The 41889-nt window shown below is 72.4% G+C and carries 46 protein-coding genes, 1 tRNA gene and 3 pseudogenes; 26 read left to right on the top strand and 24 right to left on the bottom strand.

Annotation, left to right across the window (positions count from 1 at the left end; genetic code table 11):
• Positions 1-267: 267 nt before the first annotated feature.
• From ABZ924_RS26745 to ABZ924_RS26720, 6 genes are all read left to right on the top strand, one after another.
• On the top strand, positions 268-981 hold the full coding sequence (locus ABZ924_RS26745) for a hypothetical protein (protein ID WP_361914777.1): 714 nt from the start codon (positions 268-270) through the stop codon (positions 979-981).
• An 85-nt stretch (positions 982-1066) separates the two neighbouring features.
• Positions 1067-1636: a GNAT family N-acetyltransferase gene (locus ABZ924_RS26740; RefSeq protein WP_361914774.1), complete on the top strand. Its 570-nt coding sequence runs from the start codon at positions 1067-1069 to the stop codon at positions 1634-1636.
• 44 nt (positions 1637-1680) lie between these two features.
• Positions 1681-2109, top strand: coding sequence for an SUKH-3 domain-containing protein (locus ABZ924_RS26735; protein ID WP_361914771.1), 429 nt, complete (start codon positions 1681-1683; stop codon positions 2107-2109).
• 178 nt (positions 2110-2287) lie between these two features.
• Positions 2288-3148: a CPBP family intramembrane glutamic endopeptidase gene (locus ABZ924_RS26730; RefSeq protein ID WP_361914768.1), complete on the top strand. Its 861-nt coding sequence runs from the start codon at positions 2288-2290 to the stop codon at positions 3146-3148.
• 115 nt (positions 3149-3263) lie between these two features.
• Positions 3264-4553 carry a sensor histidine kinase gene (locus tag ABZ924_RS26725; protein ID WP_361914765.1) on the top strand — a complete coding sequence of 430 codons (1290 nt, stop codon included), beginning with the start codon at positions 3264-3266 and terminating at the stop codon, positions 4551-4553.
• Positions 4505-5149 carry a response regulator transcription factor gene (locus ABZ924_RS26720; RefSeq protein WP_361914762.1) on the top strand — a complete coding sequence of 215 codons (645 nt, stop codon included), beginning with the start codon at positions 4505-4507 and terminating at the stop codon, positions 5147-5149. Before ABZ924_RS26725 ends, ABZ924_RS26720 begins: the two co-directional genes overlap by 49 nt.
• Before the next feature lie 58 nt (positions 5150-5207).
• On the opposite strand, the gene ABZ924_RS26715 is transcribed toward ABZ924_RS26720, so the two are convergent.
• Both ABZ924_RS26715 and ABZ924_RS26710 read right to left on the bottom strand, forming a co-directional pair.
• Positions 5208-5510, bottom strand: a complete 303-nt coding sequence (locus tag ABZ924_RS26715) for a putative quinol monooxygenase (RefSeq protein ID WP_361914760.1) — start codon at positions 5508-5510, stop codon at positions 5208-5210.
• 27 nt (positions 5511-5537) lie between these two features.
• On the bottom strand, positions 5538-6593 hold the full coding sequence (locus ABZ924_RS26710; protein ID WP_361914757.1) for a DMT family transporter: 1056 nt from the start codon (positions 6591-6593) through the stop codon (positions 5538-5540).
• 362 nt (positions 6594-6955) lie between these two features.
• Between ABZ924_RS26710 and ABZ924_RS26705 the strand changes: the two genes are divergently transcribed.
• Entirely contained in the window at positions 6956-7297 is a 342-nt protein-coding gene (locus ABZ924_RS26705; RefSeq protein WP_361914754.1) for a hypothetical protein, read from the top strand.
• Between the two features lie 16 nt (positions 7298-7313).
• Here ABZ924_RS26705 and ABZ924_RS26700 read toward each other — a convergent pair whose 3' ends face one another.
• Positions 7314-7772 carry a hypothetical protein gene (locus ABZ924_RS26700; protein WP_361914751.1) on the bottom strand — a complete coding sequence of 153 codons (459 nt, stop codon included), beginning with the start codon at positions 7770-7772 and terminating at the stop codon, positions 7314-7316.
• Between the two features lie 187 nt (positions 7773-7959).
• Between ABZ924_RS26700 and ABZ924_RS26695 the strand changes: the two genes are divergently transcribed.
• A complete protein-coding gene (locus ABZ924_RS26695; RefSeq protein ID WP_361914749.1) occupies positions 7960-8592 on the top strand; it encodes a GNAT family protein in 633 nt (210 codons plus the stop codon).
• A gap of 69 nt (positions 8593-8661) precedes the next feature.
• Here the strand turns inward: ABZ924_RS26695 and ABZ924_RS26690 are convergent, their stop codons facing one another.
• Positions 8662-11259 carry an MDR family MFS transporter gene (locus tag ABZ924_RS26690; RefSeq protein ID WP_361914746.1) on the bottom strand — a complete coding sequence of 866 codons (2598 nt, stop codon included), beginning with the start codon at positions 11257-11259 and terminating at the stop codon, positions 8662-8664.
• Positions 11260-11382: 123 nt separating this feature from the next.
• Here ABZ924_RS26690 and ABZ924_RS26685 point away from each other — a divergent pair, with 123 nt between their 5' ends.
• The 3 genes from ABZ924_RS26685 to ABZ924_RS26675 are packed head-to-tail and all read left to right on the top strand — an operon-like array spanning position 11383 to position 12730.
• Positions 11383-12060 (top strand): NB-ARC domain-containing protein, encoded by a 678-nt coding sequence (locus ABZ924_RS26685; RefSeq protein ID WP_361914743.1) that lies wholly within the window; start codon positions 11383-11385, stop codon positions 12058-12060.
• On the top strand, positions 11982-12494 hold the full coding sequence (locus ABZ924_RS26680) for a hypothetical protein (protein ID WP_361914783.1): 513 nt from the start codon (positions 11982-11984) through the stop codon (positions 12492-12494). Before ABZ924_RS26685 ends, ABZ924_RS26680 begins: the two co-directional genes overlap by 79 nt.
• Entirely contained in the window at positions 12380-12730 is a 351-nt protein-coding gene (locus tag ABZ924_RS26675) for a hypothetical protein (protein WP_361914740.1), read from the top strand. Before ABZ924_RS26680 ends, ABZ924_RS26675 begins: the two co-directional genes overlap by 115 nt.
• Positions 12731-12802: 72 nt before the next feature.
• Here the strand turns inward: ABZ924_RS26675 and ABZ924_RS26670 are convergent.
• Positions 12803-12877 (bottom strand) — tRNA-Trp (locus tag ABZ924_RS26670).
• A gap of 247 nt (positions 12878-13124) precedes the next feature.
• Between ABZ924_RS26670 and ABZ924_RS26665 the strand changes: the two genes are divergently transcribed.
• The 3 genes from ABZ924_RS26665 (at position 13125) to ABZ924_RS26655 (ending at position 15403) form a co-directional block, all read left to right on the top strand.
• Entirely contained in the window at positions 13125-13598 is a 474-nt protein-coding gene (locus ABZ924_RS26665; protein WP_361914737.1) for a hypothetical protein, read from the top strand.
• 1 nt (position 13599) lies between these two features.
• Positions 13600-14868, top strand: coding sequence for an MAB_1171c family putative transporter (locus ABZ924_RS26660; RefSeq protein ID WP_361914780.1), 1269 nt, complete (start codon positions 13600-13602; stop codon positions 14866-14868).
• 79 nt (positions 14869-14947) lie between these two features.
• Positions 14948-15403, top strand: coding sequence for an NUDIX hydrolase (locus ABZ924_RS26655; RefSeq protein ID WP_361914734.1), 456 nt, complete (start codon positions 14948-14950; stop codon positions 15401-15403).
• Positions 15404-15509: 106 nt separating this feature from the next.
• On the opposite strand, the gene ABZ924_RS26650 is transcribed toward ABZ924_RS26655, so the two are convergent.
• From ABZ924_RS26650 to ABZ924_RS26630, 5 genes are all read right to left on the bottom strand, one after another.
• Positions 15510-16397: a helix-turn-helix domain-containing protein gene (locus tag ABZ924_RS26650; protein WP_361914730.1), complete on the bottom strand. Its 888-nt coding sequence runs from the start codon at positions 16395-16397 to the stop codon at positions 15510-15512.
• Between the two features lie 260 nt (positions 16398-16657).
• A complete protein-coding gene (locus ABZ924_RS26645) occupies positions 16658-17755 on the bottom strand; it encodes an NAD(P)-dependent oxidoreductase (RefSeq protein WP_361914727.1) in 1098 nt (365 codons plus the stop codon).
• A 101-nt stretch (positions 17756-17856) separates the two neighbouring features.
• A complete protein-coding gene (locus ABZ924_RS26640; RefSeq protein WP_361914724.1) occupies positions 17857-18336 on the bottom strand; it encodes an NUDIX hydrolase in 480 nt (159 codons plus the stop codon).
• Positions 18333-18872 carry a DUF6624 domain-containing protein gene (locus ABZ924_RS26635; RefSeq protein ID WP_361914721.1) on the bottom strand — a complete coding sequence of 180 codons (540 nt, stop codon included), beginning with the start codon at positions 18870-18872 and terminating at the stop codon, positions 18333-18335. The genes ABZ924_RS26640 and ABZ924_RS26635 overlap by 4 nt, the downstream gene beginning before the upstream one ends.
• 275 nt (positions 18873-19147) lie before the next feature.
• Positions 19148-19336 (bottom strand): PQQ-binding-like beta-propeller repeat protein, encoded by a 189-nt coding sequence (locus tag ABZ924_RS26630; RefSeq protein WP_361914718.1) that lies wholly within the window; start codon positions 19334-19336, stop codon positions 19148-19150.
• Positions 19337-19428: 92 nt separating this feature from the next.
• Here ABZ924_RS26630 and ABZ924_RS26625 point away from each other — a divergent pair, with 92 nt between their 5' ends.
• Positions 19429-19926, top strand: a complete 498-nt coding sequence (locus ABZ924_RS26625) for a hypothetical protein (protein ID WP_361914716.1) — start codon at positions 19429-19431, stop codon at positions 19924-19926.
• A 275-nt stretch (positions 19927-20201) separates the two neighbouring features.
• Positions 20202-21359: a DNA gyrase subunit B gene (locus tag ABZ924_RS26620; RefSeq protein WP_361914713.1), complete on the top strand. Its 1158-nt coding sequence runs from the start codon at positions 20202-20204 to the stop codon at positions 21357-21359.
• A 102-nt stretch (positions 21360-21461) separates the two neighbouring features.
• Here the strand turns inward: ABZ924_RS26620 and ABZ924_RS26615 are convergent, their stop codons facing one another.
• Positions 21462-21803, bottom strand: coding sequence for a HopJ type III effector protein (locus ABZ924_RS26615; protein WP_361914711.1), 342 nt, complete (start codon positions 21801-21803; stop codon positions 21462-21464).
• A 134-nt stretch (positions 21804-21937) separates the two neighbouring features.
• Positions 21938-23104: an FAD-dependent monooxygenase gene (locus ABZ924_RS26610; RefSeq protein WP_361914708.1), complete on the bottom strand. Its 1167-nt coding sequence runs from the start codon at positions 23102-23104 to the stop codon at positions 21938-21940.
• 110 nt (positions 23105-23214) lie between these two features.
• Between ABZ924_RS26610 and ABZ924_RS26605 the strand changes: the two genes are divergently transcribed.
• Entirely contained in the window at positions 23215-24033 is an 819-nt protein-coding gene (locus ABZ924_RS26605) for a TetR/AcrR family transcriptional regulator (protein ID WP_361914705.1), read from the top strand.
• A 26-nt stretch (positions 24034-24059) separates the two neighbouring features.
• Here ABZ924_RS26605 and ABZ924_RS26600 read toward each other — a convergent pair whose 3' ends face one another.
• Positions 24060-24278 carry a hypothetical protein gene (locus ABZ924_RS26600; RefSeq protein ID WP_361914702.1) on the bottom strand — a complete coding sequence of 73 codons (219 nt, stop codon included), beginning with the start codon at positions 24276-24278 and terminating at the stop codon, positions 24060-24062.
• A gap of 93 nt (positions 24279-24371) precedes the next feature.
• Here ABZ924_RS26600 and ABZ924_RS26595 point away from each other — a divergent pair, with 93 nt between their 5' ends.
• On the top strand, positions 24372-25031 hold the full coding sequence (locus ABZ924_RS26595; RefSeq protein ID WP_361914699.1) for a helix-turn-helix domain-containing protein: 660 nt from the start codon (positions 24372-24374) through the stop codon (positions 25029-25031).
• Positions 25028-25942, top strand: a complete 915-nt coding sequence (locus ABZ924_RS26590) for an SDR family oxidoreductase (protein ID WP_361914696.1) — start codon at positions 25028-25030, stop codon at positions 25940-25942. The genes ABZ924_RS26595 and ABZ924_RS26590 overlap by 4 nt, the downstream gene beginning before the upstream one ends.
• A gap of 133 nt (positions 25943-26075) precedes the next feature.
• Here the strand turns inward: ABZ924_RS26590 and ABZ924_RS26585 are convergent, their stop codons facing one another.
• Together ABZ924_RS26585 and ABZ924_RS26580 are read right to left on the bottom strand one after the other, a co-directional pair.
• Positions 26076-26660 carry a GNAT family N-acetyltransferase gene (locus ABZ924_RS26585; protein WP_361914693.1) on the bottom strand — a complete coding sequence of 195 codons (585 nt, stop codon included), beginning with the start codon at positions 26658-26660 and terminating at the stop codon, positions 26076-26078.
• Positions 26657-27589, bottom strand: coding sequence for a MerR family transcriptional regulator (locus tag ABZ924_RS26580; RefSeq protein ID WP_361914690.1), 933 nt, complete (start codon positions 27587-27589; stop codon positions 26657-26659). The genes ABZ924_RS26585 and ABZ924_RS26580 overlap by 4 nt, the downstream gene beginning before the upstream one ends.
• 160 nt (positions 27590-27749) lie before the next feature.
• Between ABZ924_RS26580 and ABZ924_RS26575 the strand changes: the two genes are divergently transcribed.
• Positions 27750-28586, top strand: coding sequence for a class I SAM-dependent methyltransferase (locus ABZ924_RS26575; protein WP_361914687.1), 837 nt, complete (start codon positions 27750-27752; stop codon positions 28584-28586).
• Between the two features lie 338 nt (positions 28587-28924).
• Here the strand turns inward: ABZ924_RS26575 and ABZ924_RS26570 are convergent.
• The 8 genes and pseudogenes from ABZ924_RS26570 to ABZ924_RS26535 form a co-directional block, all read right to left on the bottom strand.
• Positions 28925-28996, bottom strand: a pseudogene (locus ABZ924_RS26570) (zeta toxin family protein); the annotation flags it as partial.
• Positions 28997-29085: 89 nt separating this feature from the next.
• The gene (locus tag ABZ924_RS26565) at positions 29086-29397 is read right to left on the bottom strand and encodes a hypothetical protein (RefSeq protein ID WP_361914684.1); all 312 of its coding nucleotides are present in this window, start codon (positions 29395-29397) and stop codon (positions 29086-29088) included.
• A gap of 175 nt (positions 29398-29572) precedes the next feature.
• Positions 29573-29980 carry a DUF4279 domain-containing protein gene (locus ABZ924_RS26560; RefSeq protein WP_361914682.1) on the bottom strand — a complete coding sequence of 136 codons (408 nt, stop codon included), beginning with the start codon at positions 29978-29980 and terminating at the stop codon, positions 29573-29575.
• A 358-nt stretch (positions 29981-30338) separates the two neighbouring features.
• On the bottom strand, positions 30339-30818 hold the full coding sequence (locus ABZ924_RS26555; protein ID WP_361914679.1) for an NUDIX domain-containing protein: 480 nt from the start codon (positions 30816-30818) through the stop codon (positions 30339-30341).
• Positions 30815-31864, bottom strand: coding sequence for an NUDIX hydrolase (locus ABZ924_RS26550; RefSeq protein ID WP_361914675.1), 1050 nt, complete (start codon positions 31862-31864; stop codon positions 30815-30817). The genes ABZ924_RS26555 and ABZ924_RS26550 overlap by 4 nt, the downstream gene beginning before the upstream one ends.
• A 23-nt stretch (positions 31865-31887) precedes the next feature.
• On the bottom strand, positions 31888-33654 hold the full coding sequence (locus ABZ924_RS26545; RefSeq protein ID WP_361914672.1) for an ABC transporter ATP-binding protein: 1767 nt from the start codon (positions 33652-33654) through the stop codon (positions 31888-31890).
• Between the two features lie 145 nt (positions 33655-33799).
• Positions 33800-33985 (bottom strand): hypothetical protein, encoded by a 186-nt coding sequence (locus ABZ924_RS26540; RefSeq protein ID WP_361914669.1) that lies wholly within the window; start codon positions 33983-33985, stop codon positions 33800-33802.
• A gap of 62 nt (positions 33986-34047) precedes the next feature.
• Complete coding sequence (locus ABZ924_RS26535; protein WP_361914666.1) at positions 34048-34560, bottom strand: topology modulation protein; 513 nt, start codon at positions 34558-34560, stop codon at positions 34048-34050.
• A 419-nt stretch (positions 34561-34979) separates the two neighbouring features.
• Between ABZ924_RS26535 and ABZ924_RS26530 the strand changes: the two are divergent.
• Positions 34980-35213: pseudogene (locus ABZ924_RS26530) on the top strand (IS630 family transposase); the annotation flags it as partial.
• Positions 35214-35804: 591 nt separating this feature from the next.
• On the opposite strand, the pseudogene ABZ924_RS26525 reads toward ABZ924_RS26530, so the two are convergent.
• Positions 35805-36287 (bottom strand): annotated as a pseudogene (locus ABZ924_RS26525) (GNAT family N-acetyltransferase).
• A gap of 373 nt (positions 36288-36660) precedes the next feature.
• Here ABZ924_RS26525 and ABZ924_RS26520 point away from each other — a divergent pair.
• The 5 genes from ABZ924_RS26520 to ABZ924_RS26500 are packed head-to-tail and all read left to right on the top strand — an operon-like array spanning position 36661 to position 41789.
• A complete protein-coding gene (locus ABZ924_RS26520; protein WP_361914664.1) occupies positions 36661-38274 on the top strand; it encodes a type I-E CRISPR-associated protein Cse1/CasA in 1614 nt (537 codons plus the stop codon).
• The gene (casB, locus tag ABZ924_RS26515; RefSeq protein WP_361914661.1) at positions 38271-38867 is read left to right on the top strand and encodes a type I-E CRISPR-associated protein Cse2/CasB; all 597 of its coding nucleotides are present in this window, start codon (positions 38271-38273) and stop codon (positions 38865-38867) included. The genes ABZ924_RS26520 and casB overlap by 4 nt, the downstream gene beginning before the upstream one ends.
• A complete protein-coding gene (locus tag ABZ924_RS26510; RefSeq protein WP_361914658.1) occupies positions 38864-40225 on the top strand; it encodes a type I-E CRISPR-associated protein Cas7/Cse4/CasC in 1362 nt (453 codons plus the stop codon). The genes casB and ABZ924_RS26510 overlap by 4 nt, the downstream gene beginning before the upstream one ends.
• On the top strand, positions 40222-41070 hold the full coding sequence (cas5e, locus tag ABZ924_RS26505) for a type I-E CRISPR-associated protein Cas5/CasD (protein ID WP_361914655.1): 849 nt from the start codon (positions 40222-40224) through the stop codon (positions 41068-41070). The genes ABZ924_RS26510 and cas5e overlap by 4 nt, the downstream gene beginning before the upstream one ends.
• Complete coding sequence (locus ABZ924_RS26500) at positions 41067-41789, top strand: type I-E CRISPR-associated protein Cas6/Cse3/CasE (RefSeq protein ID WP_361914652.1); 723 nt, start codon at positions 41067-41069, stop codon at positions 41787-41789. The genes cas5e and ABZ924_RS26500 overlap by 4 nt, the downstream gene beginning before the upstream one ends.
• The last annotated feature ends 100 nt before the right edge of the window (positions 41790-41889 follow it).

Below are 41889 nucleotides of genomic sequence, written 5' to 3'. Positions count from 1 at the left end.
CAAGAGGTTGCGTGCGGGGTGTTGGTGGTACAAGGATTGGAACCAAACTTGCTGTGGGGGGTTTCAGGTGATTGCCCTGCCGTGGGCTGGATCAAGGCCCCGGCCTCCCTGTGGAGGCCGGGGCCTTCGCGTTGATTTCGGGCCCGGCATCCGCCGCCTGCCCGGCCCCCGCCCGCCCGGCCCCCGCCCGCCCCGGCCCCGCGCCGGGTAGCGGCCGCGGGCGTGTGACCATGGCCTCCTCGCACATCCGCACGTCATGGGGGGACCATGCGCACCCGTACCACCACCCTCTCCACCGGCCTCACCGCCGCGCTCACGGCCCTGCTCCTCCTGACCGGCTGCACCGCGTCCGGCGACGGCCGGCGACCGGCCGCGGGCAGCACGGCCGCCGCCCCCGCACCCGTACCGGCAGGCGGCTCCGCGTACGAGGGCCCCCGCCCGCAGGACCAGAACCTCCTGGCCTGGACCGGCGACCCCAACGACGCGGGCCACGTCACCGCCCAGTCCGCGGCCGGAGTCGGCGGACGCGTCACCCTGGTGCGGATCGTGCTGCGCGAGCAGATCACCTGGTCCAACATCTGGCTCGGGCTCGCCGGCCTCGACCCGAACGCCCAGCTCTCCGACTGCTACCTCGGCGTGTACGACGCCGGCGGCACCCTGCGCGCGTCCACCGCGGACATCTCGCCGCAGCTGATGACCGACGCCGTCGCCAAGCCGCTGCCGCTCGCCAAGCCGTTCACCGCCGCCCCCGGCACCTACTTCATCGCCCTCCTCCTCAACGGCAACTGGGCCACCAACGCCCTCACCCTCAAGGCCACGGGCGCCGGCATCTCGGTCAACGCCGGCCTGGCCCCGCCGAACCTCCGCTACAGCACCGTCCTGACCGGCCAGACCTCCCTGCCGGCCACCGTGAACCTCGCCGAACAGTCCACGAGCACCATCAACACCGGCTGGGCCAGCCAGTGGTACGGCATCTCCTGACCGGCGGCCACGACGTCCTGCGGCCGCTGCCGGGTGCGCGGAATCCTGTTTGCCCGCGGCGGCGGCCGCATACGATCCTCCCTGCATGAACCTTCCCCAGCCGGTGATAGACCTGGACGACCTGACGCTGCGCACCTTCGACGCCGAGAGGGACCTGCCGGAGTTCCAGCGGGTCGTCCAGGAGTCACTGGAGCACCTGCGCCCCTGGATGCCCTGGGCCGCCGAGCACAGCCCCGACACGACCCGTGATTTCCTGGCCGACCGCGCCGAACGCTGGGCGAGCGGCGAGGCGTACAGCTACGCGATCGTGCTGGACGGGGCGATCGTCGGCTCCTGCGGGCTGGTCCGGCACGAGGACACCCCGTCGGACTGCATCGAGATCGGCTACTGGCTGCACCCCGCCGCCACGGGCCGCGGGGTGGTGACCCGAGCCGCCCGCGCCCTGGTCGACGAAGCCTTCCGCCTGCCCGGCGTCGACCACGTCGAGATCGCCCACGACCCGGCCAACCGGGCCAGCGGCGCCGTCCCGGCCCGCCTCGGCTTCACCGAACAGCCGCGCCGCCCGGCCGACTCCGGCGAGCTCCGCATCTGGCGGCTGAGCAGGGCTGACACCGCCGGCAGCGGATCAGCGGGCGGACCTCGTACTGGCCGATGACACCGGACCCACAGGACTCACCTGCTGCCGACGGGCATTGCGCAGTGGTGGAGGAAGAGCTGCGGGCCGCCGGCTGGACGCCCGGGCGAGTCGTGGACGTGAGGCCCTGGACCGCGCCGTTGGAGGCCCGCGGTTTGACCGCCCACGCGGCGGCTCGGGCCTTCCTCGCGGAGTTCGGCGGGACACGGTTCGTGTTCTCCGGGCCCGGCGCGGAGTGCGCCCGGACCGCGTTCCGGCTGGATCCGTCGGTCTGCGAGGGAGAGGAGGAGGTCTTCCTGGAGTGGGGCGGGGAACTGGGACTGTCCCTGTTTCCGATCGGGGAGTGCGCGGACGGCCTGGGCTTCCTGGCGATCGACGAGAACGGCTCGGTGCTCTCGCTGGGCGGCGGCTTTGCCGTGCGGTACGGGCCCGTTCCGCAGGTCTTCGACAGACTGCTCCTCGGCTACCGGGCCGAGGTGGTCGGGGAGGCGTAGGAGTAGGCGCAGCTGCAGGGGTGCGGCCCGGGCGGGCGTGCCGGCCGGGCCGGGGTGTATCTGGGTACACCCCGTCGGGCACCTACGTGCAGGGGCGGCGCGGGCGCCGGACGGCAGAGTCGGGGGTGCGGCGCGAGGGACGCGCCGGGACCGATCGACGGGCAGGGGGCCGGGCGGAATGCCGGAGCTGAAGGAACAGGACGTGCGGGAGCGGCGGGGCGTGCCCGAGGCGGCCGCGGGGGACTCGCGGGCGTGGAAGGCGGAGGCGGGGGTGTTCCTGGCCGTCGCGTTCGTGGCGGCGGGGGCGTGCGGCGCCGTGCAGCCCGCGACGGGGATCCCGGCGGCGGTGGTGCAGTTGACCCAGTTCGGGCCCGCCGCGGCCGTCGCGGCGGTGGCCGTCCTGTGGCCCGGCCGGATCCGGCACCGGCTCGCGGGAGCCCTGCCGGGTACGGGTACGGGCGCGGCTGCGGCGGGGGACCGGGCCGGCACCGGCCGGGGGCCGCTGCTCCTGCTCACCGCCGTACTGATCACCGCGATGGGCGCGGGCGCGTACGCGATGGTGGCGGGCTCCGTGCCCGTGACCGATCCACGGAGCCTGGAGCACCCGTTCGCCCTGGTCGTCGTGGCGCAACTCGTCGGCGCCTGCGGCGAGGAGATCGGCTGGCGGTGCCTGCTGCAGCCCCTGCTGCGCACCCGCTTCGGGCCGCTCACCGCGTCCGCGCTGGTGGGCGTGGCCTGGGGGCTGTGGCACGTGCAGGTCTTCGTCCGGGCCCCGGCGTACGCGGCCGCGTTCCTGGCGGCCACGGTCGCCATGTCCGTCGTCCTCGGTCTCGCCCTGGAGCGCGTACGGACGAACCGGCTGCTGCTCGCGGGCGGCTTCCACACCCTGGTCAACCTCGGGATGCTGCTGTTCATGGACGAGGAGTCCGGGGCCGTTCTCCCCATGGTGCTGTTCGCCGGTGCCTGCCTGGCCGTGACGATCCCGTGGATCCGGGCCGCCGTTAGGATCACGTCGGTGGCGGCGCACGGGGCGCGCTGACGTGGCGGAACGACGGGTGGGCATGGCACGGCGGGGCGGGCGACCGGGCTTCAGGAGCGGGCTGGCGGGGCTCAGGGTAGGGCTGCCCGACACCGGGGCCGGGCAGCCCCGGACCGTGGCCGGGCTGCTCTGGATCAGGCGAGCCCTGGCCGACGTCGGGCGCTGCCAGGTGCTCTCGCTGGCTGCCTTCGCGGTCTCCGCCGCCGGCGCGCTCATCGTGGGCGTGCTGCTCCTGCTGCCCGTAGGGGCCGGCCTGCCCCTGCTGCCGGCCGCCGCAACGGCCTTGCGCCGCCTGTCCGACCGCTACCGCACCTGGGCCGAGCGCTGGACGGGCACGCACATCACCCCGCCCGAACCGCTCGACCCGCACGCCCTCGACGCCACGGCGAGCCGGCGCAGGCGCGCCACCGCCGTCCTCGGCGACGAGGGTTTCTGGCGCGACCTGCGCTGGGCGTGGGCGGAGCCCTGGATCGGCGGCCTGCTGGTGGCGGTGCCGCTGGCCCTCGTCGAGTACGGGGTCTTCGGCGCGGCGGTGCAGCCGTTCGTCTGGCGGCTCGTCGGCGACGGCAACTGGTACGCCTTCATCCCGGTCGACTCCCGCGCCAGCATGCTCGCCGCACTCCTCCTCGGCCTCTGCTTCGTGGCGGCCGGACTGCGCCTCGCGCCCGTGGTGCTGCGGCTGCACGCCCGCTGGAGCCGCCGCCTCCTCGCGGCGCCGTACACGGCCGAACTCGTACGCCGCATCGAGCACTTGGCCGAGACACGGGCCGACGCCCTCGACGTACAGGCCGCCGAACTGCGGCGCATCGAGCGGGACCTGCACGACGGGGCGCAGGCGCGGCTGGTGGCCCTCGGGATGACCCTGGACGAGGCGACCCGGCTCCTCGACTCCGACCCGCGGGCGGCGCGGGCGCGGCTGGAGGAGGTGCGCGCCACCGCGCAGCGGGCCCTGCAGGACCTGCGCGACCTGGTGCACGGGGTCCTGCCCCCGATCCTGGCCGACCGCGGACTCGGCGACGCCGTGCGGTCGTTGGCCCTGGACAGCCACCTCGACGTGCACGTCGAGGCCGCGCTGCCCCACCGCCTGCCCGCCCCGGTGGAATCCGCGGGCTACTTCGCCGTCGCGGAACTGCTCGCCAACGCCGCCAAGCACTCCGGCGCCCGCGAGGTCCGCATCCGCCTGGCGCACGCGGACGGCACCCTGCGCGCCACCGTCACCGACGACGGCCACGGCGGGGCCGACGCCTCCCGCGGCAGCGGACTGCGCGGCGTCCGGCGCCGGTTGGGTACCTTCGACGGAACCCTCTTCCTGCACAGCCCGCCCGGCGGGCCGACCACCGCGACCCTGGAGATACCGTGCGCGTCGTCCTCGCCGAAGACCTCTTCCTCCTGCGCGACGGGCTGACGCGCACCCTGGAGGACCACGGGTTCCAGGTGGTCGCGGCGGTCGACAACGGCCCGTCGCTGCTGCGGGCCCTGCGCGAGGACGCCCCGGACGTCGCCGTCGTCGACATCCGGCTGCCGCCGACGTTCACGGACGAGGGCCTGCGCGCGGCCCTGGAGGCCCGCAGGGACCGGCCGTCGCTGCCCGTCCTCGTACTGTCCCAGTACGTCGACCAGCTCTACGCGCACGAGTTGCTGGCCGGCGGCCGGGGCGCCATCGGCTACCTCCTCAAGGACCGGGTCACGCATACCGCGCAGTTCGTCGACGCGGTCCGCACCGTCGCCGCGGGCGGCACGGTCATGGACCCCCAGGTCATCGCCAGGCTCCTGGCCCGCAGCGACGCCCGCGGCACCACCGCGGCCCTGACGCCGCGCGAGCTGGACGTGCTGCGGCTGATGGCGGAGGGGCGGTCCAACGCCGCGGTCGGCCAGACCCTGCACATCAGCGAGAGCGCAGTCGCCAAACACACCGCCGCCATCTTCGCCAAGCTCCGGATCGAACCGTCCGCGGACGACAACCGGCGCGTGCTGGCGGTCCTGGCGTACCTCAAGCGGTAGACGGCCCCTGAGGCGGCCGCCCAGGGACTCGGCAGGGGCTTCCCGGCGCCGAGGCCGGTCAGGCCACGGGGTCGGCCGCCAGCTCGATCACCTCTGCGGGTCCCGCGCGGAACGTCGGACTGACGGCATCGGCTTCGACCATGTGCGCAGTGACGTCGTGGGCGGCGAGCGCCGCCCGCGACGACCACTGCTCGATGAGCACGAAGCGGTCGGGATCACCGCTCACTCGGTGCAGGTCGTACTGCAGGCATCCCTCCTCGGCGCGCACGAGCGGCGCGAGCCGCTCGAAGGCATCGATCTGCTTCTGGCCGTGACCGGGGAGGGTGGTGATCAGGATGTGGAGGCGTACGGGTTGTGACATGGGCCAGAGCCTAGATCGACAGCCACGTCAGCGGAAAGGTTTTTCCGGTGGGTCGGTGGTGGCGCTGCACCTCGGTTCGGGAGACGCCGGGGCAGGAGCCTTTATGACGAGGTCGGCCTGTTGCGGCTCGGCGGTACGGGTGAGACCCGCGCGGTTGAACAGGTACGAAGCCAGCAGGACGCCCGCCACCACCAGCAGCCCGCCCCACAGCTCGTGGAAGGCCGGGGTCCGGCCCTCCCACAGCAGGTTGAAGGCGGCGCCGAACACCGCCTCCATGCCGATGACCGGCCCCATCACCGTGGCCGGCAGCCGCTCGGAGGCGAGGTTCCAGAACCAGGTCGCACACCACGAGCCGAGGGCGGCGAGCGCCACGCACCACGCCAGGTACGGCCACAGCGTGCCGGCGTCCGCGAACGGCGACCGCCCGCCGCCGGTCAGTGCGAGAGGCAGCAGCAACAGCGAGCCGAGGCAGGCGCCGATGCCGATGCAAGCGGTCCAGGTGGTGCCGTCCACGGCCGGCCGGGCGCGCTCCAGCGTCCTGCGGTTGACGATGACGAAGTAGGACCAGGCGGCGGAGGCGAGGAACCCGAGCACGGCCCCGAACGCCGGGTCGCGGCCACCGGCGGAGCTGTCCGCCGGCGCACCGCTGTTGACCAGCAGGAGTCCGAGGGAGATCGCGGCGATCGGGAGGACGAGTCGGCGCCAGGCGAGCACCTTCTCGAGCAGGTTCGAGACGACGGTGACCATGAGCGGGATCAGCCCGGTCATGGTCGACGCGAGGACACCGCCGCCGAGTTCGGCGGACATCGCGAGCAGCAGGTAGAAGCCGATGTAGCCGACGACGCCCAGGTGCAGGGCCGTCAGCAGCCGGCGCGGCCCGAGGCCGCGCAGGCCGACGCGGTGGTGCGTGATCAGCACGGCCAGCGACATCAGCCCGAAGACGCCGTACCGGCCCACGACGAGGTAGTAGACGTTGACCGGGGCGACGGCCGCCGGCCCGAGGAACGTGAAGCCCCACAAGGCGGTCGCCATCAGCGCCGCCGGCAGTCCGGCGACGTAGGCTCGGCATGCGCTGACCGTCACCGGTGCACCCTACTCCCGGACCGCTGCCCACGTGCCGTACGGGCCGCCCCGGTGAGGGACGCCGAGACGACCGCCGACGCCGACCGGCAGCCGCGCCGCGCGGCCGCAGGACCCGTACCGCCTCCTCGACGGTGTGGACGTCCGGGCCGGGGCGAAACGGAGCGTAGGGGAGGGGGCTGCGTCAGGAGGTCGCCGTCCGCTTGGCGGGGGCTGGCTGGCTGGGGTGGGGTGCCGTGAGGGGGCGACGGTACGGGCTCTAGGGTGGGTTCGGGGTGGCGTGCAGCCGGGGTGGGGTGTCGGCTGTGGCACCCGGCTCAGGCATGGGGCCCATGGCCCGGATACGTTCCTCTTCAGGAGTACCTATGGCGCGCTCGCTCGATGGTCTCGTCTTCGTACCGGTTGCCGACCAGGCGCCGGGGCAGGTCGGCCGGCAGACCCGGTTCGAGTACCACGAGCAGGACGACCGGATCTGGGCCGAGTACGCCGGCGGGGACGTGGCCCGGGGGTACCTCGTCGGCACCCGCGCGGGCGACGCCCTCGACTTCCGCTACGTCCAGCTCCGCCTCGACGGCAGCACCGCATCCGGGCACTGCACCTCGCTCGTCAGCGAGCTGCCCGACGGCCGCCTCCGCCTGGAGGAGACGTGGACCTGGGAGTCCCAGGAGGGCAGCGGCACGAGCGTGGTCGAGCAGCCGCCCGCCTGAGCAGCCCGGCGGTCCGTCAGAACGAGCGCTCGGTGAACCAAGTCGCCTGGCTGGACGGGTTGGTCAGGTCGAAGGTGGTGCCGGAGAGGCGTCCGTCCGGTCCGCGCACCCCGGTGTACCGCCCCACGGGTCCGTGCGACCAGCCGATGGTGAAGTAGATGTTCTGGCCGTCCACGGCGCCGTCCCGCAGGGTACCGACCGTGTTTCCGGAGGTGACGGTGCCGTAGAGGTGTCCGGCCGCGTCCTGGGTGAGGTCCACCTTGACGGTGGCGTTGCTCTGGTAGATGTACCAGACACCGCCGGCGAAGAAGCCGGGCGCACGGACCGACTGCACGGCACTCGGAGCAGTGGCTGCAGCACCTGCGGCGCTCGCGGGAGCCGCCAGGCCGGCCGCGGTGGCCGAGAGTACGACCGCTGCGGCTGCGGCTGCGGCTGCGGTGGCGAGGCGCTTGGTCATACGGCGCGAAAGGGACATGGACTCTCCAGGAGTGGCCGGGGCCGATCGGTTCGTTGGGGTGTGCATGAACTTCGATCGCAGCCATACCCCCGCCTGCTCCTTTGAGCCCTGCATTCACCTGAACGGGGCAGCAGGAGCTGCATTCCCCGGCCATGGCAGGCTGTGCACGCACCGGAGTTCGTACTACTGATCGGGGAAGGAACGCATGGGCTTCGCGCTCGAGGGACCGCTGCTGGAAGGGACGCTGGTACGTCTGGAGCCGCTGGACCACCGTCACGCGGCCGGGCTGGCCGCGGCCGCGGAGGAGGAGCGCAGCTCCTACGGCTACACCTGGGTTCCGCGGGCGGCCGAGATCGAGGAGTACATCGACGGCCAGCTCGCCCGCGCAGCCGCCGGCACGGTGGCCCCGTACGCCCAGGTCGACCGGGCCACGGGGCGGGTGGTCGGGGCCACGGGCTACCTGGATGCGCGGCCCTGGCCCACCGGGGAGGACGGGCTGTGCGCCGTCGAGGTCGGCTACACCTGGCTCGCCGCCTCGGCCCAGGGCACCGGCGTGAACACCGAGGCCAAGTACCTCCTGTTCCGGAACGCGTTCGAGAACTGGGGCGTGGCGCGCCTCGACCTGAAGACGGACGCCCGCAACGAACGCTCCCGGGCCGCCATAGAACGCCTCGGGGCACGCTTCGAGGGGGTGCTCCGCAACTGGGCGCGGTCGTGGGCGCCGGGCGAGGACGGCCGGCTCCGCGACTCGGCGATCTTCTCCGTGACGGCCGAGGAGTGGCCGGACTGCCGGGCGGAGTTGGAACGCCGCCTCGACCGGGCCCTCGCCCGCCGGTGACGTCCCGGAGGGACGCCCGCCCTCCGCCCGGAGCTCGTCACGCGCAGGGCGCAGGCCGCGCTGAGACCGTCAACCCGCTGCCGGCGCGGGCGGCACGGTGTCCTCGCGGGATCGGCCCGTCACCAGCAGCCAGACGACCACGGCGGCGAGCAGCATGCTGCCGGCGCCCCACCAGAGCGTGTCGTCGTACGCCTTCAGCAGCCCCAAGCTCATCGAAGCGGCCGGCGGCAGGCCCTCGTGCTGCATCCGGTCCGCGACGAGGGTGCCGACCAGCGCCGCCCCGAGGGCTCCGCCGATGTGCTGGACCGCGGTGACGCCGGCCGCGGCGCCGCCGGACCGCCGCGGGTCGGGGGCGGACGTCGCGAGGGCGAAGAGCGGGGTGAAGGCCAGGCCGGCGCCCAGACCGGTGAGCAGCATGCCGGGCAGGACGAGGGTCACGTACGTCCCGGCGCCGGACTCGAGGTCGCTCAGGAGCACCAGCCCCGCGGCCGTCACCACCAGGCCCGTCACGATCAGGACCCGGGGCGCGACCCGCGGCAGGAGTCGGGCGGAGATCTGGGTGGAGCCGATCACGACCGCCGCGACCAGCGGCAGGAACAGCGTTCCCGTCATGGCCGGCGCATGGCCGAGGACGACCTGCACGTAGAAGGGCAGGACGGTGAACGGGACCAGCAGCCCCATGCCGAACAGCAGCACCGCGAGCAGGCAGCCCAGGCGGTTGCGGTCCGCGAAGACGGACGGCGGGAGGAGGGGGCGGGAGGACCGGGTCTGCCACCACAGGAAGCCCGCGAGCAGCAGGACGCCCGGTGCCGGCAGCAGGATGTACCCGAGCACGCTCCAGCCGCCCTCGGAGAGCCTGTCCAGGCCGTACAGGAGGGCAGCGAGCCCGACGACCCCGAGCAGCAGGCCGGGGACGTCGGGCCGGACGCCGCCGCGGGCGCCGGAGGACGAGTCACCCGGACGGTCGTGCGGCAGCGCGACCACCGCGCCGATCAGGGCGATCACGGCGAGCAGGGCACCGGCGAACAGGGACACCCGCCAGCTCGCCGCCTCCACGACCCAGCCGCCCGCGAACAGGCCGACGGCCGAACCCCCGCCGGCGATCGCCGCGTACACCCCGAAGGCCTTGCTGCGCTCCTTCGGGCCGGTGAAGCCGGAGGCCACGAGCGACAGCGCGGCCGTGGTCAGCAGTGCGCCGAAGACGCCCTGCAGAGCACGCGCTCCGATCAGCACGCCGGGAACGGTGGCGACGCCGCCGAGCACGGACGCGAGCGCGTACCCGACCAGGCCGATGGCGAGGGTGCGCTTGCGTCCGAGCAGGTCCGCCAGGTGCCCGCCGAGCAGAAGCGCGGCCCCGAAGGCGAGCACATGGACGGTGAACAGCGGGCCCAGGAGGCCGGTGGACAGCCCCAGGTCGGCCTGGACCGAAGGAGCCGCCCAGCTGAAGTTCGCCGTGCCCATCAGCACCGTCAACTGGGCCAGGGCAACGGCTGCGAGCCCCTTCCAACGCCTGGGATGCGGTTCCCCGTACGCAGCGGAGGCGGACACGGAGCCGGCGACGGGCTCGGACCAGGCGCGCGGCGGCGGCCCGAACCCCTGCCCCGGGCCGGAGTGCGCCGGTGCGGTCTGGGCGTACGCGGGCGGCGGAGGCACAGCCTGGGACGGCAACGGCAACGGCAACGGCAACGGCAACGCTGACGATGACGGCAACGGCAACGCGGGCCCGGAGGAACTGCCGGACCCCGCGTCCCCGGCATCCCCACCTCCCGCCGGCACGTAGTCCAGCAATCGGGCGGCATGCCGCCCCAGTTGGGCCAGCACGCTTCCCGGCAGCCACTCCTCGGCCTCGTCCCCGGCCGTCCGCTCGGCCACCTCCCGCGGCGTCGGTCGCGAGTCCGGGTCCTTGTGCAGGCAGGCGCCGACGAGGTCGACGAGCGCATCCGGCACCCCGGTCAGGTCCGCCTCCTCCTCCGCGACCCGGAAGAGGTGGGCGTTCAGCCCGGTGTCCGGGGCGCCGAACAGCAGGCGCCCGGTGGACGCGTACACGAGGACCGCGCCCAGGCAGAAGACGTCGCTGGCAGGCGTGAGCGGCAGGCCCCTGACCTGTTCCGGCGACATGAAGCCGGGGGAGCCGATCAGCATGCCGGTGCGGGTGTGCAGGCTGTCCCCGGCGAGGCTGTCCATCGCGCGGGCGATGCCGAAATCGATGACGCGGGGCCCGTCGACCGTCACGAGGACGTTGGACGGCTTGAGGTCGCGGTGGATCAGGCCGGCCCCGTGCACGGCCTCCAGGGCGAGGGCGAGCCGGTTGGCGAGGGTACGGACCGAGTACTCGGGCAGCGGGCCGAAGTCCTCGGCGACCACGCCGTGCAGGTCCGGACCCGGAATGTACTGGGTCGCCACCCACGGCACGGCGGCCTCGGGATCGGCGTCGAGCACGGCCGCCGTCCAACTCCCGCCCACCCGCCGCGCGGCCGCCACTTCCCGGGCGAAACGCCGGCGGAACTCCGGATTCCCGGCGTGGTCGGCCTGTACGACCTTCACGGCCACGGTACGCCCGGCCTCGGAACGCCCCAGGTACACCAGTCCCATGCCGCCCGCACCCAGCCGGGCGATCAGGCGGTACGGGCCGATGCGGCGCGGGTCTTCGGTGATCAGCTGCTCCACGGCAGCAAGGTAGTCCAACTCTCCGGCCGAATAGGGCCGGTTGGGGGATCCCTTGGTCACGATCGGGCGGCGGATCCCCTGCGGGCTCCCGCCGCCCCCGCCATCGTCGGGCGGGGGTGGCGCATGCGTCGTGCCGTGTTCAAGGGCGTGTCGCTCGCCGGCGTCATCGCCGTGGTCGCCGTACTCGCCTCGCCGGCCGCCAACGCCGCGACGGCGCACGACCGTTGGCCCGGAGTCCCGGACCGGATCCGGCAGCAGCCGTGGTGGTGGGTCGGCGGTCTCGGGGCCGTGGCCGTCCTGGCCGCGTCGGTGGCGGCCCGGCGGCAGGAACGCCCCTCGGCGGGGGCCGCGGACCCGCCGCCACCGCCCGTCGAGCCGGTCCCGTCATGGGTGGTCGACCGTACGGAAGGGGACCGGGCGGTCGCGCCGGGGAGCCGTGGCGATCACCACCTCGCTGGAGGGCGCGGGCGGCTTCGGCAAGACCACCCTGGCCAAGGCGGTGTGCGCCCACCCCCGGTCCGCCGGCGCTTCCGCGGGCGGATCTACGTGGTCACCCTCGGGCGGGACCTGCGCGGACGGTCCGCCGTGGCCGCGAAGGTGGCCCAGGTGACCCGGTACATCACCGCGGACACCAGGACCTTCGACGACCCGCACCTGGCCGGCGCGCACCTGGGCCGACTCCTCGACCAGCGGCCGCGCACCCTGCTCGTCCTGGACGACGTGTGGGAGGAGAAGCAGCTCGCGCCCTTCCTTCAGGGCGGCGGACGCTGCGTACGGCTGGTGACCACCCGGATCTCCTGACCAACCGGCTGATCGCCGGTCAGGTCGCCACCGGGGCCGATCCGGCCGCCGTCGCCCGTGAGGCCCTGGACCGCCTGCGGGTGCACGGGCCGGCCGCGGGGGAGGGGAGGGGGCCCGTCGACGTCCTCGACGGTCCGGGGCGCCGGGCCCGGGCCGTACGGGCCGCCGTGGAGGCCGCCACCAGCCTGCTGCCCGCGGGCGGCGCCCCGCGGCTGGCCGAACTCGGCGTGTTCGTCGAGGACGAGTCGATCCCCGTCCCGCTCGTCGCCAGGCTGTGGGCGGCCTCGGGCGGCCTCTCCGAGTCCGGGGCCCGCGCGCTGTGCGGCGTACTGGACCGCCTCTCCCTCGTGTCGCTGAGCCCCGAGGACGGCGGCCGGGCCATCCTGCACGACGTCGTCCTCCGGGGCTCGGGGCGTGGCAGCGCCGTACCCTGACCGGGAACGGCACGGGGCTCCGCGCGGTCGCGGTCACCCCCGACGGGTCACGGCTCGCCACCGGCGACGCGGACGGCACCGTACGGATCTGGTCCACCGCCACGTGGACCGCCGGACCGGACCTCGCCGGACACCGCGGCGCCGTACCTCTGCGCTCCTGCGCCCGGAGCCCCGAGGGCACGGACCTGGCTGCGGCGGGGCTCGGCGGCCTCTACCTCTTCCCCCTCCACACCTGACGGCCGGTCGGACGGGCGGCGACGCGGCGGTGGGGATGTCACATCGGACGCGGGAGCCGGAGCGCGCGGAGGCGGGGCCGGCCGGAGTTGAACCGGCGTCCTCGCGATTTTGGAGACCGCGCGCGTCGACCTCTGCGCTACGGCCCCGCCCGGTCCGCATTCTAGGCAGCTCCGGTGTGGGGCCCTGCCGGGGCAGGGGGCGGTCCCACTGGCTTAGGATTTCGAACTTCGGTGTGGTCTTGTCCGGGGAGGGTGAGGGGCGGTGCCGGAAGGAACGTTTCTGGGCCGGCTCGCTCGCATGGGCAGGCGGTCCGAGGGGTCGGTTGCGCGTCGTGTCGTACGCAAGGAGGCGCGGCGGGCGCTGCGGGAGATGCCGCTGCCCCGACCCTTCAGCATGCCCGCCCTCATCGCGGGCATCGAGGCGGAACGCGGCCGGCGGATCGAGCTGGTGGCGGTTCCGGACCGGCTGCTCGGCCAGAGCGACGTCTGCGGGCTCTGGATCCGGCACGAAGAGGTCCCCGTGGACTTGGTCTTCATCCCGGAGAGCATTTCCGGCTACCACCGCCAGCGCGTCCTCTTCCACGAGCTGGCCCACCTGTGGTGCGACGACCCGGAGACATACACCGGGCAGACGGCGACGCTGCTGCCGGGCTTCTCCCCCGAGCTCCTCGGCCGCCTGGCCGGCGCGGGCCCGTTCATGGCCAGGCACCGCTTCGACACCCACGTCGAACTGCGTGCCGAGATGATCGCCGATCTGCTGCACCAGGAGGCGTTCGCCTCCGCCCCCGTCGAGGACGGCACCCTGCAGGGTCTCGACGACACCCTTTCCCATCCCTTCTCCCGCCCGCCCAGGAGCCGTCTTGACTGACATGCTGACGTACGGCGTCGTTCTCCTGCTCCTCGTCCAAGTCGTGTGGAGACTGCCCGCCGCGATACGGGGGCGGGTGCGCGAGCGCTCGCTGTGGGGTGCCTTCGCCGCGCTCGCCTGCGCCTGGCTGATGCGCAGCAGCCTGGGCAGGAGCCTCGTCGACGGCCTCGGCGTGGACGACCTGGCCACGCTGCTCAAGCACTGCCTGACCATCGCCGGGATGTGCGTGCTGCTCCGCTACATCGCCGCCGTGTACCGCGAGGGCGCGGCCGGCGGGACGCCCACCCGCCAGGCGCGGGTGACGGTGGCGGTCCAGCGGTACGCCGTGGCCGCGGCGGTCCTGGCGTGCGCCGGCATGGCGGCGGTGTTCCTCCTCGTCCTGCACCGCGGGCCGGTGCCGGTCGACTCCCACTTCGTGGACCGGCACGCCGGCGAGCCCGGTCTCGCCGTCTACATGACGCTCTTCTACGGCTACAGCGGCGCCGTGATCACGCTCTGCGGGTACCAGTGGGCCAGCGCGGCCCGCCGGGCGCCGCGCCTGGCACTGCGCACCGGCCTGCGCGTGATGGCCGCCGGCATGGCGCTCGGCACGCTGTACTCGGCGGTCCGGGCCGTCTACAGCATCGTCGTCGCCCTCCACCCGATCCCGGCCGACGCCGCCCACCTCCAGGAGGACGTCACCGACGGCCTGCTCTACGTCGCCTTCCTGTGCTGGGGCCTGGGCGTGATCGCCCCGGCGACGCAGGCCGCGGTGAACCGCGTACGGGCGTACAGGATGCTGGCGGGGCTCCATCCCCTGTGGCGGGACCTCGCGCTCACCGCCCCGGACATCGTGCGCCACGCCCCCAGCCGCACCCTCCCGGGGCGCCGCGCCGCGGACCGCCTCGACACCCTGCGCGACCTGGTCTCGCACGACGTCTCCCCCCACGTACGCCTGGGGCGCTACGTCACCGAGATCCGCGACGTCATCCACGCGTTGCGCCGGCAGGCCCCGCACGACCTCTACCAGGTCGCGCTGGAGCTCGCCGAGAGCGAGGGGCACACGGACCAGGACGCCGAGGCCGTCGCGCAGGCGTACTGGATCATGGCCGCCCGCTCGGCCATGCGGGCTCCGGTCCGCGAGCCGGGCGTACCGGCCGAATTCCCTCCCGCCGGAGAGGACTTCTTCTCCGAGGAGGTGCCGTGGCTGCTGCGCGTCTGCGAGGCATACACGCAAGCGGATCCCGCTGTCGCGGAGGAAGTGCTGGAGGACGCCCGCGCCTCCGCCTGAAGGCCCTTGAACAGCAACTCGGCAGCAACTCAGCAGCAATTCCGCGATCTGAGCAACTCACCACAGGAGCAACTCACTCATGACCACATCCGCCGTCCGTACGAAGGCCACCGCATCGGCCGCCGCCATCGTCAGGGACGAAGAGGGCCGGGTGCTCATCGTCAACCCCGTCTACAAGGAGCGGTGGAACCTGCCGGGCGGCCACGTCGACGAGGGCGAGCTCCCGACCGCGGCCGTCCGCCGCGAGCTCCGCGAGGAGGTCGGCCTGGACGTCGAGATCGGCGATCTGCTGGTCACCGCCTGGGTCACGCGGCCCGAGGGGTCCCACGTCTTCTACGTGTTCGACGGCCCGCAGCTGACCCCGGAGCAGCAGCAGGGCATCACCCTGCAGGACTCGGAGATCGGCGAGTACCGGTTCTCCCTGCCCGAGGACATCTCTCCCGACATGATTCCGCCGTTCGCGCTCGCCATCTGGCGCAAGGCGCTGGTGGCGCGCGAGGAGAAGCGGGCCGCGTACGTCGAGCTCGCCCTGTAGGCGCATTCCGGGCGCCGCCCTGGTGCCTTCGCCGGTCGCGGGCGGAGGCACCACGGCGGCGCCCTCCGCGGTGTGCGGACGGGAGGCCGAGGCGCCGGGTGGACGCCTACTTCGGCCGCATCCCGTCGACGACGCCGCCGATGAAGTCCAGCAGCTCCGCGGGGAGCGCATCGCCGCCCCCTCGGGCCGCGAGTCCGGCCAGCCCTCCGCGTACGAGGCGCATGCCGCTGATGATGCGGTGCACTTCGGCGTCGTTGCTCCTGAAGAACAGCGGCGGAACGGCCAGGGCGGCCGCGAGCGCGTCGAGGACCTCGTCGGGCACCGCTTCCACCTCGCCGGTGCGCAGGGCCCGTACGAGTCCCTCGCTCAGCACCACGGCGCGGACCTTCGTGTTGCCGAGACGGGCGATCTCGGCGTCGGTGGGGTGCGGGGCGGTGTAGGTCTCCTCGAGGAGGTGGGTGATCTTCTCGGCGATGGTGACCGGCAGACGGGTCGTGCCCTTCGGTACGGCGTCGTCCGGCGCGGGCTGCTGCGGGGTGCGGCTCTCCGGTACGCCGGCCGGAGGCGTCCGGGGGTCGGGGTTGAAGGACCGCTCCTGCGCGGCCAGCAGGTCCGGCACCGCGACCCCGTACGCGTCCGCCAGCACCGGCACGAACTTCTCCGCCAGGCGCCGCCTGCCCCGTTCGGCGTTGGCCACCGGGCCGGCGCTGCGGGTCCCGGTGAGGGCCGCCGTCTGGTACTGGGAGTAGCCCGCATCGCAGCGCAGATCCGCGAGGTCCGGGGGCAGGAGCCGGGGAAACAGCTCGTCCAGGTCCATGCCGAGCGCCTGCGCGAGGGCCGGGAGCTTCTCGCCGTCCGGCACCGACTTGCCGCTCTCCCAACCGACGACGGCCGGCACGGAGACGCCGAGGCGTTCGGCGATCTCTGCCTGGGTCAGGTCGGCGGCTCGGCGTACTTTGCGGAGCAGGTGTCCGTCGACGTGACGAACAGGCATGAGCTCTCCTGGGCTGGGTCGGCAGGGGACGTACCAACTTTACCGAGTGGCAACTTGATTGGTTCGCCAAACCTAGATAACTTCATTTCAGCGAACGGGGGTCGCTCCTCCGGGCACTGCACTGCACCGGCTTCTGCCTTGTATTGCAGTGCCCTGCCGTGGACCGAAGCACGGGGGGTGCTTCGGTCCACGGGTCCGAGGACTCCGTACGTACACAGGCAACCGATCGAGGGATCGACGGGGCGCGCTGGACGGAACGTTCATCGGACACCCGCCGGCCAGTGGTCGGCGGCCGGGACCGCAAGCCCGTGCTCCTCGATGTGGCGCGCGAAGCCGGCCACCAGTCTGCGTGAGGCCTCCTGCATCGCCGAACGGGTCATGCCCGCGGAGTGCGGGGAGAGGGTGCAGTGCGGGTTGTCCCCGAGAGGGGAGGCGAACTCGGCGCCCTCCGTCTCGAAGACGTCGACCGCCGCGTGCCACGGGCCCGACGCAGGGTCCCGTAGGGCGCGGTCGAGGTCGGCTTCGCGGACCACGCTCGCCCGGGCGGTGTTGACCAGGACCGACCCCGGCCGCATCAGCCGCAGTTCCTCCGCCCCGATCAGCCCGTTCGTCTCCGGTGTGGCCGGCACGTGTACGGAGACGACGTCGCAGCCCCGGAGCAGCTCTTGCAGGTCTTCCACCCGGCGGCCGGGCCAGTCGGCCGCGCGTTCGGGTGTGAAGCGCGGCGATCCGAACACCCACACCTCGGCGCCGAAGGCGCGCACCAGCTCAGCCACCCGCCGTGCCGTGGCCCCGGAGCCGACCAGTCCCACGCGCGCGCCGCTGAGACTCCCCGTGGGCAGGTTCGCGGTCGCCGCGGCCCAGGAGCCCTCCCGCAGGGCCCGTGCGCGCTGGGACACGCCGCGCAGGGCGTCGAGCATGAGGGCCAGGGTCAGTTCGGCGACGGCGCCGGCGTTGGCTCCGGGGGTCGTGAGGAGGGTGACGCCCAAACGGTGCGCGGCCGCTGCGTCGAAGGTGTCGGAGCCCGCCGCGGCCCGGCCGGCCAGTACCAGGCGGTGCCGGAGGGAGTCCGAGGTCGCGCGCTCGAGCACGGCCTCGGTGAGGGGGATGCCCGCCCGGCACTTCAGGGCCTCGTAGCCGAGGCCGCCGTCCTCCAGCTGCCGGGCCAGCTCCTCCTCCGCGAACCCGTCGAAGTCCACGGTGCGCCAGCGGGCCGCGATGCGGGACCTGAGCTCGGGTTCGGCCACCCGCCGGAGGTTGGCCGTCGGTTCGAGGCCGAGGCGGGCGAGGTCCGCCAGCTCGGTCAGGGCCGTGGTGCCCGGGGCACAGTCCACGACCAGGACACGGCCCTGCTCCAAGAGAAGCCCCCTTGTGGTTCGACGCTGCGACGATCGGAATTGTTGATCAACACCGTAGCCGGTCGCGGCTCGGGGCGGTGTCTCGGGGGACTTCGAGGCGGTCAGCGTTCCAGGTACGCGACGGTCCCCGTACGACGGGCTTCATCGGTGGACTTGAGGCGGGCGAAGTCGCCGGGGCTCATGATGTGCTCCCACTCCTGGAGGGTGTGGACGCGGAGTTCGGCGTGTTCGTCCGGGTCGAGGGTGATGGCCTCGATCTGGTCGTCCGTGAGCCGGCCGCCGTCGAAGATGACGCCGAACTTGTTGAGCGGCCAGCCGTTCCCCCGGGTGGTGAAACGGACCGCGAGGAGCTTCTGCGGGCCGGCGAAGGTCAGCTGCGTTTCCTCGAAGCACTCCCGCAGGGCGCACTCCCAGGGCGTCTCGCCGGGATCCATGTTGCCGCCGGGCCATTGCCAGGTGTCCTCGGGGCGGACGGCGCGGAGTTGGATCGGGCGGCCGGCGGTGTCGGTGAAATACAGGCCTGCGTAGCTGGTGGCGTTCGCGATGGTCTTGACGTACTCCTCGGGCGGGATCCAGGTCATGCCGTGGCCTCTTTCTCGGTGGACCCGTACGTTGCGCGCACGCGCCGATCGTACGCCGCGGCCGTCTCCAGGCCCATGGCGGCCCGGCGCTCGTCCAGGTGCTCCGCATCCCGCACGGGCCGGGGGCGGAGGTTCTCGCCCTCGCCGGTGTATTGGGTCCCGTAGAGCTGGAGTTCGCCGGAGGCGACCAGAACCCGGTCGGTGAGGTAAGCGAGGTGTCGGGGCGGGGCGTCGCCGGCTTCTACGGCGGCCTTCAGCAGGCCCAGGGCCTCGCGCTGGAGGTCGGGTACGCGGTCGGCGTGTTGGACGAGCAGCCAGGCGTCGTCAGCACCCTGCTCGCCCACGAGGGAGAAGCCCGGCCAGCCGTGCTCGGCGATGACCTCCGTGAGCCACGCGGTGTTCTCGGCGTCGATTCGGAGGAGGTCACCCGGCTCGCCGGTCCGGAGGAGCTGCCGACGCACTGTCTGATCGCGCGTCGCGCGCCTGCGCAGTTCGGCGGCGACATCCGGTACGGCCGGACCTGCGGTCGTGCTCATGCGGCGGCCTCCCCGAGCATCGTCCCGGTCGCTAGCGGTCCGGCAAGCAGGTCTGCCCTTGCCGGGTCGCCGAGGTGGGCGTGAGCGGACATACGGCTCCTCCCTGCGTCGGAGACGGGCTCAGTCAACCCTCTCCGGATGTGGGCCGATACGGTAGACCCCGGTTCGGGTGAACGGTTCCGACGCGCGTTCGGTGGGTGTCGCAGCCGGAGCCGACTGTCGTCGTTGTCGCGGACGCTCCCGTGCACCCCGAGCGTGTCTGTGCCCGTCAGGGCTCAGGTGCCGGCTCCCGTGGCCGTGTCCAGGGCGTGGAGGGATTCCTTGTCCTTGCCGGTGACGTACAGGACCCCGCCGGCGAGGCGCAGGGCGCTTCCGGTGACGGTCGAGGTCCACAGCTTCGTGCCGGTGGCCGCGTCCAGCGCCTGGACGTGGGGATCCTCGACGGTCTCGCTGACGTAGACCACCCCGCCTGCACCGGCCAGCGTGGCTCCACGAGGACGACCGGCGCTGGCACGCGGCAATCGACTTGGACCACCTGTACAACGGACGGTCCTACGTGGCGTTCGGTTGCCTGTTCGGTATCCGGAACGCCTCCTTCGAGCCCCTCGCCGCTGACCGCGGACTGCCCCCGGATGCGTCCCCCGAGGCCCGGGCCCACTACGAGGACTGGGGCGGGGCGTACGGCGGGTCCTGGATCACCTGGGCGGAGCTGCAGACGGTCGACTGGGAAGAGGCCTCGACCGAGGTGGACGAGTGCGTGCACGAGTACCGCCGGGGCGCTGACGGCGCCTGGGAGCTGTACGGCCTGAACAGCAGCCTCGACCGCTTCGCCGAGCTGTCCGGCATCGAGGACCCGCGGGTCCTGCAACGGGCCGGGCGCACCCACCCCGAGGGCAGCGAGTGGCACGACGGCGACCGCCTCTTCCGCATCGAACGGCTCCGACGGAGGCAGGCGGTGCCCGACGAGGAATGGGGCGCCGTCTGGACCGTCATGCGTACGCTCGCCGGCCTGCACGGTGACGACGGCGTCCGACTCGTCGTCTGGTTCGGCTGACCCGGCAGCCCTGGACACCAAGCTGCCGGACCGCTCGACTCGCCTTGAGATTCGCGGAATTGGGGACCTCGGCGCGGCCGGAAAGGGGGCCGTGTGCGGGCTTGCCGGCCCATCGGCCGAACTCCGGCAGCGGTCGGCGACCCGGGTGGTCGGCCGCGGCCGGGCAGGCGCGCACCGGCCGGTCTGCGACTTCGGAAAACCGGCTCTGACCTGGTGATTTCAGTGGATCCGCCTAGGCTGGGGAACGCTGCTGAAGACCAAGGGAGGGGGAGTTCGTGGGCGAGAACGACAACGGGTACGACGCCAGCCAGATCAAGGTGCTGGGGGTGATGGAAGGCATCCGGAGGCGCCCCGGGATGTACGTCGGCTCGACCAGCGAGCGCGGCCTGCACCAGCTGGTGTACGAGGCCGTCGGCCGGGCGGTGAACGAGGTCCTGGCCGGCCGCGCCGGCTCCGTCGACGTCACCCTCATGCCCGACGGCGGCATACGCGTGTCCGACGACGGCGACAGTGACGCTCACGGGCTCGAAGCCCTGCTGACGCGCCTGCCCGCCGGGGTGGCGCCCGGGCACCGCCGCGCCGCGGAAATCAGCCCTCTCGGCGTCGGGCTCTGCGTCACCAACGCCCTGTCGAGCCGCCTGACGGCCGAGGTGCGGCGCGCGGGGGTCCGCTGGGTCCAGGAGTACGCGCGCGGCGACGCCCTCGCCCCGCCTGCCGCCGCGGGACCGGCGGCCGGAAGCGGGACCACCATCGTGTTCCGGCCCGACGCCGACGTCTTCGGGGCGGCGCAGTGCTCGTACGCCGTGCTGGCGGAGCGCTTCAGGGAACTGGCCTTCCTGAACCGGGGCCTGGACATGTCGCTGACCGACGGACGGGAGTCGGACGGGCCCCGCTCGGAGCGGTTCCGGTTCCCGGGCGGGGCACGGGAGTTCGTCGCCTTCCTCGATGCGGGGGCAGTCGCCGGCGTTCCGGCGGACGTCATCGGCTTCGAACGGGAGGATCCGCGCATGGCGGGGACGGTGGAGGTGGCCCTGCGGTGGCGTGACTCCCGCGATTCCCGCGATTCCGGCGAGGAGCGGGTGCGAAGCTTCGCCAACAGCAGGCCGACCCCCGGCGGCGGCACGCACGTGGCGGGCTTCCGTGTCGGGGTGGCGGCCGCGGTCACGGCGTACGCACGGGACCGGCGGCTCCTGACCGCGGCGGATCCCGATCTCGGCCCCGACAGGATCGGCGAAGGCCTCACGGCGGTGGTGTCGGCAAAGCTGGACCGTCCCGAGTACCTCGGCGCCACCCGTGGCGAACTGGGCGGCGCGGCGGTGTGCGCCTGCGTCGAACAGGCCGTCCGGGAGCACCTCGGCACATGGCTGGAGGCACATCCGGAGCGCGGCGACGCAATAGTCGCCCGGCTCGTCCGCGACGCCCGCCGCCAGTGAGCGTCGCGGGCGCAGGGGCAGACGCCCGTGCAGCAATGCTGCCCGCGTGCGAGCCGGCGGATGTCGAACCGGCATCCGCGGCCGGGATTGCCGGTTCGCCGTTCAGCTCTTACGGGTCAACGGCTGCTCCGCAAAGCTGACCCCTGCCAGTCCGTGGGCCATGAGGTTGCGGATGTTGCCGTGATCAGTGCCGTTCGGCGTCGCGAGCACACTGCGATAGTGCTCACCGAATGCCAGCAGGGCTTCCTCGTCGCTCAGCCCTTCCAACAGGGCCAGTCCCAGGGTCTTGCAGGAACCCTCGTTCTCACCGGCGGCATTTTCCAGTTCCCCGTTCCGGAACGCCTGAGGCTGATACTCGTAATGCGCGGCGATGAAGGCCAAGGTGTCGGCGAACTCGTGCTCGCCTGACGCAAGGCTGGCCCGCAGCGATTTCAGATCAGTCATGTCGTTTCCCTCGGGTTGAACAGACGATTCGATTGCCGTCCGTGACCGGACGACAATACCCCCTGGAACTTCCAACCGAATTCAGAGCTGTCCCGAGCCGGCCGCGATATTCGGAATGATCCGAAGGAAACGGCCTAGTCGGGCAAAGCGACCGAGGTGCTGACTTTTTCGCCCAGCCTCAGCATGCCGTTCAGGAAGAGGGGGCGGGACAGCAGGGCGTTGCGGATGCGTATGCGGGTGGCGGTGGCGGGGGCGAGGAACTTGCCCGTGCGGTCGCCGCCCGACTGGCAGCCCTTGGCGTACGTGCGGAGCCTGTTCTCGTACCGGGTGAAGGCCGTCCGGTGGTCGCCCCCGGCTCGGGCGAGTTCCCCGGCCAGTACGTAGGCGGCGACGACTGCCGTTCCCGTTCCCATGCCGCCGATGGTGGCCCCGCAGGCGGCGTCGCCGATGAGGCAGACCCGCCCCTTCGACCAGGTGTCCACGTCCGCCCGGCTGATCGAATCGAAGTACAGGTCGGGGGCCCGGTGGAGGGAGGCGAGCAGGCGGGGGACCTCCCAGCCGAGGCCGGAGAACGCGTCGTCGACGAGCTGCTTCTGCTGTTCCGGGTCGTGGCGGTCGTACGAGAGCTGCGGCGAGGCGAAGACGAAGAACGCCCCCGCCCGGTCCGGGTCCCGGTGGTCGGCGCCGACGGAGGCCAGCCGCCCCGGGGCGTTGTATCCGACCGAACCCCGCCGCAGGCCCAGGTCGTTCGGCAGCTGCCAGGTGGCGGCGTAGTAGCCGAGGTGGCTCACGTACTCCTCCTCCGGGCCGAAGGCGAGGCGTCGGACGTTCGAGTGCAGCCCGTCCGCGCCGATGACCAGGTCGAAGTCGCGGGAGGGTCCGCTGCGGAAGTCGACGCGCACGCCGGAGGGGGTCTCGGTGAGGCGGGTGACCGAGTCGTCGAAGAGGTACTCGGTGTGGGGGGCGCTGTGCTCGTACAGCACTCGGGCCGGGTCCCCGCGGAGCACCTCCAGCTCGCCGCCGGCGAACTCGGCCGGCAGGCGCAGCAGGGTGCGGCCGCGTTCGTCGACGAAGCGCATCGGGCTGCCGCCGGTCTGGACGCGGCGCAGCGCGGGGAGGAGGCCCATGCGGTCCAGCACGGTGAGGTGCGCGGCGCCGCGGAAGTCGACGGCCTGGCCGCCCTGACGCAGGGCCGGGGCCAATTCGACGACGGTGGGCTTGAAGCCGTGGCGTCCCAGCCAGTGGGCCAGGGCCGGGCCGGCGATGCTCGCACCGGAGATGAGGACGTTCCTGTTTCGCATGGGTTGCTCCTCCTGCTGGCCTTGAAACTGTGTCCCCTGGATACAGTAGATACTGTGTACCGTAGACGCAGTTGGTTTGGTTCGGCAAGGGGGTCCCGGAGGTGGCGCATATGGGGAGTGAGCACGCCGAAGTGGTCCGGCTGCTGTGGGGTCCGCACCCCGTGCCCGCCCGCGGCCCCAAGCCGAAACTCGACCTGGAGCGCATCGCGCGGGCCGGGATCGAGATCGCCGACGCGGACGGGCTGGCCGAGGTCTCCATGCAGCGGGTCGCGGCTCAACTGGGCGTGACGAAGATGGCGCTGTACCGGTACGTGCCGGGCAAGGCCGAGCTGGTCGCCCTCATGGTGGACGCCGCGATCGGCGCCTATCCGGTGTCGCGGGCGCAGACACAGACGCAGACACAGACGCAGGCGCAGGCGCAGGCGCGGGCGGAGGCGCAGGTGCAGGCGGTGGCACAGGCGGAGGGTGCGGGCTGGCGGGGGCGGCTCGAGGAATGGGCCCGGCAGCTGCTCGGGGTCTTTCGCCGGCACCCCTGGGCGCTGGACGCCACCGTCGGGCCTCGGATCATGGGCCCGGGGGAGCTGTCCTGGCTGGAGCGCGCCGTCTCCGCGTTGGACGGCACCGGGCTGACCGGCGCCGAGAGGATGGACGCAGCCGTCCTCCTGGTCGGTCACGTACGCGGCATCACCCATCAGGCCCGCGCGGCAGGCCCCGCGGGCAACCCCGAGGCCCAGTTGGGTGCCATCCTCGCGGATCTGATGCAGGTGCACGGCGAGCAGTTCCCCGCGCTCACTGCGGCCTTCGCCTCGGCGGCCCGGTCGGGCGGGCAGGACCAGGCGTGGGAGTTCGGCCTCCAGCGCATCCTGGACGGCTTGGCCGCGTTCATCGACCGGCTCGATGGGCTGCCGGACGGCCGCGGGGCCGAGTGAGTGCGGCCCCGCCGGCGCGTCGGGAGCTACGGGGGTGATTCGGCCCAGGTCTCCGGGCCGCCCCCTCGCCACTCGACGAGGTCGTGATCGGTCAGGTCGAGGTCCTGGGCCGACTTCACGCCGACCGCTCTCAGGAAGATCGCGATGTCGGACGGCTTCTGCGCCACGCCGATCGCGACGCCGTCCCAGCGCACGCGCCGCCAGCCGTTCTCGTCGGGCGGATAGATGACCAGGCGGGCAGGCATGCCACTCAGTCTTCCGCCGCAGGCACGGCCGTGCACGCCGTGGCCGCCCGTTCGGGAAGCGCGAGCGGCGCGGCCCTCTGTCTGCTTTAATAAATGAACAGGCATTTATTAACGAGGAGGCTGGTGGCAATGGCGCGTCCCCGTGCCGTCGAGGATGGGGTGATCTTGCGCGCGGCTGCCCGGGTGATGGGTCAGATGGGGCCGGCGGGGCTCACGTTGGCTGCCGTGGCGCGCGAGGTCGGGCTGGTGCCCGGCACTCTCGTGCAAAGGTTCGGGTCCAAGCGCGGGCTGCTGCTCGCGCTCGCGGACCTCTCCGCCCGGGAGGCGGAAGAGCTCACCGCCCGCGTCCGCCAGGAGCACACCTCTGCCCTCGACGCCCTGGCGGCGCTGACCGTCGAAGCGTCGGCCGGGATGGAGACCCCGGAGAGTTTCGCGCACCACCTGGCGTTCCTGTGCACGGACCTCACGGACCCGGAGCTCTACGAGCGCGCCCTCGCCGTCCACCAGGCCCGGGGGCGCGCGGTCCACGCCCTGCTGGCGGAGGCGGCAGCCGCGGGTGAGCTCCGCGCCGGGACGGACCTCGCCGCCCTGGCCCGCACGGTACAGGCGATCACCGCGGGCGCAGGGCTGACCTGGGCCCTCGACCGCCGGGGCACCCTCGCCGAGCGGCTGCGCGAGGAACTCGACGCGGTGCTGTCCCCGCACGTCGCACACACCCACAGCCACAGCCGCACCGACTCGGAGGAATCATGACGCAGGACATACGCCGCCCGCTGGCCGGAAAGGTCGCCCTCGTCGCCGGCGGCACCCGGGGCGGCGGCCGCGGCATCGCCGTCGAACTCGGCGCCGCCGGCGCGACGGTGTACGTGACCGGCCGCAGCAGCAGCGCCGGGCGCTCCGCCCTCGACCGCCCCGAGACCATCGAGGAGACCGCCGAGAGGATCACCGCCGCCGGGGGCCTCGGGATTCCTGTCCGCACCGACCACAGCCGCCCCGACGAGGTACGGGCGCTGGTGGACCGGATCGCCTCCGACCAGGACGGCCGCCTGGACGTCCTCGTCAACTCCGTGTGGGGCGGAGACCCGTTGACGGACTGGGAACACCCCCTGTGGGAACAGGACTTGGACACCGGCCTCCGGCTGCTCCGGCAGGCGGTGGAGACCCATGTGATCACCAGCCGGTACGCACTTCCCCTGCTGGTCGCCCGCAAGAGCGGGCTGGTGGTGGAGGTCACCGACGGCAACACCGCCCGCTACCGCGGCTCGTTCTTCTACGACATGGCGAAGTCCGCGGTCATCCGCCTCGCCGTCGCCCAAGCGGCCGAGTTGAGGCCCCATGGTGTCGCGGCCGTGGCGATCACGCCGGGCTTCCTGCGTTCGGAGGCCATGCTGGAGCACTTCGGCGTCACCGAGGACAACTGGCGCGAAGCCGCGTCCAAGGACCCGAACTTCGCCCACTCCGAGACCCCGGCCTACCTGGGCCGCGCCGTCGCAGCACTCGCCGCCGACCCCGACGTCATGGCCAAGTCCGGTCGCGCGCTGGCGACCTGGGGCCTGTACAAGGAGTACGGCTTCACCGATGCGGACGGCACTCAGCCGGACTTCGCCGCGCACTGGGCCGAGAACCTGGAAGAGCAGTTCGGCCCCCTCGGCGACCCGCTGTAGCCCTCCCGCCCCGGCCTTCATCGGCTGAGTCGTTGGAGTCGTTCGAGTCGTTCGAGTCGTTCGAGTCGTTCGAGCGGTTCGATCGGTTCGAGCCGACAGGCCTGACCGGGCGACCGTACGCAGGCGCGGCGGATCAGGGCGTGGGCGCCGCGTGCCGTACGTGGAGGTGGCCGTCGCGGGGAAAGGCGGGCGGGTACGCCGGCAGGAGCCTGTCCAACGCGTAGCCGCTCTTCTGCGCGACCCGACAGGAGGCCGCGTTGTCCGCCTGGTGCAGGAGTTCGAGGCGTTCCAGGCCATCGGCCCGGAACGCCTCGAACGCCCAGGCGGTGAGCGCCTCCAGGGCGCGCGGGGCCACGCCGCGGCCGCGCGCTCGGGCCGCCGTCCAGTAGCCCACCTCGGCGGAGGCCTTGCCGGGTACGACCTCTTTGACGACGGCGCTGCCGGCCAACTGCCGCGCAGCTCCGTCAGGGCCGGCTTCGAGGACGGCGAAGCAGAAGCGTTCGCCCGCCGCCCAGCCCCGTTCCTGTTCCCGCACCCACCGCAGTCCCTCGGCCTCGTCCTCCATCCGGTGGCTCGTCCAGCGCAGCAGATCGGGGTCCCGGTACACCTCGACCAGCGCCGAGGCGTCCTGCGCGCACCACGGGCGCAGGACGAGGGCGGGAGCGGCCGGCGTCGCCGCGGCCGTCAGGGTCGGGCCGCCCGGCGGCTGCCCCGTCATCGCTCGACCCGGGCGCGCAGGGCGCGGACGGACCAGTCGAGCGCAGGTCCCGGACCCTGCGGGCCGGGCCATCCGTTGATGACCGCGAGGAGTTGGACGTACCGCTCCCTGCGGGGGTCGTTCATGCGCTCCAGCCGGGCGAGCAGCTGCCGCCGGGGCTCGGCGGGGCCTCCGTCTCCGTACAGACTCACCAGCCTCGCGACGATCGGGTCGGCCTCCGGCGAGGCCGGGTCGATGCCGGCCGCCAAGGCCGGGGCGACCTCGTGGCGCACGGTCGCTGCGAGGTCCCGGTGCCTGCTCGGCGGTGCCTGCTCCGCGCGCCCGGCCGCGTACTCCTGCGCCATCTGCCGTACGTGGTCGCGGAAATCCGGGTCCTGCGACAGCTCGGCCAGTTCCACCCAGGCCTCGATCTGGTCCGGGCGGGGATCCTCGGGCAGCTCCGGAGTCATGGAGCGCATGATGCCCCGGAACGCGGTGTCGGTGCCCGGGCGGCCGCGGCCGAAGACCGCCTCGAGGAAGTCGTCGACCAGCCGTCGGCGTTCGGTGTCGGACAGTCCGGCCAGCTTGTGCATGAGGTGCGTCTCCTCGGGGGTGGCCCCGCGCTTCGCCACGGCGGTCAGCACCGCCCGCCGCAGCCGCAGGATCCGGATCTGTGCGTCCAGGGCCTCGGCCTGCGCCGCGGCGACCTCCGGGAGTTCCAGCTCCCGGTCCATGACCTGCCGGATGGTCGGAAGGCCGAGTCCGAGGTCGCGGAGTGTCCGTACGAGTTCCAGGCGTGCGAGGGCGTCGTCGCCGTACTGACGGTGGCCGGCCGGGGTGCGGTCGGCGGGCGAGACGATCCCGGAATCGGAGTAGAACCGGATCGTCTTGACCGTGGCACCGGTCTGCCGGGCCAGCTCGCCGATCGAGTAGAGCGTGTCGCCGTTCATGCCCCCACCTTCCGATCTCCCCCCGGGGGAGACGCAAGCCCCGTATGTCTCCGCCCGCTCCCTCCCGAGCAGCCGGAGTCTCTCACGGGTCAGGGTGACGGCGGCCCGGTTCACCCGCGTGTCCGTGGTGCCGGGGGGTCCGGTCGGGCAGGGTGGCGGGGTGAGGGAGCAGCGGTTCGACGTATGGGCTGCCGGTGACGCGTACGACCGGTACATGGGCCGGTGGAGCCGACTGGTGGCGGGGGAGTTCCTGACGTGGCTCGGCGCCGGGGGCGGCTTGCGCTGGCTGGACGTGGGGTGCGGTACGGGCGCGTTGACCGCGGCCGTGGCGGGGCGGTGCCACCCGCGGACGGTGCTGGGGCTCGACCGGTCCGCCGGGTTCTTGGCATCGGCCGGCGCGACCGCCCCCGCGCCGGCGCATTTCGCGGTGGCCGACGCGCTGTCGCTGCCGGTGCGCGACGAAGCGTGTGACGTGGCCGTGAGCGGACTGGCGCTCAACTTCCTCCCGGACCCGGGCGCGGCGGTGGCCGAGGCGGCCCGGGTCGTGCGGCAGGGGCGCGGGGGCGGGCTGGTGGCGGCGTACGTATGGGACTACTCCGGCGGCATGGGCCTGCTGAACTCCTTCTGGGCCGCGGCGGTCGCGCTCGACCCGTCGGCTGCCGCCCTCGACGAGGGCCGACGCTTCCCGCTGTGCCGTCCGGATCCGCTGCGCGCGGTGTGGGAGGGGGCGGGGCTGGCGGATGTGGTCGTCGCTGCGATCGAGGTGCCGACCGTCTTCGCCGGTTTCGCGGACCTGTGGGAGCCCTTCCTGTCCGGGCAGGGGCCCGCCCCCGGCTACGTCGCCACCCTGGCCCCGGCAGCCCGGGACCGGCTGCGCGACGCGCTCGGCCGGGCCGTCCCGACGCGCCCGGACGGCTCGATCCCGCTCACGGCACGCGCCTGGGCGATCCGGGGGACCAGACCGCCCCGGGCCGCCACGGGACGGGCGCCGAGGTGAGCGCCTACGGCGTCCCGGACGCCGGCCGGGGAGCTCCTCGTGCGCTGGTCCGGGACCGGAGCGGCTCCGCAGTTCCTGGAGCAGTCCCAGCGCATGGTCGTGTTCGGGGCCGAACACGAGCAATTGGCCGGCAGCCTGGCGGACCTGGAGGAACACTTGCATGAACTGGCGACTTCGTCCGGCTGGTGGTGGTGCTGCGGGATCGCGCGGCCGCCGATGACGGCCGGGTCGGGGGGAGCCGTTGGACGTCCGTGGGACTCGGGATCGGAACGGCGTCCCGCTCGATCCGGGTCAGTCGCTCGGGCCACTCCGGTCCGAGGGTGCGGCCCGCCGTGCCGGTTGAGGACGTTGGCGACCATTTCGGTGACGCGGCTCTTGCCGGCGCCGGGCTGGCCGATGAGGAAGACCACTGTGGGAGTCGGTAGGGAACAATCCGCTCGCGGGATCCGCTGGTTCTCCGCCTCCGGTAACCGGTAGCGCTCGACCTCCGCAGAGTCAGTCACGCCATCCTCTCCCGCACTTCGCGGGCGAGCTGGGCGTACCGTCGCCGGGCGGCCGCGATCTGCTCGCGGTTGCTGGAGCGCAGCCCCCCGCGTTCGTCGGCGAGCCGGGCCTGCGCAGCGCGCGCATCCTGGATGACCTGCTGGTCGGGCTCCGGATTGGCCTCCTCGGCGGCGATGAGGGCGGTATAGGCGCCGACGGCCCCGTTCACCGCCTCGATCGCCGCCTCGTACGCGGCTGTCTCCTCGTTCGACCAGTCGTGAGGCTCCAGCTCGTGGGTGATGGAGCTTCCGTCGTCGGGTGCGGGCACGGGGTTCCCCCTTGTCGAGATGTTGATCATTCTCGTGGGTGGGTGGTGGTTCCTGCATCTCCGTTGGGCGAAGTCTTGGATCCGTGCCGGGCGCGGGGTTCGGCATCCATGGCCTCAGCCAGAGGAGGGGTGGGGTGCGCCCCTGTCCCGCCGGTGGGGCCGGCGGGACAGGGGGCTATTGCGGGTCGGTGTAAACGTACTGGTCGATGTCCAGGGAGGCGTGGGACGTGGCCAGCCAAGACAGGAGGGCCGGGCTGAGGGAGATGCCCTTCTGGGCGGGGTCGTCGGGGTCAGTGATCTCCTGGACGATTTCCAGGCAGACGGCGGCGTCGCCGGAGGCGGCGAGGCGGCCCAGGGACTCGGCGAAGTCCAGCCCCCAGGCGAGGATCACCGGCTCCAGGTCCTCCGGTCGGGCGCGACCGGCGTGGCGGATCCAGGTGGAGTGGGAGCGCGGGGGCGACTGGGGGCGCCGGCGGCTGCCGATCGCCGTCGACTCGTCGGGTTCTGCTCCCAGCCGCCGCGAGATGCCTTCCGGCTGCAGGGTCTCGCTGACGACCCGCAGGTAGATGCGGAATGTGCTCACGGGCGGTACCTGTTGTTCGTCGGGACCAAGATGCTTCCGTCCTTGCTCACGAGGACGATCCGGCTGTCGCCGTCGCGCATCGCGTCGAATCGTCGAGCTCCTTGTCGAGCTCGGCGAAAGAGGTGCCTCCGGCCACCGTCGCGCGACATGCGTTCCTAACGGCACGGCCCATCCGCAGCCGTGGTCCCCCAGGCAGCAGAGCTGCCCTTGTCACTCGCGCGTTCGCGCATGGTCGCGACCCAACCCAAGCCGTTACCTCAGGTCATGATCATCCCGTTTCGGACACGCACCGCCGTCCCTGCCAGACCCGAGTGCCCCCTCTCACCAACCGGTGAGACGGGGCACTCGCTATGCCGGGTCAGGCCGTGTCGCCCAAGTACATCGTCTGCCACGTACCGGCAGCGGCCTGGGCCGCGATGTCGGCGAGCTGGTCGCGTAGGTACAGGGGGATCATCCGCAGGCCGCCGACCTTGTCGACCGGGACCCACTCGACTCCGGTGTGGGTCGGATCGGGGATGCCTCCGCCCAGCCTGGACGGCACCGAGACGGCCTCGCACCAGAACAGGGCGTCCACCCGGTGGTTGCGGTCGTACTCGATCGGGCCCTCCTCGTGGTGGGCGGGGATGTGCTCGCGCAGGATCAGCAGCTGTCCGGCGCGCACGGTCACCCCGGTCTCCTCCAGCACCTCTCGTTCGACGGTGTGGTGCAGGGGCTCGCCCGGTTTCTGTCCGCCGCCGGGCGGCAGCCAGGTATCCGGCTGGGGCCAGTTCCCCTTCACGAGCAGCACGTGGTCGTCGCGGACGACCAGGCCGGTCGCGGCGTTGCGGATGCGGCTCATGTCGGGATCCCCTCCTGCAGGTATGCGGTGCGGCCGGCCAGGGCTGCGGCATGGAGTGCGGTGAGCGTCTGACGGTGTGCTGCGAGGGGATGCGGGAGGTCGTCGGGGTGGTGGAAGGCGTGCCGGTCGTGCTCTGGGCTGAGCTGGATCTGTCGGCCGGCGGCGAGTCTGGCGGCGAAGTAGTAGTCCACGACGGGGCCGGTGCCGAGAACGTCTGCCCTGTGGTCGATTCCGATGAGGCGCGGTTGCGAGCGCAGCGTGATGCCGGTTTCCTCACTCATCTCCCGGCGGGCTGCCGGCCAGGGGTTCTCGCCCTCGTCGACCATGCCGCCCGGCAGCCACCACGTCCCGCCGGAGTCTCCCTGGTGGGGTCCGTACCGGAGCAAGAGCATTCGGTCCTGATCGTCCAACAGCATGACGCACGACGCCACGAGTGCCTGCGGCTGCGTCTTCACCCACTCCTCGCGGGGGATCCAGTCGCCCACTCGCGCCTCCTGGGCCGCGAGGGTGCGGGCAGCGGTCTTCTCCAGGTGCGCGGTGGACGCGGCGGCCGGATCGGGGATGCCGAGCGGCTCACCGGTGGTGTCCCAGGGAGAGCGGCCGCCCGGGACCGTGCCCGGCCCGGTGAGCTCGTCCGGCCCGGCAGTCGTCAGCTTCTTGAGGACGGGTTTGATCTGCGGCGGCAGGATGTTCAGCTCATCCAGCGCGGCCTCGGTGAGGGGCACCTCGTCCAGGTGGTATTCACCTCGGCCGTCCTGGGTGAACTCGGGGCCGGTGCGGTCCTCGAACGACCACGACGTGACGTGTACCAGGTAGAAGAATTCCCGGTCTTCGCCGTCCACCGTGTGGAGGAGACGCACGATGTCGCCCTTGCCGGCGATCTCCTCGCGGATCTCCCGGTACAGGGCGTCCTCGAGGCCGGCGTCGCCGGGTTCGACGCCGCCTCCCGGGAGAACCCAGTACACCGGCATGCCCGGCCTGGTGCGGCGCATCAGCAGGAGGGTGCGGTCGGGGGTGATGAGGACGGCGCGTACACGTTCGGCCATGCGGACTCCTTGGTATCGAGTGTTCAGCGGTCGCTTTGGAGGGAGGCGAGTTCGGCGAACATCCCGCCTTGGTCCATGAGTTGCTTGTAAGTGCCCTGCTCAATGATGCGGCCGTGGTGCAGGACGACGATCCGGTCGGCGGAGGCCACGTTGATCAGCCGGTGGGTGACGATGACCACGGCCCGGCTCTGCGCGAGGTCGCGCAGGCCGGTGAAGACGCGGTGTTCGGCACGGGCGTCGAGCGCGGAGGTCGGCTCGTCCATGACCAGCAGGCGTGCCTTGCGGTAGAAGGCCCTGGCGATGGCGACGCGCTGCCACTGCCCGCCCGAGAGCTCCTGGCCGCCCCACCACTGCGAGGCCAGCAGCGTGCCGTAGCCGGACCGCAGTTCCGTGATGACCTCATGCGCCCCGGATGCCTCTGCTGCCTGATCAAGCGCTTCGGGGGCATCGGCGCGGGGTTGGCCGAGGGTGATGTTGTCGGCGGCGGTCAGAGGCCAGGAGACGACTTCCTGCGGGACATGGGCGATCTTCCGCCACAGGCTCATGCTGTCGATGGCCCCTGTGGGGGTTCCGTCCCAGGTGACGGTGCCACTGTCGGGCAGGTAGAGGCCGGTCAGGAGCTTGGCGAGGGTCGTCTTGCCGGAGCCGTTCTCCCCGACGAGAGCCACGATCTCCCCGCGCCGGATGCTGAGGCTGACTCCGTCGAGGGCAGGCCGGTCCCCGCCGGGGTAGGTGAAGGTCACGTCCTGCGCCCGGAACACCTCGGCATCGGGTGCGGCCTGCTCGCCCCGCTTCACGCGGTGGCCGCCCGCCTCCTCCAGGAAGTCGGCCCAGTCGTCGAGGTACATACCGGTGCGGTAGAGCCTGGTCGCACCGGAGACGATGCCGCCCAGGGCGCTGCTCGTGGTCGTGAGCGCGATGACGGCGGTGCCGGCCCCGGCCACCGACACACGGCCCGAAGCCAGCAGCCAGACCAGCGTCACCCAGACCAGGGCCGCCCCGACCCCGGCCGCTGCGGCCCCGAGGACGGCGATCTTCGCGGCCTGCCAGGACGTCTCCCGGAGCCGGGCCTGCACCCGGTCGGCCGTCTGCCGGTACCGGCCGAGGAGGAACGGGGCCATGGTGCCGGAGCGCACCTGCACGGCGCTGTGCTTGTCCAGCAGTTTGTACCGCAGCATCCCCAGCAGCCTGCGATCGTCCATCGAGCGCCGCATGTTCACGTAGTGGAGTCGGGCCTGCCGGACGGCGGCCAGCCCGCGGGGAATCGCGGCGAGCACCAGCAGCGGCATGAGCAGCGGGTGAACCGTGGCCACGACCAGCACAGCGGCGATGACCGACATGCTCGCGGCGATGATGTCCTGGGTCTCGCCGAGCGTGTCCCGGGCGACGTCAGCACCCCGGTCGGCGGCATCGAACCGCTCGTTGTACCCGGCGTGGTCGTACGCGACCAGCTCCGCCTTGGTCCCCGCGCCCAGGAGCTGGGCCTGCGCCTCCTGCGCGATGAGCGGCCCGACCCGCTCCGACAGCCACACCACGGTGATCCCGAGTCCGGCCCGCCCGGCCAGGGCTGCACCGAGGACGACGAGGGACGGGGCGGCGGCTTGGAGACGGTCGGTGATGTCGCCGCTGGAGAGGATCGCGGTGATCGTGCTCGTGGTGGCCAGCAGCCCGAACGCTTCCAGGGCCCCGGCCACGGCCTGGCACACCATGAGCGCGATCACCGCGCGCCGGTCGGCTCGCCAGGCCAGGGCGAGAGCCTGCCGCATCAGCACGGGCAGACGTCGGGCCATGCGCCGGGCTGTGAAGCCTGCGTAGTCGCCTTGGGCGCTGATGTCGTTCCAGGCGAGCTCTTCGTGTGGTTTGGCTGGTGCTTCCTGTGGAGGTACGTCCTCTGTCGCAGTCAACGGCAGCTCCCTTGGCGCCTGAAATGTGTGGTCACGGGGGTGGGGCGGCGGTGCCGGCCGTCAGGGGGCAGTCCGGCAGGGCGCGGGCGAGCGACACGGTTGATGCGCCCCTCCCGCACTCGATGTCCAGCACCACGGTCCCGGGGGCGGGCCGCTGCCGGGACGCGAGCGCGGCGATCACCGCAGGGGCGGGCCGACCGCTGACCTTGGCGGCCACGAGGGCCCCGGTACGGTTGGCGAGGCGCTGCTGGTCCCGGTAGAGAGATGCTGCGGGGACGGTCAGGCCGTCTGGGCCTGCCGGAGTCGGGCGAGTAGTGCGCGGGCCTGCCTGCGACTCGTAACTCTGTAGACGGCCGCCGAACCGGCGTGCTCCCGGATCAGCTCCCTCACGCGCGGGGCCATGGTCCTGCGGTACCCCCACACGTACCTGATGAAGGACCAGTTGATCCGGTCGTAAACCCCGGTCGTGTTGTTCTGCCCACCGCCGTACCGCATACGCCGCTGGGCGATGCCCCACAGACAGACCCAGGCAGGAAGGTCGAGGAAGACCACCGCTTCGGCGCGGCGCAGGCGGATCGGCAAGGTTCCGGCATAGTTCCCCTCGATGACCCAACACGGCGCGGCCACCAGCTCCTCCTGGGTCGCGGCGAACTCATCCTCGTCCAGCGCATTCCACTCGTCGTCGTAGTACACCGCGTCCAGGTGCGTCACCGGGGCGCGGAAGTGGTCAGCGAGCTGCTTGGACAGGTAGGTCTTGCCGCTGCCACCCCAGCCGATGAGCGCAATCCGCATGGGATAAAACGCTACCTTTCCGCAGTGCCGTGGTGGGCGGCATTGCCATCCTTGTCCCCCCGGAGCACATGCGGATTTGCTGGAGCGTGTCGATCTGCCGGGACAGGCGGAAGGGCTACAGCCCGCGAAGACAGCGGTTGAGGCGCCTTGTCTCGTCCTCAGTGGCCGTGTTGGTCAGGTGACGGTCGATGTCCGCCACGTGGCTGCCGGCACAGGCGTTGCAGCTCGCCGGGCACTACCCGGACAGCGCCCCGTAGTGCGGGGATGATCGGGGCGCAGGCCCGTTACCCCGTTCGGTCCGCCTGGCGCTCGCCCGACGAGGCACGGTTGTATCCGCGTTCCGACGCGATCGCCGTCGTGTCCGTCACCTTCCATACGGTCAACGAGTGAACACCGCTCTCGCCGCCCACCGGGCCTAGTCGCCGACCAGCGCGTCCTGGCTGAAGCTGGTGGAGCGGTGGTTCGCCGAGCTGACCCAGAAGAAGCTCAAACGGGGCGTCCACCGCTCCGTCCAGGCCCTCGAACGCGACATCCGGGCCTGGCTCGTCGACTGGAACGAGCACCCCGGACCGTTCGTCTGGACGAAGACCGCCGACGAGATCCTCGACAAAGTCGCCGCCTACTGCCGACGAATCTCCGACTCAGGTCACTAGGGAGAAACTGTGTCTCGTATGGCCAGCGCCAGCCAGACGACTGGTACCGCCGCCAGAACGATCAGCAGTAGACAGCACGGCAGCGGGGACGGCCCCTTGAGCGGTGGCTGGGCTGCTATCTGCGGGGCCACTCGGCGCACGTCGTCGGCATGATACCACGTCTTACTGGCGGACCCGGTGGTGGTCATCCAGCTGTCCGTACGGACCCGCACTCCATGGGCCAGCGCATTTACATACACCGAGCGAGCACCGACGCCCGGCCACAAAGTGGTCACCTGGCGCGCCGTCAGCCAGTCGCCCTCCGACTCCCCAGCCATATCGTGCCCTTCTCCCAGCAACCAGTGACGCGGCATCACGAACTGTCCCATAGCCAGGCGTAGTTCGCCCCCCTTCCATCGCTTCTCGGGGTTTCGACGCGTTCGGCGGCCCACCAGTCGGCGACGTAGCCTGCGACGACTGCCCGCACAGCGAGCTCGGCGGTCCGCCCTCCCGCGCCCGGGGCAAGACTTTCGGCGGCCTGCCACAAGGCCTGGTCAGTCAGCTCCCGGACGAGCCCGGTGCGGGCCAGGTCCTGGAGGTCGTGGCTGGCTGTCAGGCGTGCACCGACCGGCCCGTACACACAAGCCAGGGGGAGGCGGGTGATGGCTGGACGACACCGATCTCGTGGTACCCCCAGCCCTCGTAGAGTCGCATGACCTTCCCGTCGCCGGCGGCGGGGTTGACCACCAGCGTGGCGTGGACCTCCCCTCGGCCGGCCAGGAGGGCGTCGTGCATGCGGCGGGAGACGCCCATGCCCCGCCGGGCGGGGATGACGCCGATCTCCTTGACGGCGAGCGCGTCGCGGCCGGTGAACACGCGAGGGGCGGGGACGTTCATTCGCTTCCACCAGCGGTCGCCGGGGGCGACGGTGTTGGCGTAGGCGTAGCCGACGGGGCTGCCGTCGGGTGCGTGGGCGATCATGGCGGCTCAGCCCGGCTCGGCGCCGTGGCGGTCCAGCCGCTCGAGGAACACCTCCAGCTGGTAGTTGGGGTGATCGAGCAGGTCGGCGCGGACCTGGGCGTACAGGTCGCCGATGACGCTCCTTGCCTGGGGGTGTAGGTGGTGTGGCGGTGCAGGGAGACATCGGTGGCGTTCATCGGGCGGGTCCCTTCGTCGTGCGGGTGAACTCCTGCCAGGCCTGTGCGTGCCGGCCGTCGGGACTGGTGGCGGCCAAGCGGCGGCTGAAGGTGTCGAGCACGGCGACGACGTGTCGGCCGCGAGGAGACAGTCGGCAAGCCGGACCGGCCTCAGCGTGCCCAGCCAAGGGGCGGTGTCCAGCCGTCAACTGTGGAGATCTGTAGGGGATTTGGAGGTTTGTCGAACCTGCCGCCTCGGGCGCGCCCGAGTTGCTAGCGTCCTGTCCCGTTCCAGCAAGCAACCGTTATGAGCAGAGGGCGAACGACGAAACGTGGCTGAATTACGAGCCCCGCGCGACGGGGCGGCGCACCCCCGATGGGATCCCCGGGAGGCCCCCTGCATCCCGGCGCTGACCCTCGACGACCGGCTCGTCGAAGTGAACCTGGTGGAGCTGCTCCACGATGCCGATGGTCTGCGCAGCGTGGAAGGCGCCACGCCGGGGGAGAAGGTCGCGGTCGTCGAGTTCCTGCTCGCCATCTGCTACGCCTCCGGCACCTATCCGGAGTCGGCCGAGCAGTGGCCCGCCTGGGTGGACCAGAAGGATGCCCTCCGACCCGCCGCCGAGTGGCTCGCCCAGCGTCCCGAGGACGAGGTCTGGGACCTGTTCCACCCCTCGGAGCCGCTGGGACAGAACGCACTGCTCGCGCCGTTCCTCGACGAGCACGGGGCCGGACCGGCGCAGCTGGTGATCGAGCGGGTCGGGGACTACAACCAGTTCTTCGACCACCACCACCTGGAACACCCCACCCCGCTGCCCGTCGCCCAGGCCTTCCGGGCCATGCTCACGCAGCACGTGTACGGGCCGGCCGGACGCGCCCGGATCTCCGGCAAGGAGACCCTCGGCGCGACCATCACCAACCTCGCCGCCACCCGCCTCGGCACCCGGATCCGGGTGATCGCGCTCGGGAGCACGTTCGGCGAGACGCTCCGCCTCAACCTGGCCCCGGTATCCGGGCCGCCCGGGGAGCTGAACCGCACCTGGACCGCCGGCAAAGAGCGCCGGGGATTCAAGGCCAAGCCGATCGGCCGACCTGTCAGCGGTCCGGCCGACCTGCACAGCTACCTCGGCCGGTCGATCCTGCTCCGCCCGACCAGCCAAGGGGACCACGTGGACCGGGTTCTGCTCGGCGCGGGCGAACTCCTCGCGCTGACGGACGAGCACCTCCAGGACGCCGTGTACGCCGAGAAGGCGGACGGCACCAGCAAGCCGCTGTGGGCTTCCGCGACCCGGGCCATCTGGCGTCAGGCCCATGCCCTCTACGCCGCCGTGAACGAGGCACGCTCCGCGGAGGGCGGGAACGACGGAGCCACCTTGTACCGGAGGCTCGCGCTCTTCCCGGCGCAGGACGTCGCCCCGGAACCCGGTCAGCAGCCCGCTCGCCGCATCGACCTGTGGACGGTCGGGCTCGTGGCCAAGCAGACCACAGCCATCGCGTGGGTCGACGGCACGTTCCCGTTCGCCCCGGGCCTGGAGGCGAAGCTCTACCTCGCCTCCTACCGGGGTTCCGACATCGCCGAGTTCGTGGCAGCCGCCCTGTACAAGGCGGCGTACGCGGCCTGGACCGTCATCTATCCCAACCCCAAGCCGACCGACAAGAACAGCCAGATCGCCCGCTTCGACGCGCGCGGTCAGCACTGGGCGGCGACGCGGGAGTCGTTCGACTTGCTGATGGAAGAGACCACCCTCGGCGAGGACGTCCACGCGTCCCTACACGAGTACGCGGCGACGGTCGCGACCGCCGCCCGCAGGTTCCTCGTCGAATGCCTCGACCCGCTTCCCAGGAACTCGCGGGGAACGAAGGCGCGGGCCGCCGCCCTGAAGAGGTTCGACGACGAGCTGGCCCTGCCGAAGGCCCCGGCCGAACTCCGAGGGGAGACCGCATGACCACCGACACCGGAACCGGCACCCACTCCGGCACCAGCGAGAGCAGTGCCGCGCTCGCGCTCACGGCCTGGCTCGCCAGCCTCGTCCACAACCACGACTACGCGAGCCTCGCCGAGCTCCGCCGCCCCCGCATCCAGAGAGAGCCGCACTTCCGAGCCCTCTGGTACAGCCCCACCGAAGCCCAGCGCGAGGTCTACGGCCAGGTCGCCTTCCTGTTCGCCGTCTACCACCAGGGCCGGCCGAAGCCCGCCTTCGGCTACGGGAATCTCGGCGAAGCGGCACGCCGCATCGGCGGCGGCCCCGGGCGCGGACCCGACGACCCGGGCGCCGCCCGTCTCGTCGACCGCATCGTCTCGAGCCGCCGCATCCCGTGGCGCCACCTGCAGCACGCCGTCGCGCGCCTGCGGGCCTGCGAGCAGCAGCCGCCGTCCTGGGCCCGACTCGTCGACGACCTCAATCAGTGGCACGACCGCAAGGCCCGCATTCCGTACCAGTGGGGCGTGGCCTTCCACATGCCTCCTGCCCGGGCTGGCCTTGCCCGGACCACCGACCCGACCGCCGCCGCCTCGACCCGGAAGGACTCCACCACGTGACCAGCAACGCCTCCTTCGCCGGCAGCCAGTTTCTCTCCCTGCACCTCCTGGAGACCCTGGTGGCGGTGCTCCCCGTACGGGACGAGAACGGCGCGCCGAAGTCCATCGTCTACGGCGGCACCGAGCGGCACATGATCACGAGCCAGGCCCGGCGCCGGGCCGAGCGCGTCCATACCCGGGACCGGGCCAACGCAGGCGTCGGCGCCCTCGCCGGCCACAGCACTGGTGTCCGGACCCGCGAGTGGGCGCTGATCACCGCACGCGCACTCGCCTCCGACCACGGCTGGGAGACGGAAGAGGCGGTCCGTACCGCACGCGCCGTCATCGAGGCCACCGGGCTGAAGTTCGGGGACCAGGGCAAGAAGACCGTCGCGAACCTGACCAAGGTGCTGCTCTTCGCCCCCGCGGACGCCGGCATGCGTATCGCGGCACACATCCACGAGCAGGCCGACGCCGTGCGGGCCTGGACGGGGGAGTACCTGGCGGCGCAGGCGGCAGCGGCCGCGGCCAAGGGCAAGAAGGGGGTCCGTAAAGGCGGCGGGCAGGAAGGGGCGGACACGGACGAGGCCGCCGAGGGCAGCGCCGCGGCCGATGCCAAGCTGCCCGCCGTGCCGGCCGCGACCCGCGCCGCCGTCCTCACCGCGTTCGCCCCGCGCGACGCCATCGACATCGCCCTGTACGGTCGCTTCCTCGCCGAGATCGCGGACTCCCCGAACGTCGACGGGGCTGTTCAGTCGAGCCACGCCTTCACCGTCCACGAGGCGGAGCAGGTCGATGACTTCTACGCCGCCGCCGACGACGCCAAACTCGACCGCAAGAAGAACGCCCTGGACTTCCTGGACGCCGCTGACGACGCCGGAGCCGGCATGACCGGATATCAGTCCCTGATCTCCGGCACCTTCTACCGGCACGCCGTCCTGGACCGTCTGAAGCTGCGCAGGAACCTCCAAGCAGCCGGGATGACCGTAGACGAAGCCGAGGAGGCGTCCGTCGCGGCCGAGGCGGAGTTCGTCAACGCCTTCGTCGACGCCTTCCCCGAGGCGAAGAGGAACTCGACCGCCTCCACCGGCTCGCTCCCCGCCCTGGTCCTCGCCTTCGAGGGCGAGCGCCCGTACAACTACGCCGCCGCCTTCCAGGCCCCCATCGACGAGAACCCCGTCGACAAGAACGGCGAAGGCCCCGCCGGACCGGCCGCCGTCAAGCGGCTGCTGAAGCACCACGCCTTCGTCAGCGGGCGCCGGCCCGACATCAGGTCCAGCCGCGTCCTCACGTACGACCCCCAGATCGATGAACTCCTGGGCACCCTCAAGAACACCGGCGCGACGGCCGTGACCACCACCGGGGAGCTGACGGCGTGACGACGCACGTCCTGCTCGTACGGCTCGCCGCCCCCCTGCAGTCCTGGGGGGTGGCGAGCCGGTTCTCCCACCGCGACAGCCATGTCCGCCCCACCAAGTCGGCGGTCGTCGGCCTGTGCGCGGCGGCCCTCGGCCGGGACCGTACCGCCCCGGTGGACGACCTCGCCGCGCTCGTCTTCGGTGTCCGCGCCGACCACCCCGGCACCCCGGTACGCGACTACCACACCCTCGGTGCGGGCCGGTTCCCGCTGCGGCCGCGGGACGTCATCACCGATCACCGGCGTGCCGCCGCCGTTGCCAGGAGCATGGAGGCAGCCGACGGGCCGGGCTTCGGCCACCATGAGCTGGCGGGTTGGTACGGCGCTCCGAAGAAGATCGCGGCCGACCCGGCCTCCGGGACCCTCGTCTCGGCGGAGTTGTCCCGCGCGGCGATGATCACCGAGCGCTGGTACCTGTCGGACGCGGCGTTCGTCGTCGGGCTCCAGCACGAGGATCCGGGCCTGCTGGAGGAGATCGCGTACGCCCTGGAGCACCCGAAGCAGCTGCTGTGGCTCGGCCGGAAGTCCTGCCCGCCCTCCGGCACCCTGGCCGCAGGCATCCTGCCCGGCACGATCGGCACGGCGTTCGCCGCCAAGCGCCTGCTGCCCGGCCCGGAGGGGCCCGACACGTCGGGCCGACGCCCCTGGGCGTGGATCCAGGCACCGTCCGGCACTCGCGGCGCCGTGCAGGTCAACGACCAGCCCGTCACCTTCGATCCCGCCCGCCGAACCCACGCCACTCGGTGGGAGACCCGTACGCGCATCACCATCGCCCCGACCGCCACCGAATGGGACATCATCCCGTGAACAGCACACGGGCCTCGACGGCCCGCTTCGTCGCCACCCACTCCGTCCTCTCCCTGAACGCCCGCCACCCGCTCGTCGCCAAGTCCATGGTCGACGCCCAGGAGATGCACCGCACCGTGATGAGCGGCTTCCGCGGCTGGGTCGAGGACGGCGACCCGGAAGCCCGCTCCCAGATGGGCGTCCTGTCGACCTGGTCGGTGGACCTCAAGGCGGCCGCTCTCGTCCTGGTCGTGCAGTCCCGCGTCCCGGGAGACTGGGCCCGCATACCGCGCGAGGCCTTCACCGCCGCCCCGCACATCATCACCGTCGACCGCACCTTCAAGGCGGGCGAGGTCGTGGGATTCCGTACGGTCGTCAACCCGACCCGCAGCAGGCCGTCGGGCAAGCCGGCCGCGGAGAAGGTCCGCGGGACGCGCACCGCCCACACCACGCCGGAGCACGTGAAGCGCTGGTTCGCCCGCCGCCTCCAGGCCGACGGGGAGCCGGCGACGGGCGAGGACGGCGTGGCCCGCATCGGCGCCACCGCCGATCCCGAGGTCCTGGGGATCCGCATGCTCCCGACCGTCTCCAGCGCCCACCGGGGCAAGCCGGTCCGCATCGGCCGCGCCGAGATCCGCGGCTCCCTCACGGTCACCGACCCGGAGACGCTGGTAGGCGCCCTCTCGAACGGCCTCGGCCACGCCCGCGCGTACAGCTGCGGGCTGATCCTGACCCGCTGAGGCAACAACGCCCGCAGGGAACCGTTGAGTGGAATGCCGGAGGGGGCCGCGGATCTCGGCGCGGCCGATGCGGACCGGCTTGCCCCGGTGGGCGCTGGAG

This window comes from Streptomyces sp. NPDC046876 (assembly GCF_040645035.1).
GTDB lineage: Bacteria > Actinomycetota > Actinomycetes > Streptomycetales > Streptomycetaceae > Streptomyces.
Note: the sequence above shows the minus strand (reverse complement) of the source record. Positions and strands in the feature narration are given on the sequence as shown.

Bases quoted from the DNA above. Each gene is read 5' to 3' on its own strand.
- ABZ924_RS26745 (WP_361914777.1), top strand. From the start codon at position 268: ATGCGCACCCGTACCACCACCCTCTCCACCGGCCTCACCGCCGCGCTC.
- ABZ924_RS26740 (WP_361914774.1), top strand. From the start codon at position 1,067: ATGAACCTTCCCCAGCCGGTGATAGACCTGGACGACCTGACGCTGCGC.
- ABZ924_RS26730 (WP_361914768.1), top strand. From the start codon at position 2,288: ATGCCGGAGCTGAAGGAACAGGACGTGCGGGAGCGGCGGGGCGTGCCC.
- ABZ924_RS26715 (WP_361914760.1), bottom strand. From the start codon at position 5,510: ATGTCACAACCCGTACGCCTCCACATCCTGATCACCACCCTCCCCGGT.
- ABZ924_RS26705 (WP_361914754.1), top strand. From the start codon at position 6,956: ATGGCGCGCTCGCTCGATGGTCTCGTCTTCGTACCGGTTGCCGACCAG.
- ABZ924_RS26700 (WP_361914751.1), bottom strand. From the start codon at position 7,772: ATGTCCCTTTCGCGCCGTATGACCAAGCGCCTCGCCACCGCAGCCGCA.
- ABZ924_RS26695 (WP_361914749.1), top strand. From the start codon at position 7,960: ATGGGCTTCGCGCTCGAGGGACCGCTGCTGGAAGGGACGCTGGTACGT.
- ABZ924_RS26685 (WP_361914743.1), top strand. From the start codon at position 11,383: ATGCGTCGTGCCGTGTTCAAGGGCGTGTCGCTCGCCGGCGTCATCGCC.
- ABZ924_RS26665 (WP_361914737.1), top strand. From the start codon at position 13,125: ATGCCCGCCCTCATCGCGGGCATCGAGGCGGAACGCGGCCGGCGGATC.
- ABZ924_RS26660 (WP_361914780.1), top strand. From the start codon at position 13,600: ATGCTGACGTACGGCGTCGTTCTCCTGCTCCTCGTCCAAGTCGTGTGG.
- ABZ924_RS26655 (WP_361914734.1), top strand. From the start codon at position 14,948: ATGACCACATCCGCCGTCCGTACGAAGGCCACCGCATCGGCCGCCGCC.
- ABZ924_RS26650 (WP_361914730.1), bottom strand. From the start codon at position 16,397: ATGCCTGTTCGTCACGTCGACGGACACCTGCTCCGCAAAGTACGCCGA.
- ABZ924_RS26640 (WP_361914724.1), bottom strand. From the start codon at position 18,336: ATGACCTGGATCCCGCCCGAGGAGTACGTCAAGACCATCGCGAACGCC.
- ABZ924_RS26635 (WP_361914721.1), bottom strand. From the start codon at position 18,872: ATGAGCACGACCGCAGGTCCGGCCGTACCGGATGTCGCCGCCGAACTG.
- ABZ924_RS26615 (WP_361914711.1), bottom strand. From the start codon at position 21,803: ATGACTGATCTGAAATCGCTGCGGGCCAGCCTTGCGTCAGGCGAGCAC.
- ABZ924_RS26610 (WP_361914708.1), bottom strand. From the start codon at position 23,104: ATGCGAAACAGGAACGTCCTCATCTCCGGTGCGAGCATCGCCGGCCCG.
- ABZ924_RS26605 (WP_361914705.1), top strand. From the start codon at position 23,215: ATGGGGAGTGAGCACGCCGAAGTGGTCCGGCTGCTGTGGGGTCCGCAC.
- ABZ924_RS26600 (WP_361914702.1), bottom strand. From the start codon at position 24,278: ATGCCTGCCCGCCTGGTCATCTATCCGCCCGACGAGAACGGCTGGCGG.
- ABZ924_RS26595 (WP_361914699.1), top strand. From the start codon at position 24,372: ATGAACAGGCATTTATTAACGAGGAGGCTGGTGGCAATGGCGCGTCCC.
- ABZ924_RS26590 (WP_361914696.1), top strand. From the start codon at position 25,028: ATGACGCAGGACATACGCCGCCCGCTGGCCGGAAAGGTCGCCCTCGTC.
- ABZ924_RS26585 (WP_361914693.1), bottom strand. From the start codon at position 26,660: ATGACGGGGCAGCCGCCGGGCGGCCCGACCCTGACGGCCGCGGCGACG.
- ABZ924_RS26580 (WP_361914690.1), bottom strand. From the start codon at position 27,589: ATGAACGGCGACACGCTCTACTCGATCGGCGAGCTGGCCCGGCAGACC.
- ABZ924_RS26555 (WP_361914679.1), bottom strand. From the start codon at position 30,818: ATGAGCCGCATCCGCAACGCCGCGACCGGCCTGGTCGTCCGCGACGAC.
- ABZ924_RS26550 (WP_361914675.1), bottom strand. From the start codon at position 31,864: ATGGCCGAACGTGTACGCGCCGTCCTCATCACCCCCGACCGCACCCTC.
- ABZ924_RS26545 (WP_361914672.1), bottom strand. From the start codon at position 33,654: ATGGCCCGACGTCTGCCCGTGCTGATGCGGCAGGCTCTCGCCCTGGCC.
- ABZ924_RS26535 (WP_361914666.1), bottom strand. From the start codon at position 34,560: ATGCGGATTGCGCTCATCGGCTGGGGTGGCAGCGGCAAGACCTACCTG.
- casB (WP_361914661.1), top strand. From the start codon at position 38,271: ATGACCACCGACACCGGAACCGGCACCCACTCCGGCACCAGCGAGAGC.